The sequence below is a fragment of the Pseudomonas arcuscaelestis genome, assembly GCF_016881005.1.
In the GTDB taxonomy this organism is placed as follows: Bacteria; Pseudomonadota; Gammaproteobacteria; order Pseudomonadales; family Pseudomonadaceae; genus Aquipseudomonas; species Aquipseudomonas arcuscaelestis.
This window is the reverse complement of sequence record NZ_JACOPV010000026.1, coordinates 1-56860: the sequence shown is the minus strand read 5'-3', so window position 1 is coordinate 56860 and position 56860 is coordinate 1. Positions and strand designations below refer to the sequence as shown.

Below are 56860 nucleotides of genomic sequence, written 5' to 3'. Positions count from 1 at the left end.
TTCACCGCTGAAGGTTATGTTGTCTTTGAGCAACAGCAGCGACGCCGACAGGCGGTTGACCAGCAGGGTCCATGGGTTGTGGGGGTTGCGGCCCATGGCCGCGAGGTCATCCAGCAGAGGTTGGCTCAGGGGCTTCAGTGCCTGACGGGTGGCGGCGATGTTCTCGGCAGACAGCGCGGTCAGCAATTCGTCCATGCGCGGAGAGACGTTGATGCCGACATCGAGCGAGGGCGTCCAGGCGCGGAACAAGTGCGTTAAAGCACCTCCATCGGCTGCCCGCACGTATTCGGCGTATTGTTCGGCGCCCTGGGCACGAATGCATTGTGCAGTCAGGCACCCGCTGGCCAGTTCGGTCAGCCAGTGCCGTGCGTCCAGGTCGTGATAATCGACAAACCAGGTGCCGTTCGCCGAGCGCTTGAGGAACACACCTCGGTCGCTGAACAGGGCTTGATGACGTTGCTCGATCTGTTGGAAGTGCGCGGGGGCGGTGGAGTCGAGCCAGGTGTTCATTGCCTCAAGGTTGATGTATTCGCTCACCTTGGCGCTGAGGAAATCATTGTTGAGGTTGGCCTGCTTTTCGGCGCGATACTCGCGCACAAAGTATTCGGCTTCGTTGTACAGGTCTGCCGGAATGAAGGCCCGTACGGGCCCGACAATAGCGCCAATGCGCGCGTCGCGGTTCCTGGCTTCGGCCTGGGTGGGCTGGCCACCATAGCGGCGGGCCTCGGTTTCAGCCTTCAGCTCTTTATCCAGTCGGTGCTGGCAATCGAGCATGATTTCACCTTGCTCAGGTGTGAGGGTGAAATCGCGCCCCTTGTAGCGATAGTTGAGGCTGCCCGCCAGCTCAGCGCCGTCTTCGCTGACCAGGCTGCGAACAAACCCACCGATGCTCAGGCGCAGGTTGTTGTCAGCCATCCACTGTTCGTGACGAGTTTCGACCCACTCCTGCTCATGGTTGATATCACGCAGCACGCCAAGGTCATCGTCCAGGCAGGCAAATACAGCGAACAAACCATTGGCCTGTGCTTTCGTGTTTTCCAGCCAATCCTGGGTGCCCTGGGCCTCCCACCGTTTGGCACTCCACTCACCCGCGGGCTCATCACTGGCTTCGGGGTGTTGAGCGATGACATTGTCCCGATCACGTAGACGCTGCATCACTGTGGTATACGCCTTGATATTGTCGGTCGTGGGCGCTTTCATCACCGCCTCACCCAGCGCGGCCGTGTTGTCGTCGCCGCGTTGATGGTCAGCCTTCATTGCTCGGGCGTAGGAGGTCGGAATAAGTTCGGCCATGACTTGCTCGGCGTCGGCCAGAGGCGGGCAATGAGGTGCCTGCAGCTCATTGGCCACTGTGCGCAAGGCTATGTGGCGCATGTGTGCGTTGCGCTGGGTACTGTTGCTCAATGCCTTGCAATGCTCTGCGGGGAGGGGGAATTCGGAGTAGAGCATCCAGGCGTCGTGCGTCTTTTTCAGGGGCAGCCCGGCCAGGGTGCCCTGTAAAACGATGGTGCTTTCACACGTCAGTGTCTGCGCGCTGAGCAGTCCATTCGACGCGATGGCGTAGCGCTTGAGCGGGCCTTGGTCTTGCCAGAGGTATAAAAAGCCTTCCCGCAGACGCCGTGCCGCCATGGGACGGCTTCGGGTAGTAACACTGGGCGTGCAGCAAGGATGAGCGGCTTTTTCTTCCGCCAGTGCGTACCTCACCGGCACCACGAAGACCTCAGGCTGACTGGCGGGACAAGGCGTCAGATGGCTGTTGATGTCTTCATGCGGCAGTGCCTTGGCGGCGCGGTCGGCCTGGGCCAATCGGTCCAGCAGTTCCAGTTTGCTCGCGCTCATCCAGTGAACTCCTTATCGGTGAGTAATTGACGATGCAGTTCGGCACTCAGGTTATCGAGGCGCTGCGTCGGCAAAGCCGCTTTGTCGTCGAGAATGTGGCGGTACACGGCTTGACCTGCAGCGTTGGGAAATTCATCACCCAGCACGGCGTGAAAATTGGCCCAGCGCGTGACTTGATCAATTGCGCTGTAGCCGTGACGTTCAGCGTTACGCCGGCACGCCGTTGCCCACTGTTGTTGTGCTGTGGCATCCAGCCCTTGCAGGCGTTGCGCAAAGTAGTGCCGACAATGCTCAAGCAACTGCTCGGTAAGATGCTGCTGCTTGGCGGCGCTGAGCTGATTCAATTGCTCCATGCCAAGCAATAGCCAAGGCTTGTCCGAGTACTGGCCAATGGGCTGTTCGGGGTTTTCCTGGGCGATGCAACCGCCACGCTGAAACGACGCCGGCAGTAAGATGCGGCGGATCGGTCCCATCAGTCGATCACGTTCGCGTGGCTCAAGGTTTGTCAGCCACAGGTGCGCGATACGCGGGTCGTAGTAGCGAAAAAAGACGGTGACATCGCCCTCGATGCGCGCGTGGATCAGGCTGCGCAGATGTTGCAGTAACGCCGCTTCATCCACCTCGGACTCAAGCCAGATACCCGCGGTGGTGCTCCATTCGTGGGTAAAGGTTTCTGCCAGGGGGCTGTCGGCAACTACGGGTACCAACACCGGGCTGGTCTTTATCAGCGCGCTGTACGCAGTACGTTGATACAGCGATTGCACTGCGGTGGTGCATCCGAGTTCAAACAGGCGATCTGGCAAGCTATCGATGAGGGCGCCGTCCAGCAGCAAATAGGCCTGGTTCATGCGTTCAACTCCGCGAGTTTTTCACACACGGCGCAGATCGGGGCGGCTTGTCGCGCGGCGTGTACCAGCGCTGTTTTTTGTGCGGCCAGCGACAGCGCAACCAGCGCTGCGGCGGCCACCGGTAAGACCGAAAGGGCCTGCTGGGACGCAACCCCGACAACCGGCGCGCCCCCTGGAACGATGGGCACGCTGCTGAAGATTCCTCCCGCACTGATAATGATGTGTTGCCCGCCAGCCTTGAGGGTCAGGCTCATTCCGGCATCGATCACCACATTGGTGGCGGTGACGTGCGCCTGTGGACCTGCCTGGATCACCAATGTGCCGTCCGCCACAGTGCTGCTATTGCCGGTGATGGAAATCAGGTCGTTACCGCCGATCACTGTATTGCGCAGGCCCTGGGTGGTATGTAGCTCGTCGCCACCGATCAGGCTGGAGCTGTTGTGATCGACCTGTTCACAGCGGTCATTGTTGATCAGGCTGTGACTGTTCTGGCTTATCTGCTCGTGACGGTCGTTTCCGATCTTGATGTCGCTGTCGTTGAGGATCAGTTGCTCGATGTCGCGCTGCGCGCGCAGGTAGATTTTTTCCTGTCCGGCGCGGTCTTCCAGTAACAACTCGTTGTAGCCACCATTGTGCGGAGAGCTATGGCTGCGCAAGACGGTTTTGGTTTTGTTCGCGGGCAACGGATACGCCACCGGTGTGCACTTGTTGGCCACGCAGCCGGTGATCAACGGCTGGTCGGGATCACCATTGAGAAAGGTCACTACCACTTCCATGCCGATCCGCGGGATGGTCACTGCGCCAAAATTTTCCCCGGCCCAGCTGGATGCTACTCGCAACCAGCAACTGCTCTTGTCGCTGTTAAGCTCCGCGCGGTCCCAATGGAACTCGACTTTGACCCTGCCATGCTCATCGCAGTAGATCTCTTCGCCCACAGGTCCGGTGACGCGTGCGGTGTCGCACACCAACGCTGCTTTACGCGTGACCAGCGGCGGACGATAGAACACGTCCCAGGGGATAGCGCTGAAGTTGTTGCGATAGCCTTGGCTGAAACCGTTCTCCGACGGCCAGTCGCTGGAGGCCGACTCTTCAAGCACCTGCGGCTGCTTGCCTTCATGGCTTACGCTGAGCAGCAGCCACAAGTCGTTGTATTGCTTGCGCGGGTGATCGGTCAGGTCGAAGAAGTAACCGCTGCGCAGGGTGGGCTGATCGCTCTGGCCTTTAACCAGCTGATAATCGCTTCGCTGTCGTTCCAGGGCATGGCGGGCACGTTGTTCGCCGAGTTTTGCCGTCTCGATCAGCGTGGGGTAGCGGTAGTCTTCAAGAGCAGGGGCGGATGTGCTGGAGGACTTGCTTTCGAGCAACAGGTTTGGGCGTTTCAGATCGTAATCGCGGCGGGTGACCTTAGTGGTTCGGGTGTTGAAACCCATGGCAAATTGGCTGACCACCGGATGCTCTGCCACCAGGCCGGTGCCTTGCTGATAGGGGGTTGCATCGAGTTTGGGAAAATAGGTCTGGTGGTCGGTGAACACCAGTTGATGGTCATCCGGGCTGTGCTGGTGGTGCCAGGCGATGCCATCTTCACTGCACAAGCGCTGAATGAAATCGAAGTCACTTTCACCGTACTGAGTACAGTAGACCCGCTGCGGGCTGGTGGTGACATGAAACCTGAAGGTGTCGGCCTGAATCCCGTGCGCCTGGAGCACCTGGGTGACGATCTGCACAACGGTCTGCTGTTGGAAAATCCGCTGGTTATGGCTGAACTGCAAGTAGTGCAGGGCCGGCACCAGCGTCAGGTGATAGCGCGTCAGGCGTTTGCCCGGCTCACCGACCGAGACGTTGTCGATGCGGCCATGGATACCTTCGCCATTGAGGCCAAACGTGAGGAACGCCGGTTGGCCGAGCAGGCTTTCAAGGTTGAAGTCTGGGTACTCGCTGACCAGCTCCACCTGGATCGCGTACAAGCTACTGATTGCCTCAGTCCCGTGAAAGGCCAACACCTTGAAGTCATTGCGAATGGACGGGATCAGTAACGCGAAGTGTGCAGCGTTGGCCGGGGCGAACATACGCTTATCCTTACTCTGAAAAGTGAACGCAGAACGCGATGCCACGGCAGAAAGCCGGGCAAGTTCAAATTTCAGCGCACGCTAACAAGGCGGCCAAGGAATTGATGCAGGGGGCGTCCTAAGAGGACGTATGAATTTTCTTTTGTACACCCAAGGGCTTGCCCCGCGATTTTCAGCGACTAAACCATCCATCCCGGCGCTGCAGGTGCCAACCCATCACCCCCAGGGTTACCCCACGCAGGGCCATGAACAGCAGAAAAGCCAGCCACAAGCCGTGGTTGCCCAGGTCGCTGGCGGCGTAGGCCACCGGCAGTGCCAAGGCCACGCTGAGCAGCATGCCGTTGCGCATCTCACGGGCACGGGTGGCGCCAATAAACAGGCCATCGAGCAGATAGCTCCAGACTGCAACCAGGGGCAGCAGCGCCAGGTACGGCAGGTACTGGTACGCCGTTGTGCGCACGCTTTCGATGTCTGTCTGCAGGTTGATAAACAGGTGCCCGCCCAACAGAAACAGAACCGCAAAGCCGCTGCTGGCCAGCAGCGACCATCCGCAGGCTACGGTCAGTGAACGGCGCAAGGCCTGGCGATTGCCAGCACCGATGGCGTGGCCGCACAAGGCTTCGACTGCATGGGCCAGGCCGTCCAGGGCGTAGGCGGTGAGCAGCAGGCCATTGAGCAGCAGGGCGTTGGCGGCAACGGTGGCTTCACCCAGGCGGGCGCCTTGGACGGTGATCAGGAAGAACACCGCCTGCAACGCCAGGCTGCGGATAAAGATGTCGCGGTTGACCGCAAGCAACGGCCGCCAGCTCTGCCAGCGAGCGAGCAGGGCCCAGGCGATTTTTCCGGGATAGGCGCGCAAGGCCGGGCGGGTCAGGGCCAGGCCGAGCAGGGCAGCGCTCCACTCGGCAATTACCGAGGCGCGGGCCGAACCGAGTACGCCCCAGTCCAATCCCAGCACGAACCATAGGTTCAGGGCGATGTTTAGCAGGTTCGTGGTCAACAGGATCGCCAGCGGCGCCCTGGCGTTCTGAGTACCGAGGAACCAGCCGACCAAGGCGAAGCTCGCCAGTGCGGCGGGCAGGCCCAGCAGGCGAGTGTGAAAGAAGTCCTGGGTGGATTGCTCCAACGCTGCCGACGGCTGCATCAGTTGCAAGGCCAACTGGCTGAAAGGCAGGGCCAGCAAGCCCAGGAGCAGCGCGAACAGCAATGCCAGCAGCAGGCCTTGCACCAGCACCTGGCGCAACGCCGCGCCATCGGCACGCCCGGCAGCCTGGGCGGCAAAGCCGGTGGAGCCCATGCGCAAAAAGCCCATCAAAAACGCCAGAAAGGTGTACAGGCTGGCACCTACCGCTACCGCGCCAAGCTGGTGGGCATGAGGCAGGTGGCCAATCACGGCACTGTCTACCAGCGCCACAAGGGGTACGGAGATGTTCGAGAGAATCATCGGTGCGGCCAGGGCCCAGACCTTGCGGTGGGTCAGGCGGTCGCGCCAGTCGGTCAGCAATTGGGACATGTCGGCTCCAGGCAAGCCGCACATTGTAGCCGCAGCGTACGGTGACGACCTGGTTGATATATAGTTCTCCCCTCAGAACCTGCTGCCAAAGAGTTACTTTCATGCTCAACAAAGGATTGTTGCTGGCCTGTGCGCTGGCCTTGCTCAGTGCCTGCGACTCGTCTGCCCCAGACAAGCCGGCCCCGGCCCCCGCGCCAACCCAGACGCAGGAAGTCGCCAAACCGGCCCGTGAAGATGCCGCAACCCTGGCCAAGCGATATGCCGGTCGCGAGCTGAGCGTGGTGGATGTATCCGAAGTCCAGGTCGATGGCGCCAGTGCGTTGTCCCTGACGTTCTCGGTACCGCTGGATGCGCAGCAGAATTTTGCCGACCGGGTTCATCTGGTCGACACCGTCAAAGGTAAGGTCGATGGCGCCTGGGAGCTCTCCGACAACGCGATGGAGCTGCGCCTGCGTCACCTGGAGCCGCAGCGCAAGCTGGTGCTGACCATCGATGCCGGCCTGCAGGCGGTTAACGGCGAGCGCCTGGCCGCCGAATCGGTAAGTCGCCTGGAAACCCGCGACATGCAGGCAACCATTGGCTTTGCCAGCCGCGGCTCACTGCTGCCGACACGCCTGGCCGAAGGGTTGCCGGTGATTGCCTTGAACGTCGACAAGGTCGATGTCGAATTCTTCCGGGTCAAGCCAGCGTCGCTTTCGCCGTTTCTCAGTGCCTGGGGTCGCAACAGCAGCCTGTATTACTACCAGTCGAAAGAAACCCTGAACATGACCGAGCTGGTCTACAGCGGACGCTTCGACCTGAACCCTGCACGCAACACCCGCGAAACCGTGTTGCTGCCGATTGCTGGAATCAAGCCGCTGCAGGAACCCGGGGTCTACCTTGCGGTCATGCGTGCTTCCGGTACCTATGACTATTCGCAACCGGCAACGCTGTTCACCCTTAGCGATATCGGTGTGTCGGCTCACCGCTATCAGAACCGCATGGACGTGTTTACCCAGGGTCTGGAGGGTGGCAAGGCCCTGAGCGGCGTCAACCTTGAACTGCTCGACGCCGAAGGTCGTGTGGTTGGCCAAGGTAAAACCGATAGCGATGGTCATGCCCAGTTGCCGATGCCGCCTAAGGCGCAAACCCTATTGGCGCATCAAGGCGTGCACACCACGATGCTGCGCCTGAACAGTGCGGCGCTGGATCTGGCCGAGTTCGACATTACCGGCCCGCAAGCCAATCCCCTGCAGTTTTTCGTCTTCGGTCCGCGAGACCTGTACCGCCCCGGTGAAACCGTGTTGCTCAACGGCTTGTTGCGTGACCAGGATGGTCGCCCAATCAAGCCACAGCCGGTGACCGTTGAAGTACGTCGGCCGGATGAACAGATCAGCCGCAAATTCGTATGGGAACCGGGCAGCAACGGCCTGTACCAGTACCAATTGCAGTTGGCCACTGAAGCGCCGACCGGTCGCTGGCAGCTGTTGTTCGATTTGGGGGGCGGCAAGAAACAGATCTATGAATTTCTCGTCGAAGACTTCCTGCCTGAGCGCCTGGCCCTGGAGCTCAAAGGCAGTGATGTTCCTCTGAGTCCTGAGCAAAGCGCTGAAATCGACGTTAATGGTCGGTACCTGTACGGCGCGCCTGCCTCGGGCAACCGCCTGAGCGGCCAGGCCTATGTGCGCCCGCTGCGCGAAGCGGTACCCGCGTTGCCAGGCTATCAGTTCGGCTCGATTACCGAGCAGGAACTGACCCAGGACCTGGAGCTGGAGGAGGTCAATCTCGATGCCAACGGCAAGGCCACACTGAACATCGAGAGCAAATGGTCCGAGGCCCGCTCGCCGCTGCAACTGACAGTACAGGCCAGTTTGCAGGAGTCCGGTGGTCGGCCGATCACCCGGCGCCTGGAACAGCCGATCTGGCCCGCCGAGCGCTTGCCGGGTTTGCGGGGTCTGTTTGACGGAGAAGAAACCGATAGCGACGGTCCAGTGGAATTCGAAGTGCTGGTCGCCGACCGCGACGGTAACAAGTTGGCCGCCAATGGCCTCAAGGTGCGCTTGATCCGCGAGCGCCGCGACTACTATTGGAACTACTCCGACAGTGACGGCTGGAGCTACAACTTCAACGAGAAGTTCCTGACCCAGAGCGAGGAGACGGTCAACGTCAAGGCCGGGTCCACTGCCAAACTCAACTTCCAGGTTGAATGGGGACCTTACCGGGTTGAAGTGGAAGACCCGCAGACCGGCCTGGTTTCCAGTGAGCGATTCTGGGCCGGCTACCGCGCCCAGGACAACGCCGACGGCGGCGCTGTTCGCCCGGATCAGGTCAAGCTTGCTCTGGACAAACCGTCCTATGCGGATGGCGCTACCGCCAACGTCACCGTCACACCTCCAGCTGCCGGTACCGGCTACCTGATGGTTGAGTCGAGCGAAGGTCCGCTGTGGTGGCAAGAGATCGATGTACCGGCTGGAGGCAAAACTTTCGCCATCAACCTGGACCGCAAATGGGCCCGCCATGACCTGTACGTCAGCGCCTTGGTGATACGTCCCGGCGAGCGTAAGGTAAACGCCACGCCGAAACGCGCGGTTGGCGTGCTGCACCTGCCACTGGACCGAGCCGAGCGCAAGCTTGCGGTCACCCTCAGTGCACCGGAAAAAATGCGTCCCAAGCAGCCCTTGAAGGTCAAGGTTCAGGCGCGAAATGCCGATGGCAGTGTGCCTGAGCAGGTACACGTGTTGCTGGCCGCGGTCGACGTGGGCATTCTCAATATCACCGACTACCCGACCCCCGACCCCTTCACTGGCATGTTCGGGCGCAAGGCCTATGGCGCCGACCAGTTGGATATCTACGGTCAGTTGATCGAAGCTGGCCAGGGCCGTCTGGCCAGCCTCGCCTTCGGTGGCGATGCGGCCATGGCCAAGGGTGGCAAGCGACCCAACACCAGCATCACCATCGTTGCCCAGCAAAGTGCGCCGGTAACCCTGGACGCGAACGGCGAAGGCGAGACCAGCGTCGACATCCCCGATTTCAACGGCGAACTGCGCTTGATGGCCCAGGCCTGGACCGATGATCGCTATGGCGTAGCCGAGGGCAAGACGGTGGTTGCCGCGCCGTTGATTGCCGAATTGTCGGCGCCACGTTTCCTGGCGGGGGGCGACAGCACCACCTTGGCATTGGATATGTCGAACTTGTCCGGCCAGGCGCAGAAGCTCACTGTGCGGTTGAGCACGGAAGGCCAATTGGATCTGATGCGCACAGCCGAGCAAACCCTGGACCTGACCCAGGGCAAGCGCGTCACCCTGCGGGTGCCGGTGCAGGCCACCGGCGGCCTGGGCCAGGGCAAGGTCAAGGTCGAAGTGCTGGGCCTGCAACTGCCTGGCGAAAAGGCCACGGCGTTCACCCGTGAATGGACCCTGGGCATTCGCCCGGCTTACCCGGCGATGCTCAAGCACTATCGGGTGGCGCTCAACGAGCAGCCGTGGAGCCTGCCGGAATCCGATCTGGCCGAGTTCGAACCGGCGGGGCTGGAGGCCACACTGGCATTGTCCAGCCGACCTCCGCTGAACCTGGCTGAACAGATCCGCGCCCTGGAAGCCTACCCGTACGGGTGCCTGGAGCAGACCACCAGTGGCCTTTATCCCTCGCTGTACGCCGATGCCGAAACCCTCAAGCGCCTGGGGATCACTGGAGAGCCGGCCGATGTGCGCAAGCGCAAGATCGAAATGGGTATCGAGCATCTGCTCGGGATGCAGCGCTACAACGGCAGCTTTGGCCTGTGGAGTTCGGACAGCGAGGAAGAGTACTGGCTGACCGCGTATGTCACCGACTTCCTGCTGCGTGCTCGCGAGCAAGGCTACGCGGTACCGGCCGATGCGTTGAAGAAGGCCAGCGAGCGTCTGCTGCGTTATCTGCAAGAACGTAACCTGATCGAGGTGAACTACAGCAACAACGCCGAGCACAGTCGCTTTGCTGTGCAGGCTTATGCAGCGTTGGTGCTTGCGCGTACGCAACAGGCCCCCTTGGGTGCATTGCGTAGCGTGTTCGAGAGACGCAGCGATGCACGCTCCGGCTTGCCGTTGGTGCAGTTGGCCATTGCCCTGGAAAAAATGGGTGACAAACCACGTGCCCAGCAAGCGTTGCAGGCGGGCCTGGCGGTTAGCCGCGACAGCAAAGAATGGCTCGCTGACTACGGCAGCCCGGTGCGTGACCAGGCCTTGATTCTGGCTTTGCTGGAAGAAAACAACCTGGCCAGCAACAGCGTGGACCAGCGCTTGTTCCAGCTGTCTGACCAAGTGGCAGCCACCCAGTGGCTGTCGACTCAGGAGCGTAACGCCTTGTTCCTGGCTGGACGCGGTCTGTTGAGCAAGCCTGAAGGCAAGTGGTCGGCACGCCTGGACAGCGCCGGTGAACTGCGCGACCTCGATAGCGCGCAGTCGGGCCTTAAGCTTGAAGGTCCGCTGCTGGCGTCGCCATTGACGGTTCAAAACCAGAGTAACGACACGCTGTACCAGCAATTGACCCTGTCCGGTTATCCACGCCACGCCCCGACGCCGAGCAGCGCCGGAATGAATATTCGTCGTGAGTATCTGGGTATGAATGGCCAGCCTCTGGACATTCGCGCGCTGAAGAGTGGTGATCTGGTGCTGGTACACCTGGCCGTTACCGCTACTTCGCGGGTGCCGGATGCGTTGGTTGTCGACCTGTTGCCTGCCGGCCTGGAGCTGGAAAACCAGAACCTGGCGCAGAGCGCGGCGAGCCTGGAAAATGCCAGCAGCGCGGTCAAGCAATGGCGAGAGTCGATGCAGAATGCCAACCTGGTGCACCAGGAATTTCGCGATGATCGCTATGTGGCGGCGTTGCCGGTGGACAGCTACGCCACTACGCATTTGCTCTATCTGGCGCGGGCGGTAACGCCGGGCACCTACCGTGTGCCTCCACCGCAAGTAGAGTCGATGTACCGCCCTAACCTGCAGTCGGTGGGTGAGTCGGCAGGGGAGATGGTGGTCAGGGGGCGCTGAGTAATCATCCCACTGATTGTGCCGGCGTTGGCTTTGCCAACGCCGGCAGCGACAAGGGCGATACTGCCATCAGTGAATGATCCAGCTCAGTACCCACAGCCCCAGTACCAGCCAGATGATGCCGAGAATGATCGAGGCACGCATGAAGGCACGGATGGCCGAGTACAGCAGCATCAAGCCGATGATCAGGGCGATGATGCTGACCAGCGAGGTGTCCATGCCCAATGTGCGTGCCAGGCCATCGATGAAATTGCCACCGGCGTTGGCCAGCAGGTTGAATAACCCGCTCAAACCATCAACGACAAAGCGGATCAGCGCCCCCAGGGCCTGGCCGAGCCACTCGAAAAAACCTTCTACATGCATAGTTGCTTCCTGATGATCGTCTCGGCGAGTCTGCCGTTGCCAAACCTTTGGCCTTCCAATGTGCTGCTCGGTTCCCTGCCCATTGCTGCTGACAGGGACGTCTGATGCTCATCTTAGCTCGCTCGCTCAGCCCCATGGCGAAACGCTTGAGTGTCGTTTCGGGCGTGCTGGTATTGCTTGCTGCGCTGCTGTGGATCGCTGACCGGGTGTGGCCGCTGCCACTTCCGGCTGATGATTTGGCACGTGTCGTGCTGGCCGAGGACGGCACGCCATTGTGGCGCTTCGCCGATGCCGAAGGGGTCTGGCGCTATCCGGTCAGCGCCGATCAGGTGTCCCCCTATTATTTGCAGGCGCTGCTGACTTATGAGGATCGCTGGTTCTATCAGCACCCTGGGGTCAATCCGCTGGCGCTAGGCCGCGCTGCCTGGCAAAACCTGCGCGGTGGGCGGGTGGTGTCGGGCGGCAGCACCCTGTCGATGCAGGTTGCTCGATTGCTGGACCCGCACGCGCGCACCTTGCCTGGAAAACTGCGCCAACTGTGGCGCACGGCGCAGTTGGAATGGCATTTGTCCAAGGCGCAGATCCTTGAGATCTATCTCAATCGTGCACCTTTCGGCGGCACCTTGCAGGGTGTTGCCGCGGCCAGTTGGGCTTACCTGGGCAAGTCGCCACAGCATTTGACGCCGTCCGAAGCGGCGATGCTCGCGGTATTGCCGCAGGCGCCAAGCCGCTTGCGCCCAGACCGACATCCGGCCCGTGCTCAAGTGGCGCGTGACAAAGTACTCAAGCGCCTGGCCGAGTATCAGGTATGGCCGCAGCAACGGATTGCCGAGGCCATGGAAGAACCATTGCTCCTGGCTCCCCGCCAGGAACCAGCCTTGGCGCCATTGCTGGCGCGACGCCTGAACCGGCCGCACAGCCCACCCCTGATCCGCACCACGCTCGATGCCTCATTGCAGCGGCGCCTGGAAGACCTGTTGCTGGGCTGGCGCGCGCGTCTGCCTGAACGTACCTCGGCCGCGATTCTGGTGGTTGAAGCTCAGAACATGGCCGTGCGTGCCTACCTTGGTTCCGTCGACTTGAACGATGAGCGCCGCTTTGGCCATGTCGACATGATCACTGCACTCAGGTCGCCAGGCTCTACCCTCAAACCGTTCCTTTATGGCATGGCCATGGATGATGGTCTGATTCATTCCGAGTCGTTGCTCCAGGATGTGCCAAGGCGCTACGGTGATTATCGGCCAGGCAACTTCTCCATGGGCTTCAGCGGCCCGGTGGCTGCCAGTTCGGCGCTGGCCCTGTCGTTGAACCTGCCCGCGGTGCAGTTGCTCGAAGCCTATGGGCCAAAGCGCTTTGCGGCGCAGATGCGCAATGGAGGCGTGCCGCTGACATTGCCGCCGCTGGCGGAACCGAACCTGTCGTTGATTCTGGGAGGGGCGGGCAGTCGCCTGGAGGATTTGGTGGCCGGTTACGGGGCGTTGTCACGGGGCGGTTTGAGTGCGCCGATGCGCTTGCAGCCAGACGCGCCATTACTTGACCGGCGGCTGCTGTCGCCGGGTAGCGCCTGGATCATCCGGCGTATTCTCAGTGGTCAGGCGCGCCCCGACCGCGACCCGCATGCCGAATTGGTACAGCGGCCACTGCTGGCCTGGAAGACGGGTACCAGTTATGGCTTTCGTGATGCCTGGTCGATTGGTGTCGGCCCTCGTTATCTGATCGGCATCTGGATTGGACGCCCCGACGGTACGCCGGTGCCCGGACAGTTCGGCCTGGCGTCGGCAGCGCCGCTGATGCTGCAGGTGCATGATGTGTTGAGTAACCGTGACAGCCAGCGCGGCATTGCCGTGCCGGTGGCTGCAGTACCCGACAACGTCGGCGTGGCCGCGATCTGCTGGCCGCTCGGGCAACCGATGGCTCGTCAGGATGACAACTGCCGACGCCAGCGCTTTGCCTGGACCCTGGATGGCACTGCCCCGCCGACCTTGCTGGCAGCTGATCAACCCTTGAGCGTCGGTTTGCGTGAAACGGTCTGGGTAAACGCCCAGGGACAGCGGGTAGACCACAGTTGCAGTGGCGCTCAACCCCGTGAGATTGCCTTGTGGCCGGCACCCTTGGAACCCTGGCTGCCACGTGTAGAGCGCCGAGAGGCGCGACTGCCGAAAATTGATCCTGATTGCCCACCCCAGGTACCGGCTAGCGCACCGCCATTGTCGATCGTCGGGGTGCGCCAGGGTGATCAGTTGCGGCGTCCGGCGTCGAGCAGCGAGCCCTTGCGCCTTGAGGTGTCCGCACTGGGCGGCAATGGTCGGCGTTGGTGGTTCCTCAATGGCGTACCGCTGGGCGAATCGCAGGGGCAGGAATCGCTGAGTGCCCGCTTTGAACAGGCAGGGCGTGTAGAGCTCAGCGCGCTGGATGAGAGTGGCCAGACTGCGCGGGTCGAGTTCCAGATCAATCAATGAAGGGGCTGCCTGTCAGTCCCTATTGCGATTAGACGTCAGCGCAGGCACCACCTACGCTTGAAGCTGACGAGGGAACCGTCCCGGTGTTCTCGAATTTGTCGGGATCATGGAGCGCCACATGCGTCCGTTGACCGTCGCGATACTCAGTCTTTGTTGGGCGAGCGGGTCGAGCGCAGAACCCCTGCCAACCTATCTGATCAGCAATGAAGTCGAGCGTAGCCTGCCTGCCGCCAACCTGCCCATCGACAGCTACCGGCCTGCCTCCGCGAGCTTGCAGGTAGCGGTGCCGACATCGCAGTCGCTGCAACTTGATAGGCGCACCCGGATACGCTTGCACAAGGTGCGCTTTACCGGCGGTACGGTTTACCCCTTGAGCGATCTGCGCGAGAACTACGAAGCGTTGGTTGATCGTGATGTCACGCTGGCTGAACTGAGCGAAGCAACTCAACGCCTGACTCGACGCTACCAGGAGGATGGCTACCTGCTGTCCTACGCCTACCTACCGCCACAGGATTTCGCTGATGGGCGGGTACAGGTGGTCTTGGTTGAAGGCTACATTGGTGATTTTGAACTGCAGGGCGACATTGGGCCGGCGTCTACGTTTCTGGGTGAAGTGGCAACCCGGCTCAAGGCCGAGCGCCCGCTTACGCGCAAGACCCTGGAGCGCTACACAACGTTGATGAGCCACGTTCCCGGTATTACGGTCCAGGCCCAGGTGGCGCCTGGCACCGCCGATGGCGCCAATACATTGTGGGTGCAGGCCGCGCACCAAGCATTCTCGGCGCGGTTGAATGTAGCCGATGGCAACCGCGAAGCACTTCAAGCGCTCTTGGGCGTCAGCAGCAACGCCCTGACGTCGCTGGCTGAGCAATTGAGCTTCAGCGCGCTATTTCCGCCGGGCGATGATCATGAACATTACTATCGCCTGGATTACGGCCAATACCTGGATAGCGAGGGGAGCCGGTTGAATCTCTCCGCCTCGCAGTATCGCGGTGATCTGAGTGCTCTGCTGCGATTGAACAATGGCAGAGATCTTCGGCAGCATCGCCAGAGTGACCGCTACTCGGCAGGCCTGAGCCAGACCTTGACCGCCTCACCTAATGAATGGCTCAGCGTTGCCGGGCGCCTTTATGTGGTGAACGACCAAAGCCATTATCAGGCACTGGATTCCGCCCTCAAAACCCGCAGCAGCACGGACATGCGTGCCGTGGCGTTTGAGGGTGACTGGCGCCAAAGTGACAGTCGGCGACTGCGCATCCTCAGTGTCGGTGCCTATCAGGGCATGGATTATTTCGCAGCAGACACCAACAGCGATATCGACCTGGATTTTCTGCGCTTGCGCTTATCCGGATTACAGAGCGATTACTTTTCTGCTAACTGGCAAGGCGTGGCTTCAGCGGCGTTGTACTGGAGTAATGACAGCTTGCCCGACAGTGAGCGTGCCGTGTTTGGCGGCCAGGCTTTCGGCCGTGGCTATCCCAGTGACCAGGCATCGGGGGACAAGGGCTGGGGCGCGGCCTACGAGCTGAACTACAGCTTCAGGTACAGCCGCGACTGGCTCAAATGGGTTCAGCCGTATGTGGTGGTAGATGCTGCGCGCAGTTGGTTCAACGAGTTGCAGGTGCGTGATTCGCGCCTGTCGTCGGCGGCGTTGGGGTTGCGGTTTGGCGATGCACGCTCCTACAACATTGCGGTTGAGGCGGCCAAGCCGATGTCGGACATCGCCCTGGACAGCCTCAATCGGCAACCGCGCTTTACCCTCAGCTTTAGCTACCAGCTTTAGCTGCAGATGTATCCGGCAGGAATGGGCTTGCCCCGCATTGGGGCAGCAGAGGTTCGCGGGTCAGTTCACCAGATGCAATCGAGGTTTTGGAAAAAGGTTGTCCAGGGTTTCCAGCAGGCGGGTGTGATAGATCGGCTTGCGGAACAGGTCCAGCACCTGCAGGCGCAGCAGGTCACTGATGTCGTCCATGTCGGCGTGGCCGGAGGTGACGATCACTGGCAAGTGCTGGCGAGCGGTGTGCTCACGCAGGCGCTTGATCAGGGAAATGCCGCTTTCTTCCGGCATGCGCAGATCGGTGATCACCAGCGCCACGTCCGGGTGGAGGGTGAGCTGTTGCAGGGCGAGTTTTACCGAGGTAGCCGTGTGGCAGCAAAAACCCTCGCCCTCAAGCAGTTCGGCAAGTTCCAGCAGAGCGTCCTCTTCGTCATCCACCAGGAGAATTTGTTGACGTTGGGAGGAGATCGGCATGGCTATACCCATTCGTAGATATCTAGGAGATTGATTGGCAGGAGCCTTTTATGGCTTTTCATTTGTGATCTTGGCAGCATCCAGAGTGGTTTCAATGTTGGTCATAACAGCACTGACCCCTTTTGAAATTGGCTCGATAAAATTCGTCAACACCACTGCCACCATCGCTGCCGCAATTGCGTACTCGATACCCGAGGCACCGTCCTTGCGGTAGAAGAACGCTTTGCAGCTCTTGAAGATTCGGGAAACACGCATGGCACTTCTCCTGGCGCGCAAGGCGCAGATGGCAGGGGCTTGTTCGATGATTCCCCTTTGCCACCACAGCATCGTCAAAGGCTGAAAATCCGGCAAATGTAAGAAGGTATTAATCCAAAAGTGATAGTGGCTTTTTGGCGCCGGCTAACGGTTGTTTTTAGGGGGTGTCGGGATTACGGCGCAAAATAATCTGGCGGGTAATGGCATTTTGACTTAGCTGCGCTACCTTCAAATAGCGAAATCGTTACTTCCGATGACAACGTTGTGCGCGGCTCACAGCTGGTTGCAAAGGATGAACCCGGGTATTTAGGAAGGGTCGGCATGAGCAGTCGCATTACCATCATCCTCGCTGGCTTTTTTTTGATCGGCGCCTTGCTGGCGGGCTACTGGGGCCTGGTTCTGAGCCGCCCAGCTGCCGAGCCTGTGGCTGTTGCTGTTGCGTCGACCCCGGCACCCGTCGCTGCACAGGTGGTGGAGAAAGCGGGCGATGAGGTGCGTCAGCCGGTAGTGGTGTTGCGTCGCGATGTTGCCGCTTACACCCCATTGAGCGCTGAGGACCTGCTGGTTGAGCGCCTGCACGTCGCACCTGCCGGCAGTTTCCAGAGTGTCGAACAAGTGCTTGGACGCAGCAGTTGGCGTTCGCTGAGTGCTGGCACCTGGCTCGCGTCGAGCAGCTTTGAAGCCGGTGGGCCGCTGGCGCGAATGATCCATCCTCATGAGCGTGCGCTGGCCTTGGCCATTGATGAGGTGGTCGGCGCCGCGGGGCAGTTGAGCCCAGGTGACTACGTCGATGTGCTGCTCTACCTGCGCGAGGACAACAACAACCCCCAGGCCAGCGCTCAGGTGGTATTACCGGCGTTGCGTCTGCTCAGCGTCGGCCAGCAGTTGGGGATGGGTGTTGACGGTCAGCCGATCGCGCCGCCTCAGGATGAAAAAGCCCGCCAGGAACAACAACGCAATGTCGCTCGCACCGTGGTCCTGGCGGTGCCTGAGACATTGACCCGCCGACTGCTGCTTGCCGCCCAATCCGGCAGTCTTCGCCTGGCCGTGCGCAGCGCTGAAGAAAAACGCCTGGCTCAATACTGGGCCGACCCGCACGCTGGCAATCAAGTGGTGGATAACGCCAACCGCGAACTCTTTCGCTTCAGCCAGCTTGCCCAGACACCCGCGACGCCCTCGATTGCCAGTTCAACGCCACGCCGTGGCATGCAGATTATCCGCGGAAACCAATCCAGCGATCCAACTCCCTGACCAAGCAAGGATGCCCTTAAATGAGCAGTCGTTCCGTGCGGGCAATCAAGCATTTGCTGTGGGTCATCCCCTGGGCGGGGCTGACTGTCTCTGTGGCCCAGGCCGCGAGCAGCGGTTGCGCAGGACTGGCGCAATTACCCGAGGTGATCGAAATCGATCAGGGCTTGCAGCAGGAGTTGCGTGCACCGGTGAGCATTATCCGGGTGGCAGTGGGCGATTCGAAAATCGCCGATGTCGATGCCAGTGGCGACGATGCCGTCGTGCTCACCGCCCTTAGCCCCGGCGCCACTAGCCTGATGCTCTGGACCGCCTGCTCGAAGACTCCACGCCAAGCCATGCTGTTTGTCAAAGGCGTGGCCACAACGGACATGGCGGCGACGGCCATGCCGCCTTCCCAGGATTCATCGCTGCCCAGTCAGGTTCAGGCTGATATTCGCTTTGTCGAGGTCAACCGCACCAAGTTCAAGGAGGCCGGTGCGCGTTTTCTATTCAAGGGCTCCAACAACAGCTTGATCGGTTCGCCTGGAACGACGCCAAACACGGTGGCCCGGCCTGGCCATGTGGCTGACGCTATCGCCGGCATTCCGCTGGACAACGATGTCTTCAACATCGTCTGGGGCGGCGGTAGCAGCCGCTTTCTTGCGGCCATCAGTGCCTTGGAGAACAGTGGGTTTGCCTACACCCTGGCGCGTCCCAGCCTGGTCGTGCTCAGTGGCCTGACCGCGAGTTTTCTCGCCGGTGGCGAAATTCCGATCCCGGTGCCCAGCAGTGGCAGCGACAGCGTGTCGATCGAATACAAGGAGTTTGGTATTCGCCTGGCCTTGTCCCCCACGGTGGTCAGCCGTGATCGCATTACCCTAAAGGTTGCGCCGGAAGTCAGTGAGCTGGACTACGTAAATGCCGTGAACATCGCCGGCACCCTGGTACCTGGACTAACGGTGAGGCGCACAGATACCAGCATTTCTCTGGCCGATGGTGAGAGCTTCGTAATCAGTGGCTTGATCAGCAGTACCACCCGTTCGGCTGTGGATAAGTTTCCAGGGCTAGGCAATATCCCGATCCTGGGCGCGTTCTTCCGCCAATCGACGTTGATGCGCGATGAAACCGAACTGTTGATGATCGTCACCCCGCACTTGGTCCAGCCGTTGGCCGCCAATGCCCAGCTACCGTCGTTGCCGGGTGAAGGGTTGCGCAATTACGACCCGAGCTGGGGCCGCTTGTTCTTTCTCGAAAACGGCGACTTTGAAGGTCGCAGCGGGCTATCCCAATGAGCGAAAGTTTGAGCCAGACCTTTCTCGCCATCACCCGAAACGAGGTCGACCTGCAGTGGTTGCAAGGTGCGCTGGCGCCGTTGGGGCAGGTGGTCGGCGCCGCCAGCGGTAGCCTCGATGAACTGCTTGCGTTGGTTGACGTGACGTTCGCCAACCTGGTTTTTGTCGGCCTGGATCGCGAGCATGTGGTCAATCAGTGCGCCCTCATCGAGGGCGTGCTGGAGGCCAAACCGATGTTGGCGATAGTCGCCCTGGGCGATGGCATGGACAACCAATTGGTGCTCAACGCCATGCGCGCCGGTGCGCGGGATTTTGTCGCCTACGGGTCGCGCTCCAGCGAAGTCGCCGGTTTGGTACGACGTTTGAGCAAGCGCTTGCCGCAAGTCACCAGCAATCCGAGCCTCGGTGGTTTAACCGTACTGTATGGCGCGCAAGCGGCGGCCGATGGTGCCTTGCTGACCACGCATTTGGCGCGAGTGGTACAACGCAGTGGCCAGCAGACCTTGTTGCTCGACCTGGGTTTGCCGCGGGGGGACAGTCTGGCATTGCTCGGACTTGAGGCGTCGTTTCATTTCAGCGATGCCCTGCGCCATCTGCGCCGCCTGGACAATACCCTCATCGACAGTGCCTTTACCTGTGAGCGTTCCGGCCTGCGCCTGCTGGCCTATGCCGACGGTGATGAGCCGCTGGAGCGCACCAGTGCCGCCGAGCTGTACATGTTGCTCAGCGCCTTGCGCCAGCATTTCCAGCATATCGTCGTGAACCTTACTGGCCAGGCAGACAGCGAAGCACTGCGTACCTTTGTAAGCCATTGCGACAAGTTGATCTGGTACACCGACCAGAATGTCCTCGACTGCCGGCGCAATCTCGACGTGCTTGCTCAATGGCGGGAGAAGGGCATGAAGCTTGAGCATGCCAGCCTGCTGGTCGATCGCTACCTCAAAGGTGTGGCGCCAGATTCCGACGCCTTGGCCAAGCGCTACGGTTTGCCGCTGCTGGTGGTATTGCCTTACAGCCCGCAGGTGCGCCTGAACGCCAAGAACCAAGGCCTGACCTTGTTCGAACTGGCCCCGCGGGAATCCCTCACTCAGCACCTCAAGGCACTGGGCGAGCGGCTGGCGCGGCGATCGGAGAACAGCAAATCACCCGGCGGCAACTGGTTCAACCGGCTTTGGGGGCATAAATGAGCAGCGTCGACGAGTTGTTTGGCGGTGCGCGGCATAACCTGGGCAACGATCCCCAGGGACTCAAGCGGGCATTGCATCGCTTCATCATCGATGCCATCGAAGACAGCGGCCGCAATTTGCTGGAAGGTTCGCGTCCGGCGCTGGCGCAATTTGTGATGGAGCAGGTCGGCGATTACATCGCTCGTTTGCACCTGGCATTGTCACGCTATGAGATGGAGCGCCTGGCCGAAGAAATTGTCGATGAGTTGACCGGTTTCGGTCCGCTGGAAGTGTTGTTGCGCGACAGCAGTGTCACCGAGATTCTGGTCAATGGCCCGCATCGGGTGTTTGTTGAACGGGCAGGGGTGTTGCACCAGACCGATCTGCGTTTTATCGATGGCCATCACGTCGAGCGCGTTATGCAACGCATCCTTGCGCCCCTTGGCCGGCGCCTCGACGAATCGTCGCCTATGGTCGATGCGCGGATGCCGGACGGTAGCCGGGTCAATGCGATTATCCCGCCGGTGGCGCTGGATGGCCCCTGCCTGTCGATCCGCAAATTTCGCAAGGACATGCTCAAGAGTGCAGACCTGCTCGCCACGCGTACGGTCGATCACAATATTCTCGAATTTCTCCAACTGGCGGTGACGCGTCGCTGCAACATTCTGGTCAGTGGCGGCACGGGCACCGGCAAGACAACCTTACTCAACATTCTCAGCCAGTTGATCAGCCCCCATGAGCGGCTGGTAAGCATCGAGGATGTCGCCGAGCTGCAATTGGACCATCCCCATGTGGTGCGCCTGGAAACCCGGCCACCCAATACTGAAGGCCACGGCGAAATCAAATCCAGTGAGTTGATCCGCAACGCCTTGCGTATGCGCCCGGACCGGATTTTGCTGGGCGAGATTCGCGGGGCTGAAGTGCTCGACGTGTTGACCGCGATGAACACCGGCCACGATGGTTCGATGAGCACCGTGCACGCCAACACTGCCCAGGATGCGCTGTTGCGTCTGGAGACCCTGGTGGGCCTGACCGGTCGCTCGGTGGCGGAAAAAACCTTGCGCCAGATGATCTGCGCGGCCCTTGATGTAGTGATTCAACTGACACGCCTTGCCGACGGTCGACGGTGTGTCAGCGAGGTGTTGGAAGTGGTGGGTGTGCGGGATGAGGTCTATGTCACCAACACCTTGTTCCGGCTTGATCGACGTAGCGGCGAAGGCTTCTTGCGCGAAGCGCAGAACCCGGCGAGCGACAAGCTGCGCCGCGTTTTTTCCGAGTCACAGCCTTGATTGTCGTGTTGCTTGGGGTGACGTGCCTGGTGATGCTGGGCCTGTCCCTGAAGCTGTTCTACAGCGGTATGCGCAAGTCCGGAACCGAGCGCACGCTGGAGCGCCTTGGACGGCTCCAGCGCAACGTGCCCACTACGGCAAGCGGGCGCGACTGGCTGGACAAACTGATGCAACGAGCCGGGCTGGAGCGGCGCAATGATCGCCTGCTGTCGTACCTGCTGTGCTGGGCGCTGCTGTCGTTACTGGTTGCGCTGGTGTTGGGTTGGCCGGCTGGCGGCGCGTTGTTGCTGCTCGGTCCGCTGTTGTTCCGCCTGTACTTGGGCTGGCGTTACCACCGGCGTTTGAGGCGCATGATCGAGCAGTTGCCGGTGTTGCTCGACCACAGCGTGCGCAGCCTGAAGTCGGGGCGTACGTTGAGCGATGCCGTTCTGGGCGCTATCGATGCCTCACGCGATCCGTTGCATGGCGCCATGCAGCGCGTACGGCGCAACGTGCAGATGGGCGTGGATCTGGATGAAGCCATGCAGGATCTGGCCGAGCTTTATGATCAGGATGAGCTGCGTCTATTCGCCTTGGGCCTGCGCATCAATCATCGCTACGGCGGCAACGCCAGCGAGTTGCTGGAAAACCTGATCAAGCTCATTCGCGAGCGTGAACAGGGTGCCCGGCAACTGCGAGCGATGACCGGCGAAACGCGGATGACCGCCATGGTTCTGGGCTTTTTGCCCGTGGGGATGGCGGCCTATTTTCTGTTCAGCAATCCCAAGTACCTATTGGCCATGTGGAACGACAGTGATGGCCAGTTCATGTTGCTCGGCGCTTTCGGCCTGCAGGTGCTCGGATGCCTGGTGCTGTGGCGCATGTTGCGGAGTATCTGAAATGATCCTGATGCTCTGTGCCGCCCTGTTTTTCGTCGCGTTTGTGCTGTTGCTCGGGCAGTTTCTGCGCCAGCAACGCAGGCAGCGTCTGGTCGCCCAGCGTTTGCAAGGTCGACTGAACCGTGACAACCGCCTGGATGACTGGATGCAACAGGTGGGCAGCAGTGCGCTTGCCCAGCGACTGCTTAACTTCGACGCGGAAACCCGGCTGCTGCTCGACCGCGTGGGGTGGCGGCGTAGCCGTCAGCGCGCCTTGTTTGCTGCCTGTCAGGTCGGTGTGCCTGTGCTGGCCCTGGGCGTTGGCGTGGTCATCGAACACACCTTCTACCAGCACAGCCAGAGTGCTTGGCCCGTGGTGCCGATGTGTGCGCTGGGGGTTGGTTACCTGCTGCCTAAACGCGTGTTGGCAGTGGCGGCAGCTCGACGTCAGCAACAGATCATTGGTGAAGTGTCGACCTTCATTCCCTTGCTGCGCATTCTGTTCGAATCAGGCTTGGCCGTGGAGCAGGGTTTGCGTGTGTTGAGCAAGGAATCGCGGCAACCGCTGCCAGCGCTCAGCGAAGAGTTGCGCGGCATATTGCTTCGGGTCGATTCCGGATTGGCGTTGGCGCCGGAGCTTGAGAAAACCGCACAGCTGTTGGCGGTGGATGAGTTCACTGACACCTGTGTGATTCTTCAGCAGTTGCTTGCCCAAGGTGGCGGGGCGATGAAATCACTGCTGGCGCTCAAGCAACTGCTCGACGACCGGCGGCTGACGCGGATGCAGGAGCGGGTATCGAAGATGTCCGCAAAAATGTCGATGGTGATGATGGTATTTCTGTTTCCTGCGTTGCTGATTGTGTTGGCCGGTCCCGGCTTCACTGCGTTGGCAAAAGCAATGGGCTCGTAAAGGAGAGGCATGGATGAAAGCAGTCATGGTAGTCATGAGCCTGTTGTTGCTCGGCGGCTGTGCCACCGAGACTGGCGGGCCGTGGTTGGCGTTGCCGGGGAGCAGTGCCAGTTGTGCCAAGCCCGATTCCAGCCAAGAGTTGGCCTTGAGCATGGCGGACGAAATGCTCAATGAAGGCCGTCCCCATGCCAGCCTGGCCCATCTGGAAGTATTGCCTGCCGACATGGCCCAGGTGCGTCTGCGCAAGGCCAAGGTTTTGCGGCTGCTCGGGCGCAGCGAGGCCGAGTCGCTGTATCGCAGTTTGCTCGGTGGTTGCATGGCTGCCGAGGCGGAGCATGGTTTGGGGCAACTCTCAGCAGCGCGCGGTGACAATCTGCAGGCCCAGCGCCATTTGCTGCGCGCCGTTCGCCTGGCCCCCACCAACGAGAAGGTGCGCAATGACCTGGGGGTGGTGTACCTCAATCTGGGCAATGTCGAGCAGGCGCGTTTCGAGTTTCTAACCGCAATTGAGCTCAAGGACAACAATGCATTGGCAGCTGTCAATCTGGTCAGCCTGCTGTTGTATCAGGACAAGTGGCAGCAGGCGGCTGATCTGGTGTCGCGTTTCAACCTCAGCCCCGCGCAATTCAGCGAGGCCAGATCGCGCGCCGATCTGTTGAAAAAATCGGGTACCTCGTCGGTCGCTGCGGATCAGGTGGCGGCGATCCAGGACGCTACTCCTTCACGCGGGCAACAGTGAGGTGTTTATGAAACCAGCAGGGTTACTACTGATTACCTTAGGCTCACTGCCATTGGCTGCCCTGGCAGTTGAGCCACAGCCATCAGCCAAGACGCAAACGGTCACCGAGTCCTGGCTGCAGATGCAGGCCAGCAACCGGCAAGCCTCGAAGATCCAGCAGACAGCCACGCCCAAGGAGCGCGAGCAGAGCATGCAGCGCTGGCTGGACAGCTATAAATATGCGCTTCCGGACTTCTACCGTTGGGAGTCGGTCGGTTCGTCCGACAAGTAATCGTCAGTGCGCCGTTACACGCAGATGCAACGGCGAGTTGCCTGGCGCCAAGGCCAACGCCAACTGCGTGCGGTTGTGCATGTGGGTCAGGCGCAGTACCTGCGACACATAGAGCTTTACCGTGTTTTCGGTTATGCCCAGCTCGCAGGCGATCTGGTAGTTGGTCTTGCCTTTGCTGACCAGGCGCGCCACTTCAAGTTGGCGAGGTGAGAGTTTCTCGAAAATGCTCGGAAGGCTGTCGTTGGCAATCGACTCTTCAGCATCGGTAGCACGGCGATGCGCACCCAGGCCGCGGGCTTTTTCCAGGTCTTGATAGAGATCATCGATGGAGTCGGCGAGAAACTGCAGTTTCTGGTTCAGGTCGCCTAAATGCTGGAAACTCTGCTGGCGTTGCTGCAGCGCAGCCTCCTGGCGCTGCACGCCTTCGAGTAGTTCGTTCAGGTTCACGGGTTTCTGGTAGTAGTCGGCAAAGCCTTCGCGCAACGCCCTGATCAGATCCTGTTTATCATCGCCGCCGGTCAGCATGATGGCTTCGAACAAGCGATGCGGGCCGGCAATTACCTTGAGCGCCCTGAACAGCTCTACTCCATCGCACTCCGGCATGTGCAGATCGCACAATACCAGGCCGATAGCGGGATCGGCGGCAAAGCACTCAATGGCCTGGGAACTGGACAAACAGGGCACGCAACAGTAGCCGCTGCTTTGTAAAAACTCGCTTAACTCATCGACGACCTCAGGTTGATCGTCGACCACCAGTATCTTTACCTCACTGACGGTATTTATCACGCGCTGCTCCCTGCTCAGAAGTCCTTGTTTCTTTGGGCCGGGAGCCTTGCAGTTGGCCTCTGGCTCTCTAGAAAGTAGTCGGACTTCGCGATTATGTACACGCGGTGCGACTACTGCACCCACACCGCCGCGAGGATGAACCCTGCAAGGATGAACGGCGCGAAAGGTTGTTTATTTGACAAGTCTTCAGTCAGCTGCTTGATACGGTTCCTAACCTTTTGACTGAGAAGCGACCACAGCCAGCGGCGGCTGGCCAGCCAGAGCAACACCGCAATCCCGGCACCGATAAAAGTGCCCAGCACGTACATGCGATCAGTGGCCAGGGCCAGCGCCGCAAGCAGCTTTACGTCACCTGCACCGAAGCGACCGAGCATGTAGCCCGGCAAGGTCAAGAGCATGACGATCGCCAGCGCCCAGCCCCCTTCGCTGGCGTCGGCACCTATCCAGGTGTGTCCGGTAATGAACAAATATCCCAACGCGCATGTCGCTGCGCCCAGGGTCAGGGTGTTGGCAATCTGGCGCTCACGCAGGTCTTGTTCAGCGCACAGGGCAAGCCACATCAGCAGGACAATACTTTGCATCGGCGAAATGCATCCCTTTGTTGTGAATGATTCTATGCTGTCAATCAGGTGTCACTGTCAGGGTAGACGCGATCATGAAAGCAGGCTTGGGGAAACGGCAAAAAGGCGCTGCGGCGCTGGAATTCGTGGCGGTGTTCGTGATCTTTTTCGCAGTCTTCTATGGGGTGGTCAGCTACGGCTTGCCGATGCTGATGCTGCAGTCGTTCAACCAGGCCAGCAGCGAGGCAGTGCGCCGTTGCGTGGCCCTGGACCCAACCAGCGCAAGCTATCGTGATGACGTCGACAAAATGGCCAAGGATGTGCTCGGCAAACAGTTGGCGTGGATGCCCGCATCCTTGGATTTTCAGCTTGCCAGTGATGCCAGCGTTGCGTTGACGCCGGGTAACCTGTTGACGGTAAAAATCGAGTACGCCAAAGCCAAGCTGACCGCTGTACTGCCGGTGCTCGACTTACCGGCAATCGGAGAAGTACCGCGATTACCCGCGAGCCTGAAGGCCGAAGCGAGCCTGCAACTTTGAGCGGCGGACAACGGTTGTTCGAGCGTTGGCGTGCGCGCATAACCCCGGTGAGCGTGGTGCCGGAACCTACCGCCCAGGTGCCAGCAGTGGGATTGCAGCTATGGCTCGACGATAGTGCCAAGGTACTGCGCATTGCCGGCCCTTTGCGTTCGGCGTTGGCCTTGCCGCAGCACAACGAATCGCGATTGCACGATTACGTGCAGCCCCACAGTTTGCTTGTGCTTGAAGGCGATCTCTTGGACTGGCAGGCCCACCCCCTGGATCTGGATTTCAAGGCGGCCGGTGGCGCCACCCTGCATACCCGTGGCTGGTTGCTGAATCAGTCTGGGGGGTGGTTGTTGCAGCTGTTCGATATCGGCGATCTGTTGCAGCACCGCCAGCAATCGCTGGGCGCCGAACGTCAGCGCCACTTGACCAGCCATTTGGCCGCCGAGTTGCGCAATTGCTCGACTGAACGCTTGGACAAGGTGGCCCAGGAGCAGCTGCAATGGCTGGTTCATCATTGGCGGGCTCATGCCGGACGGGTGTTTTTGCAAGGAGAGCAGGGCTGGAAAACCTATGTCAGCAGCGGTGACCCATTGCATTGGCCCAGCGATGAAACGATCGGGCCGTTGTTGGATCGACTGACGCCGGGACAAGTGGTCTCGAGCACCTCCCATGCAGGCTTGCACAGCCTGCTGGCGCACACCCCGGCTTATTTGCTGCCCTATGGGCAGGGGCACGTGGTCCAGGCCTGGTTGATGTGTTTTGGTTCGTTCGACGCGCTCAACTCGGCAGATGCACTCAGTGCTTGCGCTGCGTATGCCGAGCCGTTGGTGAGCCGTTTGACGACATTTGCTCTGCAACAACAAAGTGAGCGGCTGGACAGCCTGCAACTGCAATTAGGTGCAGGTTGGTGGCAATGGCGATTGTGCGAGACCACTCTGCAACTGGACCCGGGCTTGGCGACAAGCCTGGGAATGCCAACGCAGTTGACCATCAGCCAGTGGCTGAGCCGGGTGCACCCGGCTGACCGCGAGGCCGCGCAACTTGCACTCGGCGAGTTGCAGCGCGATGGCTGTGCCTTGCACCTGAGCCTGCGTTTGCTCGATAACAACCTGGCTGCCAATCCGCGCTGGTATCGCCTGTGCGGACAAGTGCGCGGTAGTGGTGAGCATCGTCACTTGCTGGGCTTCATGCTCGACATCAGTGATAGCAAAAGCCAACAGCTACAGGCCAGCACCGCCCAGGCACGCCTGGAAAACCTGATTGCCAGCTCGCCTGCGGTGATCTACATCCAGCGCTATGTCGAGGGTGCCCTGCAGGCTGAGTTCTTCAGCGCCAGCCTGCAACCGATGCTTGGTTGGACGCAAACAGAGCAAGCACCGCTGCAGCCGGGGCAATGGGTCCACCCCGAAGATCAGGCACTGTGGCTGGCGCGCACGCGCACGTTGTTGCGCGAGGGTCAGGTACGCAGTCGCTATCGTTTATGTGATCACCATGGCGGTTATCACTGGGTGCTCGATGAAGCGCGCCTGCTGCGAGATGATCTGGGCATGCCGGTCGAAGTCGTCGGGATATGGCTGGATATCACTGAAACAACCGAGGCGACCGAACGTTTGCGGGTCAGTGAAGAACGCTACCGGGTGTTGGTCGAAGACTCTCCGGCAATGATCTGTCGTTACACGCCGGATTTGAACCTGCTGTTCGGCAACCAGCCGCTGGCCGACTACCTGGAGTATCCCCCCGCGCAGTTGAGCGGTATGAACCTGGGACGTTGGATGTCTGCAGCGCAGCGCGAGGAATTTGTTCAACGCCTTGCCAGTCTGAGCGTGGCGCAGCCGGTGAGCACTGCAGAAATCTGCCTGGAGTTGCCGGGGCGCGAGCATGCCTGGTGGGTGTGGGCGGACCGTGGCCTGTTCGACGATCAAGGGCGCTTGGTAGAAGTGCAGGCCGTGGGACGCGACAACACACAGGTGCGCCGGACCCATCAGCAGCTGATGCAAAGTGCAAAAATGGCCACGCTCGGCGAAATGGCCACCGGCCTTGCCCATGAGATCAACCAGCCTCTGAATGTGATGCGCATGGCCGTGGTCAACGCGTTGAAGCGGCTGGAGAACGGCGACGTGCAGATTGACTATCTGCAGGACAAGCTCAAACGTATCGACGCGCAGGTGCTGCGTGCCTCGCGAGTGGTGGATCACATGCGCGTGTTCGGTCGCCGCTCGGCGGTCGAGCCGCAGTTGTTCGAGCCCTGGCAGGCCGCGGACGGTGCCTTGTCGCTGCTAGCCGATGGCTTGCGCGGCAAAGGCGTGGAGCTACGCGTTACCAAACCGCAAGCGCAGTGTCTGGTGAGCGGCCATCAAGACCAGTTGGAGCAAGTGTTGATCAACTTGCTGGTCAATGCGCGTGATGCGTTGCTGGCACGGCGCGAACAGCATCGCCAATTGCAGCCCTGGATCAGCTTGCGCATGGAAGTGGATGAGTCCCAGGTACGGATCTTGGTCGAAGACAATGGCGCGGGTATCGAGCCTCGTCTGCTGGAACGGATTTTCGAACCCTTCTTCACCACCAAGCCTGTCGGTGTCGGCACCGGCCTGGGCTTGTCGGTCAGTTACGGGATCGTCAACGCCATGGGTGGCTGTCTGAGCGTAAAGAACAGTACGGAGGGGGCTCGGTTCTGTATCGAACTCCCCACTCAAAGCACCAACTGAGCACGACTGCTGGAACAGGTCAGGTTGGCCCCGACTTCAACTTTGACCAGATCGATGCCCAGGGCTTTGAGCAAGGCATTGACCAGCGGATCTACCAAGGGGCTCAACAGATGTCTGATCAAGGGCTCGAGAATGGCTTTGACGTCGTTCAGGAGCCCGGCAGTCAGCGTCAATATGCCACCCAGGAGGTTGCCGTTGAGGGGCTTGTATGCCTGTAGCTCAATGCCATCGATGGTCTGGTTCAGACTGCTGATGATGTTACTGGCGGTTGTGCTCAGGTAAGCAGGTACCTGGTCGATGTTAGGCGGTGTGTGCTCGGCAGGTGCAAATTTGAGGTTAGTGGCAGTGCTTGCCAACAAGGCGGTGTTCACCTTCAGGCCAATGCCTCCTCCGGCAAACGGAACCCGAGTGCCGCACACGGCTGGAAGAAACAGAAGCCGACTGCAAACATTGGTGCCGATATCAATCAGCGGTAGTGGGGTTACCGCATTCACGCCGGTGGCAAAAAAGGCGTTGCGATCCTTGAACTGTCCCACCGCCAGATCGGTTGCTGCACTGTCAGTGCGTGCGGTCAGGGTTTTTTCCGGCGCGCAGCTGTAGCCACTCACCTGGCTGGTAGCGCGTGCTACCTCGATACCGACATCCAGACTGACAGTGCCTGGCAGCAGTTGGATATCACTGACTTTGCAAGGAATGCCCAAGGCACAGGTCAACGACTCCACGGTGCCGAATAAATTGAGGCCAAGCAGATTATCGAGGATGTTGGTCAAGGGCGTGGCAAGGTCAAGCACGGCGTTGACCAGACCGATGACGGTTTTCAGCACCGGCAGATCGAGGGAAATCAATGTTCGTATCTGTGCTGTGTGCACCTTGATCAGGTCGGTCTGCGGGTTGCCGATGGCAGAAATCTGCTGGGGTTCGATCACCTTGATGCGGACCTTGCCATTGACCAGTCCCAACACGTTGATCGGCATTTCGACGACGGCGGCGCTGTCCTTGGTCGACAGCAGGATCACGCTTTGCAGCAGGTCCAGCAGTTGCAGACTGGCATCCAGGCCGGCTTTGGTCGTGCCACTTTGCAGGTCGAGTATGTCGCCCAGATGGAGTATCCGAGTACTGTCGACACCAACGACAAGCTTGCTCAGGTTATTCACCACATCGACTGCCGCACCGCCCCTTTGCAGCACTTTCAGGGCGGCTTCGATCAGTTTTGCTGCGCTGGCATCGGCGCGCAGCAGTTGCTGGTAATCACCGGCGCTGACCCCCACTTCGATTGCCAACTGGTCGAGGTAGCTGAGGAGATTTATCTCGGTTTTCCCCAGGCCCTGCCAGCCCAGCAGGTCGAGCTGAACGTGGCCACCTAGGGGATCTACCAACGCATTTAGCAACGCTGACTGGCGCGTGTCGACAGTCGCCAGGGTGCTGCGAATACGCAGCATCGCCTGCGGCGGTTTAGGGGTAGCGGCGACTGCTCGGGCACTCAAGAGGGTGGTATCGGGAATGCTGTTGCCATTGGCCAGGGCCCAGACCCCTGCGGCGACACTGGTGGCAACCTGGGTAGTGGCGATCACGCGGATTGCTTCATTGCGCGACAAATCGACACTGAAGCTGCGCAAGCTGTTTGCCCCGGTTTGCAGTCGACCGCAGGTGGTTTCAAGCGATTGCCCGGCGTTCAGCTCGAAGCCGTTGCGAACAGCGCCTACTCGGGCCAAGGTGTCGGCGCGTGGCCCGCTGCCGGTGCAGACAGCACGCTGGCCTGCCGCCTCCAGCGCGGCCATATCGGCAATTCGCTGCAAGCGGCGCTGTTCCAGGTAAAGTCTGCTGCTGTCGATCACCATCAACATGAACATCAAGCCCATGCCCAGGGTCAGGGCAGCCATCAGGCCGATAGCACCGCGCTGCCTTGCGGGGAAGCGAGAAGACACGCGCACTCCTTTGCCCCGCGATGAGGCCCCTGAACTCACACCCAATTGGCAAGAGTGTAGTCAGGTTGCTGGCCATTTGCCTTTAACGTGGTGGGTAGTTCGACAGGGCATTGGTTACAGTCTTCTGGATCGCCTCGCTACGTTCTTCGGGGCTAGGTGGATAGTTGTTCATGATTTGCTCGGCACTGCCGCGCCAAACCAGCTTGCCATCCTTGCCATCGAACATGTCGACCTGGATGGTTGCCACCTTGTAGTCGACGCTACGGGTTTCGTTGTACATCGGCCCGCCCCAGTAGTTGCCCCAGTAGCCACCCCAGGCACCGCCGTAATTGGTGGTGATCTGTTGCTGACGGTCCTCGACGATCAGGTACGTCTGGATTTTCAGATCACCTTGGCTACTGCCTTGCGCCGGGCGCAAGCCACGTTGATCGAGCTGGCCGGCGACGGCCTGGCGGATACGCTGCTCGGTCAGGTCGCTCTTGATCCGTGGATCATCAGGGCGGTACTGCAATGCAGGCTCCTGCCAGACCCAACTGCGGTAGGCAGCAAAGTCGCGGCTGGCGTCATAGTCCTGAGTCACATTGTGGTTTGAACAAGCACCCAACAACACCAATAACGAGAGTAAAGCGAAACGGCGCAGCATGATGAATCTCCAATTACCTTTTAACTGGGAGGATAGCCGTTGAGGGCCTTCTTGACCGATTCGCGCAAAGCGTCTTCGCGTTCGCGCTGAGTACCCTGGCTGGTGGCCTCGGCACTGGCGCTCCAGACTGCCTTACCGTCGCGGGCGTCGAACAGGTCGACCTGCACCACCATCACCTCTACCTCATAGGTGCGTACCAGCGGAACGCTGATGGCGGCGCCATAACCGTCGTGGTACCGGCCAACACTACCGTAGCCGCCAACACCCCCGTAGGGATAGCCTCCGTAAGGGTAGCCGCCATAGGGATAGCCACCATAGGGATAGTAGTCATCGCGGACCTGACGCAGACGGCGTTCCAGGTGCAGATTGGCACTTACCAGCAAATCACCTTGGCCCTCGCGCGCAGGACGCAGGCCGCGCTGGTCCAGGGCTGTGCTCACCGCATCGGCCAATTGCGCGGGTTCAGTCAGGGCGGCACCGCTGGGTAACTGGCCATCGCGCCAGGCCCAGCTACGGTAACGGCCGTAGTCCAGGGTTGGCGCGGGGTAAGCGCTGGCATCAAAGGTTGTGGCCGCCTGCGGTGGCGCAGGCGGCAGCGGACGGGAGCTGGCGACATAAGGGTTGCTGCTCTGGCAGGCTGCCAGCGTCAGGCACAACAGACCCAGGGTAAAACGGTACGGCATGTCACTCTCCCGGCGCGCTTCAGCTTGGTCGACAGATCCAGTGCAGGTAACGCCCCAACCCGGCAAAGGCGGGATGGCGCCGATGCGCCAGCTCCATTTCCAGCAGGTCGAGCAGCTCGGCCTTGGACTGGAACTCCACCGGCATGTAATCGTGAAACACTCGCACTCCGCTTTCTGTTTCGACCTGCCACAGACCTTCAAGTTGCGCCTTGAGCGTGCGCGGATCAAGCGGTTTTTGCGGGGTCAGGCTCTGCTTCTCGCCGGCCATGTCGTTGCTTCGCAACTTGCGGAAATGGCCTTTGAGCAGATTGCGATAAACCAGTGCATCGCGGTTGTAGAACGCCAACGACAGCAGGCCATCACTGCGGGTCAACTGGTGCAGGACCGGCAGGATGGTTTCCGGCTCTGCCAGCCATTCCAGTACCGCATGACACAGCACAAGATCATAGGGTTCGGTCAGTTGTCCGAGCAGCTCCTGCCAGGGTGCCTGAATAAAGGTGGCCTGCTGGCCGGCTTCGGCAAACCGTGCGCGGGCCCCTTCGAGCATGGGCGCAGCGGGCTCGGCCAGGGTGACCTGATGACCGCGCTCGGCCAGCCACAGGGCCATGTGGCCCAGGCCGGCACCAATATCGAGCACGCGCAGAGGCCGTTCGGGCAAGGCTTCGGTGAGGTCTGCCTGCAATATCGCAAGGCGGATCGCACCCTTGGCACCGCCGTAGATTTTCTCGGCAAAACGCGTGGCAAGGGCATCGAAATGTCGGTCTTTCATCGCGCAAAACGCCTTTCGCTGTCGGCCAGTTTGGCGCGCACTACGTGTTCCATGTCCAGGCCCAGTTCGCTGCACAGTAGCAGCAGATACAGCACCACATCGCCGACCTCCTGACCTGCATGCGCCAGTTGTTCGGGCGATAGCTGCCGCGACTGGTCCTCGCTGAGCCACTGGAAAATTTCAACCAGTTCGGCCATTTCGACACTGGCGGCCATGGCCAGGTTTTTTGGGCTATGGAAGCCGCGCCAATCATTGTTGTCACGGATGCTGTGCAGGCGTTGGGTCAGTTCGTGCAGGTTCATCAAAGCTCTCCTCAAGCCGCATAGCTTCAGGCGGGCGCCTTCGCAACGCAAGAGCTCCGTTTCAGTCCAGTTGCCGCCAGGCACCGCGCATATGCACCAACCCGCCATGACCGTCCAGGCGCAGTTGGCCTTCAGTGGCGGTAGGGCTTGCGTTGAGGATCACCTCGCTGGGCAGGCGCACGGGTTTGAGAAAGTCCACCGCGAATTCGTACTTGCTCACCGGCAGATGGTTGCGCAAAGCCGCCAGCGTCATTGCCTTGGTCCACATGCCGTGGGCGATGGCGGTGGGAAAGCCGAACAGTTTTGCACTGGTAGCACTCAGATGGATCGGGTTGTAGTCGCCACAGACCTTGGCGTAGCGCCGGCCGATATCGCTGTCGGCGTACCAGCGGGTCAGCTCGTCCAGCGGTGCGTCGACCGGCGCTTCGCTGGCCGTAGGCTCGCTTGCCAGTTTCACGCCGCGACACAGCATACGGCTGGTTTCTGACCAGAGCAGGCCCAGTGCGTCTTCAGCTTCGGTGATCAGGTCGCAGGTAGCGCCTTTTTCGTGGGCTTGCAGGTTGTCCACGTAGACCGAGAAGCGCAGGCGACCGACGCCGCCCAGGGGACGTACAACGCGGATGCTGTTGTGTAGATGAACCAGACCCAGCAACGGAAAAGGAAAGGTCTTGTCGGTGAGCAACTGCATCTGCAAGGCAAACGCCATCACATGGGGAAACGTTGGTGGCAAGCGTCCGTCATCGCCGAAATGGCAGAGCTTGCGGTAACTTTCCAATTGCTTCGATTGCACCTCCAGGTAACAGCGCAAGCCGATCTCGGGCAGGATGTCACCGCTGATCTTGCGCTTGCGTGCCGCGCGCAGGTAGAGACTGGAAAGTGCCAGTGTGCTGCTCAGATCCTGCCAGTGTCTAGTCATCGTCAGGCCCCCATCACGGCCTGGCCGCAGACACGCAGGACCTGGCCGTTGACGGCGCCAGACCCCGGTTGCGCCAGCCAGGCGATAGCTTCGGCGACATCCTGGGGCAGGCCGCCCTGGCCCAACGAACTCATGCGTCGTCCGGCTTCGCGCAGGGCGAAGGGAATCGCTGCAGTCATGCGGGTTTCAATGAAACCTGGGGCCACGGCATTGATACTACTGCCGCGCTCAGCCAGTTTTGCCGACCAGGCCTGGGCCATGCCAATGAGCCCGGCCTTGCTGGCGGCATAGTTGGATTGGCCCCGGTTACCGGCAATACCACTGATCGATGCCAGCAGGACGATGCGGGCGTTGTCGTGCAGGGTGCCGCTCTCGAACAGCGCCTGGGTCAGCAACTGCGGCGCTTTGAGGTTCACGGCCAGCACCGAGTCCCAGTATTCCGGGGTCATGTTGGCGAGGGTCTTGTCGCGGGTAATGCCGGCGTTGTGTATGACGATGTCGATACCCTCAGGGAGGGCTTCAATCAGTTGTGCCGGTGCATCGGCGGCACAGATGTCGAGAGTCAGGCTGAGGCCACCCAGGCGTGCAGCCAGGGCTTCGAGGTCGGTTTTGGCTTGGGGAACATCAAGCAGCACAACGTCGGCGCCGTCACGGGCCAGGGTCTCGGCGATGGCGGCGCCGATACCTCGGGCCGCTCCAGTAACCAGGGCCTTGCGACCGGCCAAGGGGCGTGTCCAGTCTTGCACCTGGGTCGCGCAGGCTTCCAGGCGCAGGACCTGGCCGGAAACGAAAGCGCTCTTGGGCGAGAGGAAAAAGCGCAGCGCGCCTTCGAGTTGATCGTCGGCATTGCTGGCGACATACAGTAATTGCAGGGTGCCGCCGGCGCGTAACTCCTTGGCCAACGAGCGACTGAAGCCTTCCAGGGCGCGCTGGGTGATCTGCGCAGACACATCATCCAACTGCTCCGGTGCCCTGCCGAGTATCACCACGTGAGCGCGATCCTGCAGGCTGCGCAGCAGGGGTTGGAAGAACTCGCGTAACTGCTTGAGTTGGTCGCTGTCGTTAAGTTCGCTGGCGTCGAAAACCACCGCCTTGAGTTTAGGTCCAAGGCCTGCGACCCATTCTGTCGCGCTCAGGTCGGGGCTGGCAAAACTGTAGACCTCATCGGTCAGACGCTGGGCAAAGGCTTCGATCTTGTTCGCCAAAGGGCCTCCGCCCAGCAGCATGGCACCTTCGACAGGCCGCAGGCGACCAGCGCTCCACCGTTCCAGGCGAGCGGGGCTTGGCAGGCCCACGGCACCAACCAGGCGGCGGCCGAGGTCGGAATTGGCGAAGTCGATATAGCGGTCGCTCATGTGCGGCTCTCCCTGAAATTAAGCTTCAAAGTGTGGACCATCTTTGCCGGTTGGTCGTTCGAACCCTGAAAAAAGCACCTACGCTGGTTGTGGTCTGTACCTTCGATACTATCGGGTGACAGCCGTTTCATGATTGATCAGGATTAATTGCCCAACAGAGGACCTTACGCATGCGCTCATTGCGCCGAGTCGCGATCATTGGCGGCAACCGGATTCCCTTCGCACGCTCCAATGGCGCCTATGCCCGCGCCAGCAATCAGGCAATGTTTACCGCGGCTCTTGAAGGGCTGATCGAACGCTTTGGCTTGCATGGCCTGCAGCTGGGTGAAGTCGCCGCAGGCGCGGTGCTCAAGCACGCCCGAGACATGAACCTGACCCGCGAGTGTGTGCTCGGTTCGCGCCTGTCGGCACAGACACCGGCCTACGACGTGCAGCAGGCCTGCGGCACGGGGTTGGAAACGGCGTTGCTGGTGGCCAACAAGATTGCCTTGGGGCAGATCGACTGCGGCATCGCCGGAGGTGTTGATACCACCTCCGATCCCCCCATCGCGGTGAGCGAAGGATTGCGTCACATCTTGTTGCAAGCCCACCGCGGCAAAACCTTGGCAGACAAGCTCAAGGCCTTCCTCGCGTTGCGTCCTGGGCATTTGAAACCGCAAATCCCTCGTAACGTTGAGCCGCGCACGGGGCTTTCCATGGGCCAGCATTGTGAGTTAATGGCGCAAACCTGGCACATCCCGCGCCTGCCCCAGGACGAATTGGCCCTGCTCAGCCATCAACACATGGCAGCAGCTTTCAGTCAGGGCTGGCATGACGATCTGCTAACCCCTTTTCTGGGTCTGACTCGCGACGACAACCTGCGTGCCGACCTGACCCTGGACAAGCTTGCCAGCCTCAAACCGGTGTTCGAGACCGGTGATAAAGGCACCCTGACTGCCGGCAACTCCACGCCACTGACCGACGGTGCATCGGTAGTTCTGCTCGCCAGTGAAGACTGGGCGCGGGAGCACAACCTTGATGTAATGGCGTACCTGGTCGACGGTGAAACAGCCGCGGTGGACTTCGTCAAAGCCCAGGAGGGGCTGCTGATGGCGCCTACCTACGCAGTGCCACGCATGCTGGCGCGTAATGGTTTGAGTCTGCAGGACTTCGACTTCTACGAGATCCATGAAGCTTTCGCTGCCCAGGTGCTGTGTACGCTCAACGCCTGGGAAGATCCCGAATACTGTCGGCAGCGCTTGGGATTGAATGAGCCGCTAGGCGCGATTGATCGCAGCAAGCTCAATGTCAAAGGCAGTTCATTGGCTGCGGGGCACCCGTTTGCTGCAACCGGGGGGCGCATCCTGGCCAACATGGCCAAGCTGCTGGCCACGACCGGCAAGGGCCGTGGCCTGATTTCGATCTGCGCCGCAGGTGGTCAGGGCGTAACGGCGATCATTGAGCGTTGACCAGGCCGGCTGAAGCGAGCGGAGCAGGGCGAGTGGCGTAGTGCTCGGCCATGATCGAACAGACGATCAGCTGGAGCGGATGGTAGATCATGATGGGCAGCAGGATCAGCCCCAACCCGGGATGCGCACCGAAGATCAACGCAGCCATTGGTGCGCCGGCGGCCAGGGATTTCTTGCTGGCGCAGAACACAGCAGCAATCTCGTCGGCCGGGTTCAAGTGCAGCGCCCGGGCTGTGCGCGTGGTCAACCAGAGCACGAGTGCCAGCAATAGCGCACTACCCACCAGTGCGGTGATCAGTACCGAACCGCCTTGTTGCTGCCACATGCCCGAGACCATCGAATTGCAGAACGCCGCATAGACCAGCAGCAGGATCACCACCTTGTCCATGATGTTGGTGTAACGCTTATGCCGAGCGAAGAAGCGGCCCAGCCAGGGACGCAGGAGTTGCCCGAGTACCAGCGGCGCCAACAGCAGCGCACAGAGGTCCAGCAGCGTGGCACCCAGGTCAATGCCATTGCTGCCGGTGCCAACCACCAGGTTGACCAGCCATGGCGTGATGAATATACCCAGGACGCTGGAGAGGCTGGCGTTGAGAATCGCCGCCGGAACGTTACCCCCGGCGCTACCGGTCAAGGCAACTGAGGATGAGATGGTCGAGGGCAGGGCGCACAGGTAGAAAAAGCCGAGCATCAACAGCGCTGGAACGTGACTGCCAAGCAGCTTGTTTGCCAGCCACCAGAGTGCTGGGAAAACGATGAAGGTGAATCCCTGCACCATCAGGTGCAGACGGCCGTTTTTCAGGCCGTGGCCAATTTGTTCACTGGACAGGTTGATGCCGTGCAGGAAGAACACCAGGAACACGCCGACATTGATCACCGATTCGGCATGCATGGCGCCGCCACTGCGACCAACGTCGGGAAACAGCCAGGCCAGAAAGGTGGCGAGGAACATGCCGCACAGAAACCAGTCGGTCACTACACGTTTGAGGTGTTTGAGCACTTGCATAGGCGGGCCTGCGAATCATTTTGTAATCGTTGAGCGCACAGGCTACCCTCGGCTGACAATTGCCGTCTTGCGACATAAGGCCAACTGATGCCGACTAACGGACAACAACCTGCACCCCGTCAGATTCCAGCACTGGAGCGGTTGCCGCGGGCACTGTATGCACGGGCGGAAAGCCTGGGGGCAGGTTCCTGGACGCCCCGGCATCAACACGACTGGGTGCAGTTTTCTTATGCGATCAGTGGCGTGCTCGGCGTCTACACCGACGAAGGCAGCTACTTTGCCCCGCCTCAATGGGGTATCTGGATTCCAGCTGGGGTGGAGCACGAGGTGGTCACCTCGATGCAAGCGGAAATGCGCAGCCTGTATGTGCGCCGCGAAGAAGCTGGCTGGGCGCCAGGGCAGTGCCGGGTATTGGAGGTCACGCCACTGACGCGAGAACTGATCAAACAGTTCTGCCTGTTGCCGGTGGATTACCCCGAAGGCGATAGCGCCGAAGCGCGTCTGGTGGCGGTGTTGCTGGATCAGTTGCAGGCACTGCCGCAGGTAGGCTTTTCCTTGCCCTTGCCCAAACACCCGCGCTTGCTTGAAGTGTGCAACGAACTGCTCGCCCACCCAGAGCTGGGACAAACCCTGGGGCAATGGGCGCAACGCCTGAATACCTCGGAGAAAACCTTGATGCGCTTGTTCCAGCGTGAAACCGGCTTGAGCTTTCGCGGCTGGCGTCAGCGCATGCGCCTACTGTCTTCTCTGACTGCGCTGGAGGCCGGGCAGAGTGTCACCGAAGCCGCACTGGGTTGCGGTTACGACTCCACCTCGGCCTACATTGCAGCTTTCAAGGGCCTGTTCGGCTTTACCCCGGGCGAGCTACGCCTTTAGTTATGTCCACGACAGGGTTCAGGTACGGAACCTGCGCACCAGCGCATCCAGTTCGTTGGACAAGCCAGCAAGGCTTTGTGAGTCCTGGCGCGCCGAATTGGCGAGTTCCGCCACCAATTGCGCGTCACCATGAATCTGGCTGATGTGCCGATTGATGTCTTCGGCCACCTGGTGCTGTTCTTCGGCAGCCGTGGCGATCTGGGTGTTCATGTCGCGAATGACGTCGACCGACTCGCGGATCTGTCCAAAACTGCTGCGCGCCATTCCAATGCGGTTGACCGACAGTTGCGAGATCTCGAGGCTGGCGTGCATTTGCTGGGCGACTTCGCTGGTGCGGTTGGCCAGGTTCCCGAGCAGGCCGTCGATCTCGGCAGTGGAGTCGGCGGTACGTTTGGCCAGGGCGCGAACCTCGTCGGCTACCACGGCAAAACCGCGGCCTTGCTCACCTGCCCGAGCGGCTTCGATGGCTGCGTTAAGGGCCAGCAGGTTGGTCTGCTCGGCAATTGAACGAATGGTGCCAAGAATCGATTGAATAGCGTTGCTGTCACGTTCCAGCTGCTGCATCGATTGCGCTGACTGCTGAATCTCCTGGCTCAGTCGATCGACGCTCTGCACCGCATCGTCAATCTGCTGCTGGCCTTCGCGCGCCTGTTGCTGACCGCTGTCGGCCGAATCTGCGGCCTGGCTGCAAGAACGGGCAACCTCGTTCGCGGTGGCAACCATTTCGTGGAAGGCTGTCGACACCATATCTACCGCCTCGCGCTGACGCCCGGCCGCTTCGGCCATGTCGTGGGAAACCTGAGTAGAGCTGCTGGAGGTCGCAAGAATTTTAGTCGCGGCCTGCCCGATGCTCTGAATCAGGTTGCGGATGGCGGCCAGGAACTGGTTGAACCAACTGGCCAATTGCGCGGTTTCATCGCGCCCCCGAACTTCGAGGCTACGGGTCAGATCACCTTCGCCTTGGGCGATGCCTTCCAGGCCATTGGTAACACTGTGGATAGGCCGTACGATCAGTTTGGCGAAGGTGGCGCCAACCAGTGCGAAGACACCCGCCAGCACCAGGGCGATGATCGACACAATCCATGTCAGTTGAGTGGCGCCCTGCATGACTTCGTCATGACGGATCAGGCCGATGAAGTTCCAGCCCAATTGCTCCGAGGGCCAGATATTGGCCATGTAGCGTTCACCGTCGAGTTCGACCTCGACCAGCCCTTTACCGGCCTTCGCCAGCTGCGCGTAGCCATCGCCGAGGGTGGCCAGGTTTTTGAAGTTGTGTGCGGGGGCGCGGGGGTCGACCAGCACATTGCCGTTGTCTTCGAGCAGCATCAGGTAGCCACTTTCACCCAGTTTGATCTGCTTGATGATTTCGGTCAGTTGCTTGAGCGAGACGTCGATGTTGACCACCCCGCCAGGATTGCCAAGCTGGTTGGCGACGGCGCGTACGGTGCTGACCAGCACCGCATCGTCACTGGCCCAGTAGTACGCGTCGGTGCGCAGGGTTTTGCTCGGATTGGCCATTGCGGCCTGATACCACGGGCGTTGGCGCGGGTCATAGTTGGCCATCTTTGGATCGCCCGGCCAGAAGGCATAACCACCGTCACTCAGTCCGTAGGACACATAGGCATAGGCCGGATGGCTGGCCGCCAGGCTTGCAAACATATTGAAGAGCTTTTGGTCTTGCTCGCTCTGCACAATCTGCGCAGCATCGGCGCTCATGTGCTTCTTGACGTCGTTGCCGCTGGCGCTGATCAGCGGCTGAGCGGCCAGATAGTCGACGTTCTGGCTGATGCCCTCGAAGAACAGCTGCATGGCATTGGCCACTTGGCGAATTTCGCGATTACTGCCATCAACGAAGCCTTCTTTGGCCTCGCTGCGCAAATTGAGGACGACCAGTGTGGCGACCAGGATGACAGGCAAACCGGCAATAACGGCAAAGGCCCAGGTCAGTTTTTGTTTGATGTTCATCCGCGCTCCAGAATTTTTCTTGTAAACACACGAGGCTGCTTCAAACTGCATCGGCCATTTGTTTCAGAAATAAAGCCCGACCTCGGTTAAAGTCCGGTATTCATTGGGAACTAACGTTTGAAATGACTACTCCCTCGTCAACGCCCATAAAAAGAATGGCAAGTCAGGCGGATTGCCGTTACAACGCTGTGCGGTCTTGAAACAGCGAAAACCGGTGCAGTACCGGTAACCTACAAAAAATTACGTGTCTGGCAGAACAGGACCCCCGACAAAAGCCGATGAAGACTCCAAAACGCATTGAACCACTGGTTGAAGATGGACTGGTCGATGAGGTACTTCGACCGCTGATGAGTGGCAAGGAGGCCGCCGTGTACGTGGTGCGCTGCGGAAAGGAATTGCGCTGTGCCAAGGTCTACAAAGAGGCGAACAAGCGCAGTTTCCGTCAGGCGGCCGAGTATCAGGAAGGGCGTAAAGTACGCAACAGCCGTCAGGCCCGGGCCATGGCCAAAGGCTCCAAGTACGGACGCAAGGAGGCTGAGGACGCCTGGCAGAACGCCGAGGTGGCTGCTCTGTTCCGACTCGCCAACGCGGGTGTGCGGGTGCCACGCCCCTACGATTTTCTCGACGGTGTACTGCTGATGGAGTTGGTCGCCGACGAGCATGGCGATGCCGCTCCTCGGCTCAACGATGTGTACCTGGAGCCGGATCAGGCGCGCGAGTACCACGCCTTTGTGATTCGGCAGATCGTGCTGATGCTATGCACTGGCCTTGTGCATGGCGACCTGTCGGAGTTCAACGTGTTGCTTGGGCCGGAAGGACCGGTGATTATCGACTTGCCACAAGCGGTGGATGCGGCAGGTAACAACCACGCATTCAGCATGCTGGAGCGCGATGTCGGCAACATGGCGGCGTATTTCGGACGCTTTGCTCCGGAACTGCGGCAAACCCGTTATGCCCATGAAATGTGGGCCCTGTACCAGGCTGGCGAACTGTTGCCGGAGAGCGAGCTTACGGGCCAGTTTGCGCTGGACGAGCACAGTGCCGATGTGGACGGGGTGATGCGCGAGATTGACGCAGCGCGCTTTGATGACGCCCGTCGGCGTGCCATCAAAGAAGACGCCGAACGGGGGTCGAGCAAGGACGAGGAACCCGCTCCGCCCTGGTTGCAGTAGTGCGTCAGTGACAGCAACTGCCCCCGGCTGCCAGATCCTTGAGGATCGGGCAGTCCGGGCGATCGTCGCCGTGACAATGAGTGACCAGCTCGCTCAAGGTATCGCGCAGGCTTACCAGTTCTTCGATGCGTCGGTTCAGGTCATCGATGTGCTGGCTGGCCAGGGCCTTGACGTCGGCACTGGCGCGCTGGCGGTCCTGCCACAGGGTCAGCAGACGTGCGACTTCTTCCAGTGAAAACCCCAGATCTCGCGAGCGCTTGATAAACGCCAGTTGGTGCAGGTCTTCTTGCTGGTAGAGGCGATAGCCACTGTCGCTGCGCAGCGCCGGCTTGAGCAAGCCAATCGACTCGTAGTAGCGGATCATCTTGGCGCTCAGTCCGGAGCGCCGGGCGGCTTGACCGATGTTCATTGCACGTCGTCCTGTGTTGGGGTTTCAGGCTTCCAGGTTTTCAACAGCAGCGCGTTGCTGACCACACTGACACTCGACAGTGCCACCGCTGCGCCAGCCACAGCTTCAACCTTTCCACGCTGGTAAGGTCAATACCCCAAGCCAGCTTTTATCAATGTGAGTCCATTCTGATCGGCTGCAACCCGGTATTTATTGATTTGACCGGCCACCAGCTTCAATCGGCTCGAGCGCTGGTTCTCTATGCCTGGCTGGCACCCCGGTACATGCCCAGGCAAGTAGCGCAGGCGCACATCGATTTCGCCTGGGGGTAGGTTGAATGAGGTCGATTGTTCCTGGAAAACGCGTCCGGCCAATTGATCGTTGATATACACGCCAATCTCACATGACGTTGCCACCTCCAGCCGTTCGCGGGAGATGATCAGAATGCTGTAGTCGGCTGGCCCTGCCGCGTTGGCTTGAGCGAACAAGCCGAATACATTCAGCAGGCCGAAAAGGCCCAAAGCTGCCCTGCGCATGAAATGAAACTCCTGCATCTTCAATCGTCAGCCTCGCAGCTTGGCCGACCCGGACGATGATTTCCAGCCCGGCAGCGCCAAGAGGAACTTGACCTTGCCCTGGTGGCAGGCTTGAAACTCAGTCAAAACCCACAGGAGGCAGAACCCATGCAAGTGTTCAACGTACAAGGAATGACCTGCGGTCATTGCGTCAAGGCCGTCACCCGTGCTCTACAGGCTCAGGACGCCGAGGCCATCGTCGAGGTCGATCTGGGCCACAAACAAGTCAAGGTGCAAAGCGCGTTGCAGGCTGCGCAGATACTGCAAGTGATTCGCGAAGAAGGCTATCAGGCCGAAGCTGTCTGACGGTCGCGGGCCTGCGCTGTGGATAAAAGTTCACGGCGCGGGCGCAACTCTTCGCAGCGCAACCTTGGCAGGACGGTTAGACTAGCAGACTTGCTTAGCCTGCTATGGATTCCCGATGAACCTGCGAACCATCCTGATTCTGGGCGCCTTGAGTGCGTTCGGGCCTCTGGCAATCGACTTTTACCTGCCAGGCTTTCCGGCGATGGCGCTGGCCTTCGGTACTGACGAAAAACACATCCAGACAACCCTGGCGGCCTACTTCCTTGGCTTGTCCATCGGTCAATTGGCCTATGGGCCAGTGGCTGACCGCTTTGGCCGCCGCATTCCGCTGCTGGTCGGTGTTTGCCTGTTTACCCTGGCCTCAATTGCCTGCGCCTTGGCCCCGAACCTTGAGGCGTTGATCGCGGCACGATTCGTCCAGGCGCTGGGCGGGTGCGCCGGCATGGTGTTGTCGCGGGCAATTGTCAGTGACAAATGCGATGCCGTGGCATCGGCCAAGGTGTTCTCCCAGTTGGTATTGGTGATGGGCCTGGCTCCCATCCTCGCCCCTATGCTGGGAGGGGTGCTGGTCAATGTCTATGGCTGGCAGTCGATCTTTGTTGCGCTGACCTTGTTCAGCGCTCTGTGTACCCTCGCCGTTGCCCTGGGCCTGCCTGAGAGCTTGCCGGCCAATCTGCCACGCCAACCACTTTCCGGCGCCTTGCGCCAGTACGGGCGGCTGCTTAAAGATCGTGTCTTCGTTGGGCATGCGTTGACTGGCGGGATCGCCATCGCCGGGATGTTTTCCTATATCGCCGGATCCCCCTTCGTTTTCATCAAACTCTATGGGGTACCACCTGAGCACTATGGCTGGTTGTTCGGTAGTAATGCGGCAGGCTTCATTCTGGTTGCCCAGGTGAACGCGCGACTGCTGGCCAAGCGTGGTCCGGCCTTTTTGCTCAGGCGAGCGGTGTGGCTTTATCTGCTGGCGGGCCTGACGTTGCTTGCAATCAGTGCGTTGCAGCCGGCCCAGTTGTGGCCACTGCTGATTCCGCTGTTCGTGTGCATTGCCAGCCTGGGTTGCATCATTCCCAATGCATCAGCCTGCGCCATGAACGGGCAAGGTGCGCGAGCAGGGAGCGCTTCAGCGTTGCTCGGGTGCATTCAGTTCAGTGTAGCGGCAGGCGCAGCGGCACTGGTGGGCATACTGCACGATGGCAGCGCAGTACCCATGGCGCTGGTCATAAGCCTATGCGGGCTGGGCGCAGTGGTGGTGTCGATGGTTACCCACCGCTTGCAGCTCAGCCGACCTGTTTGAGTGTATGCGGGGCCTGCAGGCGAGCCTGCAAGGTGTTGACGAAAGCGCGGGCTTCGGCCTCGCTGCGAAAGTTCACTACCTGCTTGTCCAGCCGAACCTGCCATGGGCAGCCGGGCTTTTGGGCTGATGCGCTGACTTGAATGATCATCGTGGCATACCTGCGGTGAGCGTTGGCCCGAAGATTGTAGCGCTGCTTGCCTGCAGGAAAATGACTTGGATCAGTTGTCGGACTGACGGTCATGCCCACCCCAAGGCAGGGGTGGGCGCGATGGCTCAGAACCCTTCGAGGACAATCTTGCCCTTTGCCGCGCCGCTTTCCAGCAGGGCGTGGGCGCGACGCAGGTTGGCCGCATTGATGGTGCCGTAGTGCTCGCCCAAGGTAGTTTTGAGCGTGCCGGCATCAATCAGATCGGCAACCCGATTGAGCAGTTTGTGTTGTTCGATCATGTCGTCGGTTTCAAACAACGAGCGGGTGTACATGAACTCCCAATGCAATGACAGGCTCTTGCGTTTAAGCAGGCCGATGTCCATTTGCTTGGGGTCATCGATCAGCGCAAGTCTTCCTTGAGGGGCAAGGGCTTCGACCAATTGCGCCAGATGCTGGTCGGTCTGGGTGAGACTGGCAACGTGGGTTACGAATTCGATACCTTCGGCCTTGAGTGCTGCAGCAAGCGGTTGGCTGTGGTCAACAACGTGGTCGGCACCCAACTGACGTACCCAGTTCTGGGTCTGGGGGCGAGAGGCGCTGCCGATGACGGTCAGCCCGGTCAATTGGCTAGCCAGTTGAGTCAGGATCGAGCCCACCCCGCCCGCCGCACCAACGATCAACAGGCGTTGGCCGAGGTCATCTTGTCCTTCTGGAATCTGCAGGCGCTCAAACAACAACTCCCATGCTGTGATCGCCGTCAGGGGCAGAGCTGCCGCTTCTGCGAAGCCTAGGGTCTTGGGCATATGGCCAACGATGCGCTCATCGACGACATGGAGTTCGCTGTTGGCCCCGGCGCGAGCGATGGAGCCTGCGTAAAAAATCTTGTCCCCTGGCTGAAACAGGCTGACTTCACTGCCTACGGCCTTGACCACACCTGCGACGTCCCAGCCCAGTACCTTGGCAACGCCTGGCTCTGGCTGGGCATTCTGACGGACCTTGGTGTCCACCGGGTTGACCGAAATGGCCCGTACTTCTACGAGCAAGTCCCGTGGCCCCGGCTCGGGGGCGGGCAGCTCGATGTCTTGCAGGGAGTCCGGGTGGCTGATGTCCAGGGACTGGTAATAGGCAATGGCTTTCATCTGTAGCGTCCTCAGAAGGGAAATGCTTGGTCGCCATGATTGACGCTTTCACTTCATGTTAAAGGCCGCTAGAACGACAGATACTTTCAATAATTTTTTGATAATAGAGGGCCTTGCCGTGCGATTCGATGACCTGCAACTGTTCGTTCGCACCGCGCAGTTGGGTAGCCTGTCAGCTGCGGCACGGCTGCTGGATCTGTCCCCGGCGGTAGCCAGTGCTGCGCTCAAACGCCTGGAAAAGCAACTGGGTGCCCGGTTGCTCGCACGTTCGACCCGTAACCTGCGCCTGACAGCCGAAGGCGAAACTTTTTTGCTGCACGCACGCAATGCGCTGGCCAGCCTGGATGAAGGACGGCGTCTGCTGGCACGAGGGCAGGAAGACGTCAGTGGTGTTTTGCAACTCTCCGCGCCATCGGACTTCGGACGCAATGTACTGCTGCCCTGGCTTGATGAGCTGCAGCGCCAACACCCGAAACTATCGGTACGCCTGTTGCTAGGCGACCGCAATGCCGATCTGTTTCGCCAGGCGGCTGATATCGCCTTGCGCTATGGCGCGCCGGAAGATTCCAGCCTGGTGGCGCTGCCGCTGTGCCCTGACAACCGACGAGTGCTCTGCGCCTCGCCCGAATACCTGGCCGTTCACGGTGAGCCGAAGGAAATTGCTCAGCTCACCCAGCACAACTGTCTGCTTTATCAACTGGGTAGCCGCATCCATGATCACTGGCGTTTTGGTCGGGGTGCAAACGAGGTGGGGGTGATTGTCAGTGGGGATCGTTTTTGCGACGACGCCGATGTCGTTCGTCGTTGGGCCCTAGCTGGCCTTGGAATCGCCTACAAGTCCTGGTTGGACGTGGCATTCGATGTTCAGGCTGGACGCTTGAAAGTGCTATTGGGACAGTTGGAGGGGGAGTCGGCGCCCCTGAACCTTATGTGCACGCATCGAGCACAACTGGGCAAACCGGTGCAGTTGCTGCGCAGCCTGCTACGGGAACGGTGTCAGAATCTGCTCGAACAGTTGAAGGTTTCAAACTAGATGGCGAATTTCCTGGGACTACATCTTTTTCTGGCTTATTTGTAGTTCTTTGGCACGCGAGTTGTAGGCATTAAATATTATTTTTTTTGATCAATAGTTATCGAATTTAAACGAACAGGTATGGGGTGCGGTTCTACAACAAATGTATCTGAAGTTTTCTACAAGTTGTTAGGGTCGCCGGTGCTTATGGTTGGGCAGAGCATGGAGCCTTTACCCGTTTGCCCGCGCAATGGCCCGGAAATTGTTTCCCTGAGGCGGCTTATAATGGATGCAGCAGTCGTTTCCAGCGAGAGAAGTTTCCATGTCATCGGCCGGAAAGTACCGCCGTTAATTTACTTTGCCTGATAAACGCCCTGGCAATTTCTGCCGGTGAGTCAACGTTACAACTTCTAGCCGATCTGGCATCGGAAACCTCGCAGTAAATGCTGCTGACATGGTTATTCAAACGATTTCAGATGTGATCTCGCAGGGAGTTGAGATATGAAAGCAACAAGTATTAGCCAGATTGCCAGCCTGCTTGCAGATCCCAAGCGCAGCGCAATGCTATGGGCACTGATCGATGGCATGGCACGACCTGCCGATGAACTGGCGGACTTGACTGGCCTGACGCCTTCCTCCGCCTGCGCACACCTGGCAAGGCTCTCGGCCAGCGGGTTGCTCAAGCTTGAGCCGCGTGGACGAAAACGCTATTTCAGACTCGCCGGGCCGGAAGTTGGCGCGGCGGTGGAAGCATTGGCCAGTGTTCAGGTCACCAGTCGCGAACAGGCCGCAGGAGGAGAGGATGTCGGTATTCCTCTTTCCATGCGTAGAGCGCGCCTGTGCGGTGATCACCTTGGCGGAGAGCTTGCTGCAGACTTGTATCAGCGTCTTTTCGATGCTGGTTGGCTGGAGGGCGTGGAGCAACAGATCGAAGTAACTTACGAGGGGCGCACACAATTTGCCCGTCACGGCATTTTTATCGATGCGCTGGCGCGTTATCAGCGCAAAAGCTTCAGCAGTTGCCGCTGCTGCAGTGAATGGAGTGACCATCGCCCACATTTGGGCGGAGCATTGGGTACCAGTCTGTTAAAGCTGTTCATGCAATCTGGGTGGATCCGCGAGAGTGAAACTTCACGTCGATTGCAGATCAGCTCGGCGGGCTTGCGCCAGATCAACCGAATTGCCCAACCGGTGATCCTGCAGTCCGTAAGCTAGTACTCGAAAAGCCCGCTCCTGATCGGAGTGGGCTTGTCGGTGTCGCCCTAATCGGTCAAGGACGAACCAGGCGTGCATCCAGGCTGTTCTGCGCCAAGCGTTGAGCCTGATCCTGCGTCATCCCTAGATGAGTATGCAACGCATGGAAGTTTTCGGTGACATAACCACCGAAGTACGCTGGATCGTCCGAGTTTACGGTGACCTTCACGCCGCGCTCGAGCATGTCGAGAATGTTGTGCTGGCTCATATGATCAAACACACAAAGCTTGGTGTTGGAGAGCGGGCATACGGTCAGCGGGATCTGCTCGTCGATGATGCGCTGCATCAGGCGCTCGTCTTCGATGGCGCGTACACCATGGTCGATACGCTGGATCTTGAGCAGGTCGATGGCTTCCCAGATGTATTCAGGTGGTCCTTCTTCTCCTGCGTGTGCAACCGTCAGGAAGCCTTCGCTGCGGGCACGATCGAATACACGCTGAAACTTGCTCGGCGGGTGCCCCATTTCCGAGCTGTCCAGGCCTACGGCGACAAAAGCATCGCGAAACGGCAGCGCCTGATCCAGGGTCTTGTGCGCTTCTTCTTCGCTCAGGTGACGCAAGAAGCTGAGGATCAGGCCGCTGCTGATATCCAGCTGCTGCTGGCCATCCTTGAGTGCCTGGCTGATGCCCCTGAGTACCACTTCGAATGGAATACCACGATCAGTATGGGTTTGCGGATCGAAGAATGGTTCGGTGTGAACCACATTTTGCGCTTTGCAGCGCAGCAGGTATGCCCAGGTCAGGTCGTAGAAGTCCTGCTCGGTGCGCAGTACATCGGCGCCTTGGTAGTAGAGGTCGAGAAACTCCTGCAGGTTGTTGAACGCATAGGCTGCACGCAGGGCTTCGACGTTGTTCCATGGCAGGGCGATTTTGTTGCGCTCGGCCAGGGCGAACAGCAACTCGGGCTCCAGCGATCCTTCCAGGTGCAGGTGCAATTCTGCCTTGGGCAGCGCATTAAGCCATTCGTACATAAAGTCTGTGTCTCATCAGTTGCGGTTGGCCGCATTCTACAGAGGTTGTCAGCCCCTGGCCGAGAAAGCTGACCGCAGGGGTGTTGTCGCAAACCTTCTAGAGTGACTACAGTCTCTTTGCTGTACACCACTTGAAACGGGCTTACGATGCTTGCCTTGATAAACCAGGAAAAGCCCCTGCTGATTGCCATGTTGTTGGCGGTTCTGGCCTGGCCGCTGCAGCAACAGTTGCTGGGACATGGCCACATGGTTGCACTGCTGGCGGGTCTAGTGCTGGTGGTGGCGATCATCTGCGCGTCGATGCGGGTGGCCCAGCACGCTGAACAATTGGCCGAGAAGGTCGGTGACCCCTACGGAACCATGATTCTGACCTTATCTGCGGTGATGGTCGAAGTACTGGTTTTGGCGATCATGATGAGTAACCAGTCTTCACCGACCCTGGTGCGCGATACCATCTACTCGGCGGTGATGCTCGATATTAATGGCATCCTCGGGTTGGCGGCGTTGATGGGAGGGCTCAAGCACGGCGAGCAGTCGTACAACGATGATTCGGCGCGTACCTACAGCGTGATGATCATGACTGCCATGGGCGTCTCGATGGTGGTGCCCGAATTTATTGCGCGCGAGGACTGGAAGCTGTATTCGGGGTTCACCATTGCCGCGATGATGGTGCTGTACGCATTGTTCCTGCGCATGCAGGTCGGGCCGCACAGCTATTTTTTCAGCTACAGCTATCCACAAAAAAAGCGCCGGGACACATCGCAGGCTCCCGTAAACAAGGTTCGCTCTATCGTCATCCTGATCGTCGGGGTGATGATTATTGGCGTGCTCGCGGAAATCATGTCGCATCCATTGGACTATGGATTGGAGGGTAGTGGTGCACCGCCGGTATTGATGGCTATTGTGGTAGCAACTATTTCTGCGGCGCCGGAGATCTTGACCGCATTGCGTGCAGCCTTGGCCAATCGTATGCAGTCGGTCGTCAATATCGCCCTGGGTGCTTCACTTTCCACGGTGATATTGACCGTCCCGCTGATGGAGGCGATGGCGCTCTACACCGGCCAGCCCTTTCAAATGGCCATGACTCCGGTACAAACGGTAATGATCGCCATCACCTTGATTGTCAGTGCAATCAATCTCAACGATGGCGAAACCAACGCGATAGAAGGCATGACCCACTTCGTGTTGTTCGCCACCTTTATCATGCTGGCTTTTCTCGGGCTCTGAGGTACTGGCTCACCAGATCAGGCTGTCGCCCTTGTAATTGATGAAATGCAGGCCGCCTTTGCCTGCGTTGGCCTTGATCTGCTCGAGCATGCCGCGTGTGCTCGTCAGCACGTCGATTTCTGCATTCTCGCCACCCATGTCGGTCTTGACCCAGCCCGGGTGCATGGCCAGAACGGTCTGCTGTGGCTGGTTCAAGGTAACGAAACTGTTGATCATCGAGTTGAGTGCAGCCTTGCTGGCCTTGTACAGGCACATTTCGCTTCCATCCGGGATGGCGATGCTGCCCAGGATCGAACTCATGAACGCGAGGACGCCGCTGTCGTTCAATTGAGCGGCGAAGCGCTGGGCCACGCGGATGGGGGACACAGCGTTGGTCATGAACAGATCACCTACATCAGCCAATTGCGCGTGCTCGGCGTTCTGGTCGCGTGGGCCCATTACTCCAGCATTAACGAACAACAGATCGAAGGTCTGACCGTGCAGACGTTGTTGAAGCGTATCGAGTTGAGTGCCGCTGTTCATCTCCAGGGTTTCTACCCGAACCTTTCCCAATGCTGTCAGGTTGCCGGCTTTGGCGGGGTCGCGAACGGTGGCGACCACGTCCCAGCCGTCTTCGAGCAAGCGTTCTACCAAGCCAAAGCCCAGGCCGCGGGAGGCGCCGATGATCAGGGCGGTTTTTTGCGAAGACATGAAGAACTCCTTTAATGGGTAACGCAGTGGTCAAAGAATAACCAGTCTAGCCAAACCTTGGCTGAGCAAGCGATTGGTGCAGGGGTGCACGGCTTATCCACAGCTTGCTCCACAGTATCTGTGAGCAAGCGCAAGATGTGGGGGGGGCACGCGTGCGGGCGCCCGTTACCAGTGGATATATGTGGATAACTGACTGATTTATCGACAGTTGAAGTGCTGTCATCAACGCTTGATCAAAATATGATCGATTGCCTGAAGGCCATGTCGTTAAAGGGTCGCAGCCGAGTGCTAAGAGCTTATCCACAGTCGGGCCCACAGTGAATGTGGGCAATTGTTCAGCGCCTTTCCAGCAAGATCCGTCCTCGGCTCAAGTCTGCCAATTGGCGTTGCAGTGATTCGATGTGTTCCTCGCCCAGGGCCAGCAGCAGATCAACGCCATTGGCCGTGAAGTGCTCTTCCAGTACCAGGCCGTCTGCTTCGGCTACCCGCAGTTTGAGCAGCGCCAACTCACTGAAACTGCAACTGCAACTGACTTCGCTACGGCTTACCAGCAGGCGTTTTTCAGCTTGCTGCAGACACTTGTTAGCTCCGCCGCCATAGGCGCGAGCAAGGCCGCCCGTTCCCAGTTGGATACCGCCGTACCAGCGGATCACCAGTACCACCACCTGATCACAGTCCTGGGCTTCGATGGCCGCCAGAATCGGACGTCCGGCGGTACCGCCCGGCTCGCCGTCGTCGCTGCTGCGATACTGAGCACCCAGCTTCCAGGCCCAGCAATTGTGAGTGGCATCCAGATCGCTGTGTTGGTCGATGAAGGCCATGGCCTCGGCAGGGCTGCTGATGGGCGCTGCCAGGGTAATGAAGCGGCTCTTGCGAATATCTTCGCGAAACTCGCAGGTGTCGAGCAGGGTAAAAGGCATAAACGCAGGTTCAGTCGGGAAGTTTCAGGCCGCAGCCTTTAAGAATGATGTGGATAAGATTGTTGCTGGCATCTTCCATATCTTGTTTGGTGAGGCGGCTACGGCCCGTGACCTGGCAGATCTGGGTAGCGAAGTCAGCATAATGCTGGGTACTGCCCCAAAGCAGAAAGATCAAATGAACCGGGTCGACCGGGTCCATCTTTCCGGCATCTATCCAGGCTTGGAACACCGCGGCGCGACCTTTGAACCATTCACGGTAGTCCTGGCTGAAATAGTCGCTCAGGCACTTGCCGCCACTGATTATCTCCATGGCAAAGATGCGCGAAGCCTGTGGATTGCGTCTAGAGAACTCCATCTTGGTGCGAATGTAGGTGCTCAGCGCCGTTGCTGGATCATCCTCGACGCTCAGGGCGTTGAAGGTACTGTCCCACAATTCGATGATGTTGCTTAGCACCGCTACGTAGAGGCTTAGCTTATTGGTGAAATAGTAATGCAGGTTCGCCTTTGGCAATCCGGCCTTGAGGGCGATGGTGTTCATGCTGGTGCCCTTGAAGCCGTGACGCGCGAACTCGTCTTCAGCGGCCTGGATGATGGCTTGTTCGTTCTTCTGACGAATACGCCCGGCGGGCTTGCCCGGGGCGGTGGCACGGTGCGCAGGGACTTCGAAGGACATGGACGCTTCCAGACAAGGCAATGGGTATCACTTTTGTTTGTTTAACCTACCAGTATTAGCGCTCAGCGAGTAGCTGCCAGGCTTTCCAGAAAGCTTTCCAGGACCAGGTGCGGTCGTCTTCCTTTGCGTGTTACCCAGCACAGGCTCAAGTCATAGAAACGCTGACTTGGCTTGAGTGCGCGCAATCTGCCTTGTTGCACCCAGAAGCTGGCGTAATGATCCGGCAGGTAGCCAATGTAGCTGCCGGTCAGGATCAGGAACGCCATGCCTTCGCGATCCGATGCGCTGGCGGTGCAGTGGAGTGCCTGATAATGCGCCTGAACATCGGCCGGCAAGCGGAATGTCGGGGCAATGGCATCCTGAATATTGAGTCGTTCGTCGTCCAACTGGCGGTCATCGGCATAGAACAACGGGTGACCCACTGCGCAATAGAGTAAGGAACGCTCGCTGTACAGCGGTTGGTACTCAAGACCGGAGAGCGGACTGGTCTGCGGCACCACGCCGACATGCAGGCTGCCATCGAGAACACCTTGTTCCACTTGGCTGGGCGCAATCATGCGGATCTGGATACGAACATCCGGGCCACGTTCTTTCAACTGCGCCAGTGCGTGGGTAATGCGCATGTGCGGCAAGGTCACAAGATTGTCGGTCAGGCCGATGTTCAATTCACCGCGCAAGTGTTGGTGCAGGCCGTTGACCTCGGTACGAAAGCTCTCCAGGGCGCTGAGTAGTTGCAGTGCCGACTGATAAACCTCGCGGCCTTCTTCGGTCAACGAAAAACCGGCGCGCCCGCGTTGACACAAGCGCAGGCCCAGGCGCTGCTCAAGATCGCTCATCTGCTGGCTGATGGCCGAGCGCCCGATGCCGAGCACGTTCTCTGCTGCTGAGAAGCCGCCGCACTCCACCACACTGCGGTAGATCTTCAACAGACGGATGTCGAAATCGCTGACTTGAGCGAGGGGATCGGGGCGTCGGCTCATTGTTTAGTAATCATCTATCTGAAGATTAGAAAAGTTGGGTTTTCTAGACTTTATCGTCATGACAACTTAGTCGCAACAACACTTGTCGCTGCTCAATTGCCTTGCGAGGATTTGCCCGATGAATCTGCCTGAAAACGCTCCTGTCGGTTTGGCCAGCCAGCTCAAGCTGGACGCCCATTGGATGCCCTACACCGCCAACCGTAATTTTCAGCGCGATCCACGGCTGATCGTTGCTGCCGAAGGCAGTTATCTGACCGATGACAAAGGTCGCAAGATCTACGACGCACTGTCAGGCCTGTGGACCTGCGGCGCCGGTCACACCCGTAAACAAATTCAAGAAGCCGTGTCGCGTCAGCTCGGCGTGCTCGATTACGCGCCAGCTTTCCAGTTCGGCCACCCACTGTCGTTTCAGTTGGCCGAGAAAATCGCTGACCTGGTTCCGGGCAACCTCAATCACGTCTTCTACACCAACTCCGGCTCCGAGTGCGCCGACACCGCAGTGAAGATGGTTCGTGCCTACTGGCGTCTGAAAGGCCAGGCTACCAAGACCAAGCTGATCGGTCGTGCCCGTGGCTATCACGGTGTGAACATCGCCGGTACCAGCCTGGGTGGTGTCAACGGTAACCGTAAGCTGTTTGGTCAGTTGCTGGATGTCGACCATATCCCGCACACCCTGTTGGCAAGCAACGCTTTCACCAAGGGTATGCCGGAGGAGGGTGGTATCGCCCTGGCCGATGAGATGCTCAAGCTGATCGAGCTGCACGATGCTTCGAACATCGCTGCGCTGATCGTCGAGCCGCTCGCAGGTTCCGCAGGTGTACTGCCACCACCAAAAGGCTACCTGAAGCGTCTGCGCGAAATTTGCGATCAGCACAACATCCTGCTGATCTTCGACGAAGTTATTACCGGTTTTGGCCGTATGGGTGCCATGACTGGCGCCGAAGCGTTCGGCGTGACTCCAGACCTGATGTGCATCGCCAAGCAAGTCACCAACGGCGCCATTCCAATGGGCGCGGTGATTGCCAGCAGCGAGATTTACCAGACCTTCATGAACCAGCCGACTCCGGAATACGCTGTGGAATTCCCACATGGCTATACCTACTCGGCGCATCCAGTTGCCTGTGCGGCCGGTCTCGCTGCCCTGGACCTGCTGGAAAAAGAAAACCTGGTGCAGTCGGCCGCCGAGCTGTCGCCACATTTTGAGAAAGTACTGCACGGCATCAAGGGTGCGAAGCATATCGTCGATATCCGTAACTACGGCCTGGCAGGTGCTATTCAGATTGCTGCCCGTGACGGAGACGCCATCGTGCGCCCTTACGAAATTGCCATGAAGCTGTGGCAAGCCGGGTTCTACGTGCGCTTTGGTGGCGATACCCTGCAGTTTGGCCCGACCTTCAACAGCAAGCCGGAAGAACTGGACCGCCTGTTCGATGCAGTCGGCGAAGCGATCAACCAAGTCAGCTGATCTACATACCTATATATAAGAAGAGGACGCGAGTGAGCTCGCGTCCAGGCACGCCCCCTTTTTGGAGTTTTGCATGAGCACTGTTCAACATTTGATCAATGGCGAGTTGGTAGCTGCTAACGAGCGCACCGCTGATGTTTTCAACCCAGCCACTGGTGAGGTTATCCACAAGGTCGCTCTGGCCAGCAAGCAAACTGTGCAGCAGGCTATCGACGCTGCCAAAGCCGCTTTCCCGGCCTGGCGCAACACCCCACCTGCCAAGCGCGCCCAAGTAATGTTCCGTTTCAAGCAACTGCTGGAGCAGAACGAAGCGCGTATCTCCCAGCTGATTAGCGAAGAGCACGGCAAAACAATCGAAGATGCTGCAGGTGAGCTCAAGCGCGGTATTGAAAACGTCGAATTCGCCTGTGCCGCGCCAGAAGTGCTCAAAGGCGAGTACAGCCGCAACGTCGGCCCAAATATCGATGCGTGGTCCGATTTCCAGCCGCTGGGTGTTGTCGCCGGTATTACCCCATTCAACTTCCCGGCCATGGTGCCCCTGTGGATGTACCCGTTGGCCATTGCGTGTGGCAACTGCTTCATTCTCAAGCCATCCGAGCGCGATCCGAGCTCGACCTTGTTGATCGCCCAGCTGCTGCAAGAAGCCGGTCTGCCCAAGGGCGTGCTCAACGTGGTGCACGGTGACAAGGAAGCGGTGGACGCACTGATCGAGGCGCCAGAGGTCAAGGCCCTGAGTTTCGTTGGTTCAACTCCGATTGCCGAGTACATCTATTCCGAAGGCACCAAGCGCGGCAAGCGCGTCCAGGCGCTGGGTGGTGCGAAAAACCACGCGGTGCTGATGCCGGATGCTGACCTGGACAACGCCGTAAGTGCGCTGATGGGTGCGGCTTATGGTTCGTGCGGCGAGCGCTGCATGGCGATCTCGGTTGCAGTTTGCGTAGGTGACCAGGTTGCCGACGCGCTGATCGCCAAGCTGGAACCACAGATCAAGGCGTTGAAAATTGGTGCTGGCACTACCTGTGGCCTGGACATGGGGCCTCTGGTTACTGCCGCTGCTCGTGACAAGGTTGTCGGCTACATCGACGACGGCGTAGCCGCAGGTGCTCAATTGGTAGTGGACGGTCGTGGCTACCGTGTTGCTGGTAATGAAGATGGTTACTTCCTGGGCGGCACGCTGTTCGATCGCGTGACGACCGAGATGCGCATCTATAAGGAAGAGATCTTCGGGCCAGTACTGTGCGTGGTGCGTGTAGATAGCCTGGAAGAGGCAATGCGCCTGATCAACGAACACGAGTACGGCAACGGTACCTGTATATTCACCCGTGACGGTGAAGCGGCGCGTTTGTTCTGCGACGAAATTGAAGTGGGCATGGTTGGCGTTAACGTCCCGCTGCCAGTACCAGTGGCTTACCACAGCTTCGGCGGCTGGAAGCGTTCTCTGTTCGGTGACCTGCATGCATACGGTCCGGACGGCGTGCGTTTCTACACCCGTCGCAAGGCAATCACCCAGCGCTGGCCGCAACGCGCCAGCCACGAAGCCTCGCAGTTCGCCTTCCCAAGTCTGTAAGGGGGCAACAAGCTGCAAGCTGCAAGAGGGGCGCGGCGTTCGCGTTTGTTCTTGTAGCGTGCAGCTTGCTTCTTATAGCCAAAATGCCCCTCCTGGAACAAAGTTGTAATAAGTCCTTGACGCCCCTGCGGATGTGTCTATAATTCGCCCCACTTCCGGCGTAGTCGGAACGGAAAACTCCTTGAGATTCAATGAGTTAGATGTTTCAGGTAGTGCTGGAAGTGCTTCGATCGAAAGATCGGCAGTGGTGAAAAAGGTGGTTG

The 56860-nt window shown here is 59.6% G+C and carries 51 protein-coding genes and 1 pseudogene (1 of these 52 cut by a window edge); 23 read left to right on the top strand and 29 right to left on the bottom strand.

The features are described from left to right. The 4 genes from H8F21_RS28105 to H8F21_RS28090 form a co-directional block, all read right to left on the bottom strand. A protein-coding gene (locus tag H8F21_RS28105; RefSeq protein WP_236043255.1) for a toxin VasX crosses the window boundary here: on the bottom strand, nt 1-1839 show its 5' portion. Its footprint begins 1422 nt before the window's first position; 1839 of the gene's 3261 nt are visible here — the first part of the coding sequence; its start codon is at nt 1837-1839; the stop codon falls past the left edge of the window. Then, on the bottom strand, nt 1836-2687 hold the full coding sequence (locus H8F21_RS28100) for a DUF4123 domain-containing protein (RefSeq protein WP_203585743.1): 852 nt from the start codon (nt 2685-2687) through the stop codon (nt 1836-1838). The genes H8F21_RS28105 and H8F21_RS28100 overlap by 4 nt, the downstream gene beginning before the upstream one ends. Beyond that, nucleotides 2684-4753 (bottom strand): type VI secretion system Vgr family protein, encoded by a 2070-nt coding sequence (locus H8F21_RS28095; RefSeq protein ID WP_203585742.1) that lies wholly within the window; start codon nt 4751-4753, stop codon nt 2684-2686. Before H8F21_RS28095 ends, H8F21_RS28100 begins: the two co-directional genes overlap by 4 nt. 172 nt (nt 4754-4925) lie before the next feature. Then, nucleotides 4926-6266 carry an MATE family efflux transporter gene (locus H8F21_RS28090; RefSeq protein ID WP_203585741.1) on the bottom strand — a complete coding sequence of 447 codons (1341 nt, stop codon included), beginning with the start codon at nt 6264-6266 and terminating at the stop codon, nt 4926-4928. Nucleotides 6267-6367: 101 nt separating this feature from the next. Between H8F21_RS28090 and H8F21_RS28085 the strand changes: the two genes are divergently transcribed. After that, nucleotides 6368-11266, top strand: a complete 4899-nt coding sequence (locus tag H8F21_RS28085; RefSeq protein WP_203585740.1) for an alpha-2-macroglobulin family protein — start codon at nt 6368-6370, stop codon at nt 11264-11266. Between the two features lie 69 nt (nt 11267-11335). Here H8F21_RS28085 and H8F21_RS28080 read toward each other — a convergent pair whose 3' ends face one another. Further along, the gene (locus tag H8F21_RS28080; RefSeq protein WP_133216558.1) at nt 11336-11629 is read right to left on the bottom strand and encodes a hypothetical protein; all 294 of its coding nucleotides are present in this window, start codon (nt 11627-11629) and stop codon (nt 11336-11338) included. A gap of 104 nt (nt 11630-11733) precedes the next feature. Here H8F21_RS28080 and pbpC point away from each other — a divergent pair, with 104 nt between their 5' ends. Beyond that, nucleotides 11734-14088, top strand: a complete 2355-nt coding sequence (pbpC, locus tag H8F21_RS28075; protein ID WP_413243055.1) for a peptidoglycan glycosyltransferase PbpC — start codon at nt 11734-11736, stop codon at nt 14086-14088. Between the two features lie 118 nt (nt 14089-14206). Next, nucleotides 14207-15871 carry a ShlB/FhaC/HecB family hemolysin secretion/activation protein gene (locus tag H8F21_RS28070; protein WP_203585739.1) on the top strand — a complete coding sequence of 555 codons (1665 nt, stop codon included), beginning with the start codon at nt 14207-14209 and terminating at the stop codon, nt 15869-15871. A 60-nt stretch (nt 15872-15931) separates the two neighbouring features. Here the strand turns inward: H8F21_RS28070 and H8F21_RS28065 are convergent, their stop codons facing one another. Beyond that, a complete protein-coding gene (locus tag H8F21_RS28065) occupies nt 15932-16339 on the bottom strand; it encodes a response regulator (protein ID WP_203585738.1) in 408 nt (135 codons plus the stop codon). A 48-nt stretch (nt 16340-16387) separates the two neighbouring features. Beyond that, nucleotides 16388-16594 (bottom strand): Flp family type IVb pilin, encoded by a 207-nt coding sequence (locus tag H8F21_RS28060; protein ID WP_203585737.1) that lies wholly within the window; start codon nt 16592-16594, stop codon nt 16388-16390. A 321-nt stretch (nt 16595-16915) separates the two neighbouring features. On the opposite strand from H8F21_RS28060, the gene cpaB reads away from it, so the two are divergent. From cpaB to H8F21_RS28020, 8 genes are read left to right on the top strand one after another with little or no spacing between them, the layout of a single operon-like run. After that, nucleotides 16916-17845, top strand: a complete 930-nt coding sequence (gene cpaB, locus H8F21_RS28055; RefSeq protein ID WP_203478930.1) for a Flp pilus assembly protein CpaB — start codon at nt 16916-16918, stop codon at nt 17843-17845. Nucleotides 17846-17865: 20 nt separating this feature from the next. Next, nucleotides 17866-19116: a type II and III secretion system protein family protein gene (locus H8F21_RS28050; RefSeq protein WP_203585736.1), complete on the top strand. Its 1251-nt coding sequence runs from the start codon at nt 17866-17868 to the stop codon at nt 19114-19116. Further along, nucleotides 19113-20303, top strand: coding sequence for an AAA family ATPase (locus tag H8F21_RS28045; protein WP_203542885.1), 1191 nt, complete (start codon nt 19113-19115; stop codon nt 20301-20303). The genes H8F21_RS28050 and H8F21_RS28045 overlap by 4 nt, the downstream gene beginning before the upstream one ends. Beyond that, nucleotides 20300-21571, top strand: a complete 1272-nt coding sequence (locus H8F21_RS28040; protein WP_203478933.1) for a CpaF family protein — start codon at nt 20300-20302, stop codon at nt 21569-21571. The genes H8F21_RS28045 and H8F21_RS28040 overlap by 4 nt, the downstream gene beginning before the upstream one ends. A gap of 32 nt (nt 21572-21603) precedes the next feature. Continuing rightward, entirely contained in the window at nt 21604-22449 is an 846-nt protein-coding gene (locus H8F21_RS28035; protein WP_203585745.1) for a type II secretion system F family protein, read from the top strand. 1 nt (nt 22450) lies between these two features. Next, nucleotides 22451-23338, top strand: coding sequence for a type II secretion system F family protein (locus tag H8F21_RS28030; RefSeq protein WP_203585735.1), 888 nt, complete (start codon nt 22451-22453; stop codon nt 23336-23338). A 13-nt stretch (nt 23339-23351) separates the two neighbouring features. Then, nucleotides 23352-24077 carry a tetratricopeptide repeat protein gene (locus tag H8F21_RS28025; protein ID WP_203585734.1) on the top strand — a complete coding sequence of 242 codons (726 nt, stop codon included), beginning with the start codon at nt 23352-23354 and terminating at the stop codon, nt 24075-24077. A gap of 7 nt (nt 24078-24084) precedes the next feature. Continuing rightward, entirely contained in the window at nt 24085-24348 is a 264-nt protein-coding gene (locus H8F21_RS28020; protein ID WP_203478936.1) for a DUF3613 domain-containing protein, read from the top strand. Nucleotides 24349-24351: 3 nt separating this feature from the next. On the opposite strand, the gene H8F21_RS28015 is transcribed toward H8F21_RS28020, so the two are convergent. Beyond that, on the bottom strand, nt 24352-25134 hold the full coding sequence (locus H8F21_RS28015) for a response regulator transcription factor (protein ID WP_203478937.1): 783 nt from the start codon (nt 25132-25134) through the stop codon (nt 24352-24354). A 110-nt stretch (nt 25135-25244) separates the two neighbouring features. Then, nucleotides 25245-25715 (bottom strand): prepilin peptidase, encoded by a 471-nt coding sequence (locus tag H8F21_RS28010; RefSeq protein ID WP_203585733.1) that lies wholly within the window; start codon nt 25713-25715, stop codon nt 25245-25247. Between the two features lie 74 nt (nt 25716-25789). Here H8F21_RS28010 and H8F21_RS28005 point away from each other — a divergent pair, with 74 nt between their 5' ends. Continuing rightward, nucleotides 25790-26233: a TadE/TadG family type IV pilus assembly protein gene (locus tag H8F21_RS28005; RefSeq protein ID WP_136478301.1), complete on the top strand. Its 444-nt coding sequence runs from the start codon at nt 25790-25792 to the stop codon at nt 26231-26233. After that, nucleotides 26230-28926, top strand: a complete 2697-nt coding sequence (locus H8F21_RS28000) for a PAS domain-containing sensor histidine kinase (RefSeq protein WP_203585732.1) — start codon at nt 26230-26232, stop codon at nt 28924-28926. Before H8F21_RS28005 ends, H8F21_RS28000 begins: the two co-directional genes overlap by 4 nt. Here H8F21_RS28000 and H8F21_RS27995 read toward each other — a convergent pair. The 7 genes from H8F21_RS27995 to H8F21_RS27965 form a co-directional block, all read right to left on the bottom strand. Then, the gene (locus tag H8F21_RS27995) at nt 28911-30851 is read right to left on the bottom strand and encodes a pilus assembly protein TadG-related protein (RefSeq protein WP_328824547.1); all 1941 of its coding nucleotides are present in this window, start codon (nt 30849-30851) and stop codon (nt 28911-28913) included. The two genes, H8F21_RS28000 and H8F21_RS27995, sit on opposite strands and share 16 nt — an antisense overlap. Before the next feature lie 82 nt (nt 30852-30933). After that, complete coding sequence (locus H8F21_RS27990) at nt 30934-31494, bottom strand: DUF4136 domain-containing protein (RefSeq protein ID WP_203478941.1); 561 nt, start codon at nt 31492-31494, stop codon at nt 30934-30936. A gap of 20 nt (nt 31495-31514) precedes the next feature. Further along, the gene (locus tag H8F21_RS27985; RefSeq protein WP_136478298.1) at nt 31515-32177 is read right to left on the bottom strand and encodes a DUF4136 domain-containing protein; all 663 of its coding nucleotides are present in this window, start codon (nt 32175-32177) and stop codon (nt 31515-31517) included. Nucleotides 32178-32196: 19 nt separating this feature from the next. Next, nucleotides 32197-32946 (bottom strand): methyltransferase domain-containing protein, encoded by a 750-nt coding sequence (locus H8F21_RS27980; RefSeq protein WP_203585731.1) that lies wholly within the window; start codon nt 32944-32946, stop codon nt 32197-32199. Beyond that, nucleotides 32943-33248, bottom strand: coding sequence for a MazG-like family protein (locus H8F21_RS27975; RefSeq protein WP_203542891.1), 306 nt, complete (start codon nt 33246-33248; stop codon nt 32943-32945). The genes H8F21_RS27980 and H8F21_RS27975 overlap by 4 nt, the downstream gene beginning before the upstream one ends. Before the next feature lie 61 nt (nt 33249-33309). Next, entirely contained in the window at nt 33310-34164 is an 855-nt protein-coding gene (locus tag H8F21_RS27970) for a MaoC family dehydratase (RefSeq protein WP_203585730.1), read from the bottom strand. 2 nt (nt 34165-34166) lie between these two features. After that, nucleotides 34167-35519, bottom strand: a complete 1353-nt coding sequence (locus H8F21_RS27965) for a 3-oxoacyl-ACP reductase (protein ID WP_203585729.1) — start codon at nt 35517-35519, stop codon at nt 34167-34169. Between the two features lie 170 nt (nt 35520-35689). Between H8F21_RS27965 and H8F21_RS27960 the strand changes: the two genes are divergently transcribed. Then, nucleotides 35690-36967, top strand: coding sequence for an acetyl-CoA C-acetyltransferase (locus H8F21_RS27960; RefSeq protein WP_203585728.1), 1278 nt, complete (start codon nt 35690-35692; stop codon nt 36965-36967). On the opposite strand, the gene H8F21_RS27955 is transcribed toward H8F21_RS27960, so the two are convergent. Then, complete coding sequence (locus tag H8F21_RS27955; protein ID WP_203585727.1) at nt 36954-37973, bottom strand: bile acid:sodium symporter family protein; 1020 nt, start codon at nt 37971-37973, stop codon at nt 36954-36956. The two genes, H8F21_RS27960 and H8F21_RS27955, sit on opposite strands and share 14 nt — an antisense overlap. Before the next feature lie 87 nt (nt 37974-38060). On the opposite strand from H8F21_RS27955, the gene H8F21_RS27950 reads away from it, so the two are divergent. Further along, entirely contained in the window at nt 38061-38849 is a 789-nt protein-coding gene (locus tag H8F21_RS27950; RefSeq protein ID WP_203478949.1) for an AraC family transcriptional regulator, read from the top strand. 18 nt (nt 38850-38867) lie between these two features. Here the strand turns inward: H8F21_RS27950 and H8F21_RS30165 are convergent, their stop codons facing one another. Then, the gene (locus H8F21_RS30165) at nt 38868-39596 is read right to left on the bottom strand and encodes a methyl-accepting chemotaxis protein (RefSeq protein WP_371922335.1); all 729 of its coding nucleotides are present in this window, start codon (nt 39594-39596) and stop codon (nt 38868-38870) included. Between the two features lie 129 nt (nt 39597-39725). Continuing rightward, a pseudogene (locus H8F21_RS30160) lies at nt 39726-40814 on the bottom strand (cache domain-containing sensor histidine kinase); the annotation flags it as partial. A 278-nt stretch (nt 40815-41092) separates the two neighbouring features. Between H8F21_RS30160 and H8F21_RS27940 the strand changes: the two are divergent. Beyond that, nucleotides 41093-41986 carry a PA4780 family RIO1-like protein kinase gene (locus tag H8F21_RS27940; RefSeq protein WP_203478951.1) on the top strand — a complete coding sequence of 298 codons (894 nt, stop codon included), beginning with the start codon at nt 41093-41095 and terminating at the stop codon, nt 41984-41986. 4 nt (nt 41987-41990) lie between these two features. Here the strand turns inward: H8F21_RS27940 and cueR are convergent, their stop codons facing one another. Beyond that, nucleotides 41991-42395 carry a Cu(I)-responsive transcriptional regulator gene (cueR, locus tag H8F21_RS27935; protein ID WP_203478952.1) on the bottom strand — a complete coding sequence of 135 codons (405 nt, stop codon included), beginning with the start codon at nt 42393-42395 and terminating at the stop codon, nt 41991-41993. A 128-nt stretch (nt 42396-42523) separates the two neighbouring features. Next, a complete protein-coding gene (locus H8F21_RS27930; RefSeq protein ID WP_203478953.1) occupies nt 42524-42910 on the bottom strand; it encodes a hypothetical protein in 387 nt (128 codons plus the stop codon). Nucleotides 42911-43057: 147 nt separating this feature from the next. Here H8F21_RS27930 and H8F21_RS27925 point away from each other — a divergent pair, with 147 nt between their 5' ends. Both H8F21_RS27925 and H8F21_RS27920 read left to right on the top strand, forming a co-directional pair. After that, the gene (locus H8F21_RS27925; protein WP_203478954.1) at nt 43058-43255 is read left to right on the top strand and encodes a heavy-metal-associated domain-containing protein; all 198 of its coding nucleotides are present in this window, start codon (nt 43058-43060) and stop codon (nt 43253-43255) included. A 115-nt stretch (nt 43256-43370) separates the two neighbouring features. Beyond that, complete coding sequence (locus H8F21_RS27920) at nt 43371-44552, top strand: multidrug effflux MFS transporter (protein ID WP_203478955.1); 1182 nt, start codon at nt 43371-43373, stop codon at nt 44550-44552. On the opposite strand, the gene H8F21_RS27915 is transcribed toward H8F21_RS27920, so the two are convergent. Further along, nucleotides 44536-44700: a hypothetical protein gene (locus H8F21_RS27915; RefSeq protein ID WP_168198498.1), complete on the bottom strand. Its 165-nt coding sequence runs from the start codon at nt 44698-44700 to the stop codon at nt 44536-44538. The two genes, H8F21_RS27920 and H8F21_RS27915, sit on opposite strands and share 17 nt — an antisense overlap. 125 nt (nt 44701-44825) lie before the next feature. Further along, a complete protein-coding gene (locus H8F21_RS27910) occupies nt 44826-45839 on the bottom strand; it encodes a zinc-binding alcohol dehydrogenase family protein (protein ID WP_203478956.1) in 1014 nt (337 codons plus the stop codon). Between the two features lie 118 nt (nt 45840-45957). Here H8F21_RS27910 and H8F21_RS27905 point away from each other — a divergent pair, with 118 nt between their 5' ends. Further along, nucleotides 45958-46872, top strand: coding sequence for a LysR family transcriptional regulator (locus H8F21_RS27905; RefSeq protein ID WP_328824310.1), 915 nt, complete (start codon nt 45958-45960; stop codon nt 46870-46872). A gap of 480 nt (nt 46873-47352) precedes the next feature. Further along, the gene (locus tag H8F21_RS27900; protein WP_203482832.1) at nt 47353-48066 is read left to right on the top strand and encodes an ArsR/SmtB family transcription factor; all 714 of its coding nucleotides are present in this window, start codon (nt 47353-47355) and stop codon (nt 48064-48066) included. A gap of 55 nt (nt 48067-48121) precedes the next feature. On the opposite strand, the gene H8F21_RS27895 is transcribed toward H8F21_RS27900, so the two are convergent. Next, nucleotides 48122-49075, bottom strand: coding sequence for an adenosine deaminase (locus tag H8F21_RS27895; RefSeq protein ID WP_203482831.1), 954 nt, complete (start codon nt 49073-49075; stop codon nt 48122-48124). 147 nt (nt 49076-49222) lie between these two features. On the opposite strand from H8F21_RS27895, the gene H8F21_RS27890 reads away from it, so the two are divergent. Continuing rightward, the gene (locus tag H8F21_RS27890) at nt 49223-50302 is read left to right on the top strand and encodes a calcium:cation antiporter (RefSeq protein ID WP_203482830.1); all 1080 of its coding nucleotides are present in this window, start codon (nt 49223-49225) and stop codon (nt 50300-50302) included. Nucleotides 50303-50311: 9 nt separating this feature from the next. On the opposite strand, the gene H8F21_RS27885 is transcribed toward H8F21_RS27890, so the two are convergent. From H8F21_RS27885 to H8F21_RS27870, 4 genes are all read right to left on the bottom strand, one after another. After that, complete coding sequence (locus tag H8F21_RS27885; RefSeq protein ID WP_203482829.1) at nt 50312-50992, bottom strand: SDR family oxidoreductase; 681 nt, start codon at nt 50990-50992, stop codon at nt 50312-50314. A gap of 335 nt (nt 50993-51327) precedes the next feature. Next, the gene (locus H8F21_RS27880; protein WP_203482828.1) at nt 51328-51912 is read right to left on the bottom strand and encodes an IMPACT family protein; all 585 of its coding nucleotides are present in this window, start codon (nt 51910-51912) and stop codon (nt 51328-51330) included. A gap of 10 nt (nt 51913-51922) precedes the next feature. Continuing rightward, a complete protein-coding gene (locus H8F21_RS27875) occupies nt 51923-52585 on the bottom strand; it encodes a TetR/AcrR family transcriptional regulator (protein WP_136478276.1) in 663 nt (220 codons plus the stop codon). Between the two features lie 62 nt (nt 52586-52647). Then, nucleotides 52648-53565, bottom strand: a complete 918-nt coding sequence (locus H8F21_RS27870) for a LysR family transcriptional regulator (protein WP_203482826.1) — start codon at nt 53563-53565, stop codon at nt 52648-52650. 118 nt (nt 53566-53683) lie between these two features. Between H8F21_RS27870 and aptA the strand changes: the two genes are divergently transcribed. Both aptA and H8F21_RS27860 read left to right on the top strand, forming a co-directional pair. Next, the gene (aptA, locus tag H8F21_RS27865) at nt 53684-55030 is read left to right on the top strand and encodes an omega-aminotransferase AptA (protein ID WP_136478274.1); all 1347 of its coding nucleotides are present in this window, start codon (nt 53684-53686) and stop codon (nt 55028-55030) included. Nucleotides 55031-55103: 73 nt separating this feature from the next. Continuing rightward, complete coding sequence (locus H8F21_RS27860) at nt 55104-56597, top strand: CoA-acylating methylmalonate-semialdehyde dehydrogenase (protein ID WP_136478273.1); 1494 nt, start codon at nt 55104-55106, stop codon at nt 56595-56597. Nucleotides 56598-56669: 72 nt separating this feature from the next. Here H8F21_RS27860 and H8F21_RS27855 read toward each other — a convergent pair. Then, nucleotides 56670-56860: hypothetical protein (locus H8F21_RS27855; protein ID WP_203585726.1), on the bottom strand; the 191-nt coding region annotated here is incomplete at its 5' end.

Bases quoted from the DNA above. Each gene is read 5' to 3' on its own strand.
- H8F21_RS28100 (WP_203585743.1), bottom strand. From the start codon at position 2,687: ATGAACCAGGCCTATTTGCTGCTGGACGGCGCCCTCATCGATAGCTTG.
- H8F21_RS28095 (WP_203585742.1), bottom strand. From the start codon at position 4,753: ATGTTCGCCCCGGCCAACGCTGCACACTTCGCGTTACTGATCCCGTCC.
- H8F21_RS28090 (WP_203585741.1), bottom strand. From the start codon at position 6,266: ATGTCCCAATTGCTGACCGACTGGCGCGACCGCCTGACCCACCGCAAG.
- H8F21_RS28085 (WP_203585740.1), top strand. From the start codon at position 6,368: ATGCTCAACAAAGGATTGTTGCTGGCCTGTGCGCTGGCCTTGCTCAGT.
- H8F21_RS28080 (WP_133216558.1), bottom strand. From the start codon at position 11,629: ATGCATGTAGAAGGTTTTTTCGAGTGGCTCGGCCAGGCCCTGGGGGCG.
- pbpC (WP_413243055.1), top strand. From the start codon at position 11,734: ATGCTCATCTTAGCTCGCTCGCTCAGCCCCATGGCGAAACGCTTGAGT.
- H8F21_RS28070 (WP_203585739.1), top strand. From the start codon at position 14,207: ATGCGTCCGTTGACCGTCGCGATACTCAGTCTTTGTTGGGCGAGCGGG.
- H8F21_RS28065 (WP_203585738.1), bottom strand. From the start codon at position 16,339: ATGCCGATCTCCTCCCAACGTCAACAAATTCTCCTGGTGGATGACGAA.
- H8F21_RS28060 (WP_203585737.1), bottom strand. From the start codon at position 16,594: ATGCGTGTTTCCCGAATCTTCAAGAGCTGCAAAGCGTTCTTCTACCGC.
- cpaB (WP_203478930.1), top strand. From the start codon at position 16,916: ATGAGCAGTCGCATTACCATCATCCTCGCTGGCTTTTTTTTGATCGGC.
- H8F21_RS28050 (WP_203585736.1), top strand. From the start codon at position 17,866: ATGAGCAGTCGTTCCGTGCGGGCAATCAAGCATTTGCTGTGGGTCATC.
- H8F21_RS28045 (WP_203542885.1), top strand. From the start codon at position 19,113: ATGAGCGAAAGTTTGAGCCAGACCTTTCTCGCCATCACCCGAAACGAG.
- H8F21_RS28040 (WP_203478933.1), top strand. From the start codon at position 20,300: ATGAGCAGCGTCGACGAGTTGTTTGGCGGTGCGCGGCATAACCTGGGC.
- H8F21_RS28035 (WP_203585745.1), top strand. From the start codon at position 21,604: ATGCTGGGCCTGTCCCTGAAGCTGTTCTACAGCGGTATGCGCAAGTCC.
- H8F21_RS28030 (WP_203585735.1), top strand. From the start codon at position 22,451: ATGATCCTGATGCTCTGTGCCGCCCTGTTTTTCGTCGCGTTTGTGCTG.
- H8F21_RS28025 (WP_203585734.1), top strand. From the start codon at position 23,352: ATGAAAGCAGTCATGGTAGTCATGAGCCTGTTGTTGCTCGGCGGCTGT.
- H8F21_RS28020 (WP_203478936.1), top strand. From the start codon at position 24,085: ATGAAACCAGCAGGGTTACTACTGATTACCTTAGGCTCACTGCCATTG.
- H8F21_RS28010 (WP_203585733.1), bottom strand. From the start codon at position 25,715: ATGCAAAGTATTGTCCTGCTGATGTGGCTTGCCCTGTGCGCTGAACAA.
- H8F21_RS28005 (WP_136478301.1), top strand. From the start codon at position 25,790: ATGAAAGCAGGCTTGGGGAAACGGCAAAAAGGCGCTGCGGCGCTGGAA.
- H8F21_RS27990 (WP_203478941.1), bottom strand. From the start codon at position 31,494: ATGCTGCGCCGTTTCGCTTTACTCTCGTTATTGGTGTTGTTGGGTGCT.
- H8F21_RS27985 (WP_136478298.1), bottom strand. From the start codon at position 32,177: ATGCCGTACCGTTTTACCCTGGGTCTGTTGTGCCTGACGCTGGCAGCC.
- H8F21_RS27980 (WP_203585731.1), bottom strand. From the start codon at position 32,946: ATGAAAGACCGACATTTCGATGCCCTTGCCACGCGTTTTGCCGAGAAA.
- H8F21_RS27975 (WP_203542891.1), bottom strand. From the start codon at position 33,248: ATGAACCTGCACGAACTGACCCAACGCCTGCACAGCATCCGTGACAAC.
- H8F21_RS27970 (WP_203585730.1), bottom strand. From the start codon at position 34,164: ATGACTAGACACTGGCAGGATCTGAGCAGCACACTGGCACTTTCCAGT.
- H8F21_RS27965 (WP_203585729.1), bottom strand. From the start codon at position 35,519: ATGAGCGACCGCTATATCGACTTCGCCAATTCCGACCTCGGCCGCCGC.
- H8F21_RS27960 (WP_203585728.1), top strand. From the start codon at position 35,690: ATGCGCTCATTGCGCCGAGTCGCGATCATTGGCGGCAACCGGATTCCC.
- H8F21_RS27955 (WP_203585727.1), bottom strand. From the start codon at position 37,973: ATGCAAGTGCTCAAACACCTCAAACGTGTAGTGACCGACTGGTTTCTG.
- H8F21_RS27950 (WP_203478949.1), top strand. From the start codon at position 38,061: ATGCCGACTAACGGACAACAACCTGCACCCCGTCAGATTCCAGCACTG.
- H8F21_RS30165 (WP_371922335.1), bottom strand. From the start codon at position 39,596: ATGGTGTCGACAGCCTTCCACGAAATGGTTGCCACCGCGAACGAGGTT.
- H8F21_RS27940 (WP_203478951.1), top strand. From the start codon at position 41,093: ATGAAGACTCCAAAACGCATTGAACCACTGGTTGAAGATGGACTGGTC.
- cueR (WP_203478952.1), bottom strand. From the start codon at position 42,395: ATGAACATCGGTCAAGCCGCCCGGCGCTCCGGACTGAGCGCCAAGATG.
- H8F21_RS27930 (WP_203478953.1), bottom strand. From the start codon at position 42,910: ATGCGCAGGGCAGCTTTGGGCCTTTTCGGCCTGCTGAATGTATTCGGC.
- H8F21_RS27925 (WP_203478954.1), top strand. From the start codon at position 43,058: ATGCAAGTGTTCAACGTACAAGGAATGACCTGCGGTCATTGCGTCAAG.
- H8F21_RS27920 (WP_203478955.1), top strand. From the start codon at position 43,371: ATGAACCTGCGAACCATCCTGATTCTGGGCGCCTTGAGTGCGTTCGGG.
- H8F21_RS27915 (WP_168198498.1), bottom strand. From the start codon at position 44,700: ATGATCATTCAAGTCAGCGCATCAGCCCAAAAGCCCGGCTGCCCATGG.
- H8F21_RS27910 (WP_203478956.1), bottom strand. From the start codon at position 45,839: ATGAAAGCCATTGCCTATTACCAGTCCCTGGACATCAGCCACCCGGAC.
- H8F21_RS27900 (WP_203482832.1), top strand. From the start codon at position 47,353: ATGAAAGCAACAAGTATTAGCCAGATTGCCAGCCTGCTTGCAGATCCC.
- H8F21_RS27895 (WP_203482831.1), bottom strand. From the start codon at position 49,075: ATGTACGAATGGCTTAATGCGCTGCCCAAGGCAGAATTGCACCTGCAC.
- H8F21_RS27890 (WP_203482830.1), top strand. From the start codon at position 49,223: ATGCTTGCCTTGATAAACCAGGAAAAGCCCCTGCTGATTGCCATGTTG.
- H8F21_RS27885 (WP_203482829.1), bottom strand. From the start codon at position 50,992: ATGTCTTCGCAAAAAACCGCCCTGATCATCGGCGCCTCCCGCGGCCTG.
- H8F21_RS27880 (WP_203482828.1), bottom strand. From the start codon at position 51,912: ATGCCTTTTACCCTGCTCGACACCTGCGAGTTTCGCGAAGATATTCGC.
- H8F21_RS27875 (WP_136478276.1), bottom strand. From the start codon at position 52,585: ATGTCCTTCGAAGTCCCTGCGCACCGTGCCACCGCCCCGGGCAAGCCC.
- H8F21_RS27870 (WP_203482826.1), bottom strand. From the start codon at position 53,565: ATGAGCCGACGCCCCGATCCCCTCGCTCAAGTCAGCGATTTCGACATC.
- aptA (WP_136478274.1), top strand. From the start codon at position 53,684: ATGAATCTGCCTGAAAACGCTCCTGTCGGTTTGGCCAGCCAGCTCAAG.
- H8F21_RS27860 (WP_136478273.1), top strand. From the start codon at position 55,104: ATGAGCACTGTTCAACATTTGATCAATGGCGAGTTGGTAGCTGCTAAC.